General features: G+C 40.5%; 36 protein-coding genes and 1 pseudogene (2 of these 37 cut by a window edge). 26 read left to right on the top strand and 11 right to left on the bottom strand.

Translation table 11 applies throughout. The features are described 5' to 3' along the window. Nucleotides 1-1,122 carry the 3' portion of a glycosyl hydrolase family 28 protein gene (locus AB5217_RS08880; protein WP_032844782.1) on the top strand. 285 nt of this gene lie to the left of the window's left edge, so the window shows 1,122 of its 1,407 coding nt (coding positions 286-1,407); its start codon lies off the left edge, out of view; the stop codon is at nt 1,120-1,122. Between the two features lie 85 nt (nt 1,123-1,207). Here AB5217_RS08880 and AB5217_RS08875 read toward each other — a convergent pair whose 3' ends face one another. The 3 genes from AB5217_RS08875 to AB5217_RS08865 form a co-directional block, all read right to left on the bottom strand. After that, complete coding sequence (locus tag AB5217_RS08875; RefSeq protein WP_032844783.1) at nt 1,208-2,062, bottom strand: pilus assembly protein N-terminal domain-containing protein; 855 nt, start codon at nt 2,060-2,062, stop codon at nt 1,208-1,210. A gap of 77 nt (nt 2,063-2,139) precedes the next feature. After that, a complete protein-coding gene (gene uxuA, locus AB5217_RS08870) occupies nt 2,140-3,327 on the bottom strand; it encodes a mannonate dehydratase (RefSeq protein ID WP_139147448.1) in 1,188 nt (395 codons plus the stop codon). Between the two features lie 29 nt (nt 3,328-3,356). Then, entirely contained in the window at nt 3,357-4,172 is an 816-nt protein-coding gene (locus AB5217_RS08865; protein WP_008020332.1) for an SDR family oxidoreductase, read from the bottom strand. Nucleotides 4,173-4,292: 120 nt separating this feature from the next. Here AB5217_RS08865 and AB5217_RS08860 point away from each other — a divergent pair, with 120 nt between their 5' ends. Next, nucleotides 4,293-5,174: an AraC family transcriptional regulator gene (locus AB5217_RS08860; RefSeq protein WP_032844784.1), complete on the top strand. Its 882-nt coding sequence runs from the start codon at nt 4,293-4,295 to the stop codon at nt 5,172-5,174. A gap of 70 nt (nt 5,175-5,244) precedes the next feature. After that, nucleotides 5,245-7,197 (top strand): glycoside hydrolase family 97 protein, encoded by a 1,953-nt coding sequence (locus AB5217_RS08855; protein ID WP_070782482.1) that lies wholly within the window; start codon nt 5,245-5,247, stop codon nt 7,195-7,197. A gap of 344 nt (nt 7,198-7,541) precedes the next feature. On the opposite strand, the gene AB5217_RS08850 is transcribed toward AB5217_RS08855, so the two are convergent. Beyond that, nucleotides 7,542-8,384, bottom strand: a complete 843-nt coding sequence (locus AB5217_RS08850) for an aldo/keto reductase (protein ID WP_004308578.1) — start codon at nt 8,382-8,384, stop codon at nt 7,542-7,544. Nucleotides 8,385-8,620: 236 nt separating this feature from the next. Between AB5217_RS08850 and AB5217_RS08845 the strand changes: the two genes are divergently transcribed. Further along, a complete protein-coding gene (locus AB5217_RS08845; RefSeq protein ID WP_004308579.1) occupies nt 8,621-10,237 on the top strand; it encodes an alpha/beta fold hydrolase in 1,617 nt (538 codons plus the stop codon). 25 nt (nt 10,238-10,262) lie between these two features. Here the strand turns inward: AB5217_RS08845 and AB5217_RS08840 are convergent, their stop codons facing one another. Next, nucleotides 10,263-10,646 carry a DUF3037 domain-containing protein gene (locus AB5217_RS08840; RefSeq protein WP_117610819.1) on the bottom strand — a complete coding sequence of 128 codons (384 nt, stop codon included), beginning with the start codon at nt 10,644-10,646 and terminating at the stop codon, nt 10,263-10,265. Further along, nucleotides 10,624-11,406: a HipA family kinase gene (locus AB5217_RS08835; RefSeq protein WP_004308580.1), complete on the bottom strand. Its 783-nt coding sequence runs from the start codon at nt 11,404-11,406 to the stop codon at nt 10,624-10,626. Before AB5217_RS08835 ends, AB5217_RS08840 begins: the two co-directional genes overlap by 23 nt. Nucleotides 11,407-11,570: 164 nt before the next feature. Here AB5217_RS08835 and AB5217_RS08830 point away from each other — a divergent pair, with 164 nt between their 5' ends. The 19 genes and pseudogenes from AB5217_RS08830 to AB5217_RS08740 all read left to right on the top strand — a co-directional run bounded on the left by AB5217_RS08830 (nt 11,571) and on the right by AB5217_RS08740 (nt 48,494). Then, nucleotides 11,571-13,505: a glycoside hydrolase family 127 protein gene (locus AB5217_RS08830; protein ID WP_195647016.1), complete on the top strand. Its 1,935-nt coding sequence runs from the start codon at nt 11,571-11,573 to the stop codon at nt 13,503-13,505. A 15-nt stretch (nt 13,506-13,520) separates the two neighbouring features. Beyond that, entirely contained in the window at nt 13,521-15,446 is a 1,926-nt protein-coding gene (locus AB5217_RS08825; RefSeq protein WP_368112805.1) for an alpha/beta fold hydrolase, read from the top strand. 21 nt (nt 15,447-15,467) lie between these two features. Then, entirely contained in the window at nt 15,468-17,735 is a 2,268-nt protein-coding gene (locus tag AB5217_RS08820; protein WP_195647014.1) for a heparinase II/III family protein, read from the top strand. 127 nt (nt 17,736-17,862) lie between these two features. Then, nucleotides 17,863-20,640, top strand: coding sequence for a two-component regulator propeller domain-containing protein (locus AB5217_RS08815; RefSeq protein ID WP_195647013.1), 2,778 nt, complete (start codon nt 17,863-17,865; stop codon nt 20,638-20,640). A gap of 231 nt (nt 20,641-20,871) precedes the next feature. Next, nucleotides 20,872-21,390 (top strand): sigma-70 family RNA polymerase sigma factor, encoded by a 519-nt coding sequence (locus tag AB5217_RS08810; RefSeq protein ID WP_032843328.1) that lies wholly within the window; start codon nt 20,872-20,874, stop codon nt 21,388-21,390. Nucleotides 21,391-21,434: 44 nt separating this feature from the next. Further along, nucleotides 21,435-24,645, top strand: a pseudogene (locus tag AB5217_RS08805) (SusC/RagA family TonB-linked outer membrane protein). Nucleotides 24,646-24,657: 12 nt separating this feature from the next. Continuing rightward, nucleotides 24,658-26,388: a RagB/SusD family nutrient uptake outer membrane protein gene (locus AB5217_RS08800; RefSeq protein ID WP_032843330.1), complete on the top strand. Its 1,731-nt coding sequence runs from the start codon at nt 24,658-24,660 to the stop codon at nt 26,386-26,388. Nucleotides 26,389-26,417: 29 nt separating this feature from the next. Further along, nucleotides 26,418-27,833, top strand: a complete 1,416-nt coding sequence (locus AB5217_RS08795; RefSeq protein WP_032843331.1) for an Ig-like domain-containing protein — start codon at nt 26,418-26,420, stop codon at nt 27,831-27,833. Between the two features lie 14 nt (nt 27,834-27,847). Further along, nucleotides 27,848-29,104 carry an alginate lyase family protein gene (locus AB5217_RS08790; protein ID WP_032843332.1) on the top strand — a complete coding sequence of 419 codons (1,257 nt, stop codon included), beginning with the start codon at nt 27,848-27,850 and terminating at the stop codon, nt 29,102-29,104. Between the two features lie 126 nt (nt 29,105-29,230). Next, the gene (locus tag AB5217_RS08785) at nt 29,231-32,374 is read left to right on the top strand and encodes a glycoside hydrolase family 2 TIM barrel-domain containing protein (RefSeq protein ID WP_050486458.1); all 3,144 of its coding nucleotides are present in this window, start codon (nt 29,231-29,233) and stop codon (nt 32,372-32,374) included. A gap of 186 nt (nt 32,375-32,560) precedes the next feature. Further along, nucleotides 32,561-35,386, top strand: a complete 2,826-nt coding sequence (locus AB5217_RS08780) for a two-component regulator propeller domain-containing protein (protein ID WP_032843380.1) — start codon at nt 32,561-32,563, stop codon at nt 35,384-35,386. Between the two features lie 690 nt (nt 35,387-36,076). Continuing rightward, nucleotides 36,077-36,592 (top strand): RNA polymerase sigma-70 factor, encoded by a 516-nt coding sequence (locus AB5217_RS08775; protein WP_022275097.1) that lies wholly within the window; start codon nt 36,077-36,079, stop codon nt 36,590-36,592. 69 nt (nt 36,593-36,661) lie between these two features. Next, nucleotides 36,662-39,961, top strand: a complete 3,300-nt coding sequence (locus tag AB5217_RS08770; RefSeq protein WP_050486449.1) for a SusC/RagA family TonB-linked outer membrane protein — start codon at nt 36,662-36,664, stop codon at nt 39,959-39,961. A 3-nt stretch (nt 39,962-39,964) separates the two neighbouring features. Beyond that, complete coding sequence (locus tag AB5217_RS08765; RefSeq protein ID WP_080706943.1) at nt 39,965-41,698, top strand: RagB/SusD family nutrient uptake outer membrane protein; 1,734 nt, start codon at nt 39,965-39,967, stop codon at nt 41,696-41,698. A gap of 32 nt (nt 41,699-41,730) precedes the next feature. Continuing rightward, nucleotides 41,731-43,257, top strand: a complete 1,527-nt coding sequence (locus AB5217_RS08760) for an Ig-like domain-containing protein (protein WP_032843385.1) — start codon at nt 41,731-41,733, stop codon at nt 43,255-43,257. Nucleotides 43,258-43,262: 5 nt separating this feature from the next. Further along, nucleotides 43,263-44,666: an alginate lyase family protein gene (locus tag AB5217_RS08755; protein WP_032843386.1), complete on the top strand. Its 1,404-nt coding sequence runs from the start codon at nt 43,263-43,265 to the stop codon at nt 44,664-44,666. A gap of 247 nt (nt 44,667-44,913) precedes the next feature. Next, a complete protein-coding gene (locus AB5217_RS08750) occupies nt 44,914-46,563 on the top strand; it encodes a glycoside hydrolase 43 family protein (RefSeq protein ID WP_004305901.1) in 1,650 nt (549 codons plus the stop codon). A gap of 88 nt (nt 46,564-46,651) precedes the next feature. Beyond that, on the top strand, nt 46,652-47,872 hold the full coding sequence (locus AB5217_RS08745) for a glycoside hydrolase family 88 protein (RefSeq protein ID WP_032845215.1): 1,221 nt from the start codon (nt 46,652-46,654) through the stop codon (nt 47,870-47,872). 64 nt (nt 47,873-47,936) lie between these two features. Continuing rightward, nucleotides 47,937-48,494, top strand: a complete 558-nt coding sequence (locus AB5217_RS08740) for a TlpA family protein disulfide reductase (RefSeq protein ID WP_004296965.1) — start codon at nt 47,937-47,939, stop codon at nt 48,492-48,494. Between the two features lie 88 nt (nt 48,495-48,582). Here AB5217_RS08740 and AB5217_RS08735 read toward each other — a convergent pair whose 3' ends face one another. From AB5217_RS08735 to AB5217_RS08720, 4 genes are all read right to left on the bottom strand, one after another. Continuing rightward, entirely contained in the window at nt 48,583-49,059 is a 477-nt protein-coding gene (locus tag AB5217_RS08735; protein WP_004296964.1) for a copper resistance protein NlpE N-terminal domain-containing protein, read from the bottom strand. 57 nt (nt 49,060-49,116) lie between these two features. Then, entirely contained in the window at nt 49,117-50,409 is a 1,293-nt protein-coding gene (locus AB5217_RS08730) for a hemolysin family protein (protein WP_004305907.1), read from the bottom strand. 185 nt (nt 50,410-50,594) lie between these two features. Next, on the bottom strand, nt 50,595-51,377 hold the full coding sequence (locus AB5217_RS08725) for a M48 family metallopeptidase (protein ID WP_032845214.1): 783 nt from the start codon (nt 51,375-51,377) through the stop codon (nt 50,595-50,597). Nucleotides 51,378-51,410: 33 nt separating this feature from the next. Beyond that, nucleotides 51,411-53,789 (bottom strand): TonB-dependent receptor, encoded by a 2,379-nt coding sequence (locus AB5217_RS08720; protein ID WP_032845213.1) that lies wholly within the window; start codon nt 53,787-53,789, stop codon nt 51,411-51,413. Nucleotides 53,790-53,970: 181 nt separating this feature from the next. Between AB5217_RS08720 and AB5217_RS08715 the strand changes: the two genes are divergently transcribed. Both AB5217_RS08715 and AB5217_RS08710 read left to right on the top strand, forming a co-directional pair. After that, the gene (locus AB5217_RS08715) at nt 53,971-54,405 is read left to right on the top strand and encodes a DUF2007 domain-containing protein (RefSeq protein WP_004296960.1); all 435 of its coding nucleotides are present in this window, start codon (nt 53,971-53,973) and stop codon (nt 54,403-54,405) included. Nucleotides 54,406-54,430: 25 nt separating this feature from the next. Continuing rightward, nucleotides 54,431-55,249 carry an alpha/beta hydrolase gene (locus tag AB5217_RS08710; protein ID WP_004308602.1) on the top strand — a complete coding sequence of 273 codons (819 nt, stop codon included), beginning with the start codon at nt 54,431-54,433 and terminating at the stop codon, nt 55,247-55,249. A gap of 465 nt (nt 55,250-55,714) precedes the next feature. Here AB5217_RS08710 and AB5217_RS08705 read toward each other — a convergent pair whose 3' ends face one another. Continuing rightward, the gene (locus AB5217_RS08705; RefSeq protein WP_032845212.1) at nt 55,715-57,187 is read right to left on the bottom strand and encodes a S41 family peptidase; all 1,473 of its coding nucleotides are present in this window, start codon (nt 57,185-57,187) and stop codon (nt 55,715-55,717) included. Nucleotides 57,188-57,367: 180 nt separating this feature from the next. On the opposite strand from AB5217_RS08705, the gene mnmA reads away from it, so the two are divergent. Continuing rightward, nucleotides 57,368-57,671, top strand: partial view of a tRNA 2-thiouridine(34) synthase MnmA gene (gene mnmA / locus AB5217_RS08700; RefSeq protein ID WP_032845211.1) — the 5' end (the start) only. 764 nt of this gene lie beyond the right edge of the window; the window shows 304 of its 1,068 coding nt (coding positions 1-304); its start codon is at nt 57,368-57,370; its stop codon lies off the right edge, out of view.

Below are 57,671 nucleotides of genomic sequence, written 5' to 3'. Positions count from 1 at the left end.
TCGGCAGTGGTGCGTCCTTTATCTAAAGGTATCCAACCGGAGATTGATGGTAACTTTCTATTGTTTACGATAGATAAACCACAAAAGTTATCGGTTGAGTTTAATGGAGATCGCCTGAATAATTTGCATGTATTTGCCAATCCTATCATCAAAAATGTGCCGGATAAGAATGATCCGAACGTGATGTATTTTGAAGCTGGAATACATGAACCGACTGATACGGCTGGAAAATGCTTCCGTATTCCCAGTAATACGACGGTTTATTTAGAAGGAGGTGCAGTTTTGAAGGGTTGTCTCACTTGTGATAGTGTCGAAAATGTTAAAATCTTGGGACATGGTATGCTGCTCGAACCGCAACAGGGAATATCAATTGCTTATTCCCGGAATGTACTGATTGATGGAATAACGGTTGTTAATTCGCGGCATTACACTGTTTCCGGTGGACAATCTACCGGGATCACTATCAAGAATCTGAAATCATTTAGTTATCAGGGCTGGAGTGACGGATTGGATTTTATGTCTTGTTCCGATGTGTTGATTGATGATGTATTTCTCCGTAATTCAGATGATTGCATAGCACTCTATACGCATCGTTGGAATTATTATGGAGATTGCCGGAACGTTCGTGTATTTAACTCTACTCTATGGGCGGACATTGCGCATCCTATCAATATCGGTACGCATGGAAATACGGAAACAGGAGATGAAGTTTTGGAAGATATAGTATTCAAAAATATCGATATATTGGAACATGATGAGGACGACCGTGATTATCAAGGTTGCATGACTATCAACGTAGGGGATCACAACTTGGCACAAAACATTACTTTTGAGGATATTCGTGTGGAACATATTCAGGAAGGACAGTTATTTCATCTTCGGGTGATGTATAACCAAAAATACAATACAGGTCCCGGCAGAGGTGTCAAGAACATAATATTCCGTAATATTTCATGTATCGGGAAATATATCAATTCTTCTTTAATAGAAGGTTATGATAAGAATAGGAAGATTGAGAATATTTTGTTCGAAAACATTGTGTTGAACGGTAGGCGGATCACTTCTTTGGAAGAATTGAATATAGATAAAAAAGATTTTGTAGAGAAGATACGGATAAAGTAGCTAATAACTAAAAGATGATAGATGCGACAAAAAAACAGTTTTTCGTGCTTTTTGCCGCATCTATTTTATAGAAAGAGGAATAAACCTATCGTAAAGGAGTGAATGAACCTATATAAATGCGTTCTATTTTCAGGGAGATGGCATTTATTTCGAATAGGCCAGTCACATCTGATTTATAATCTTCAGTTACATCTTCCACTAACCAATAAGGAATCGGGCCAAGGTCTCGTGTGGTGATACTCTTTGAAGTATCGGGACGTTCGGGAAGTTCGGGAAGTTTAAATTTGCAGTCATACTCTTTGCCATTGATTGTAATTTGGAATGTAGTGCCTGACTCTGATGTGGAGCGGGAGAAGCTTCCTTCTATTTTCGGAGTATTATTTTTACTAGTAACAATTGTCACTTTACCACTACTTTTTTGGTCATAAGAGAAAGCTATTCCTCCTGTAGCTTGTATACCCGCTTCATCCTTTATCTTTTTTATGACCGCTTCCAGTTTTTCTTTTTGTTGTTCATCCAACAGACTTTCATCTATTCCTGTGATTCTTGCTTCCACAGAATTCACAGAAAAAGATTGTTTGCCGTTAACGACCTTTAGCCCTATTTTTATGATTCTTCCATCAGCGTCTTTTACCATCAATGACGTGCTGCCCAGTTTTATAGAGCTGATTTGAATATCATTGTTTTCATCCACATAAGCTGTAGCAATTTGCCCATCGGCTATTTCTGCAGTATAGGGAGCTACGCCACCCTTAATTCCCAACTTTGTACCTCCTGTGATTGACAAACTGGTTTCACTAATGGGAGGTTCTGGGTTGAGCATCACTTCCCAGTATTCAAACAGGTAAAAATCGTCAGCTTCATTGCTGCATGAATAAAATACGGGAAGGGAGCATAATAGAATAAATAGTAGACAGAGCTTCGTAGTTTTTGCTTTCATAATATTCTTCTTTTTTATTTCTTCACAAAAGTAAAGCTCCTTTCCTGTATTTCAAAGTATATTGATGAAACATAAGATTAGAACTCTATCTTATGTTGTTTCTCATCATCCACCACAGCCATCATTCCTTCTACCTGTGCTAAAGCCAGCATACGTCCGTGGAAAGAATAACCGGCATTGTAACCTTTATCCTCATCTCCGAGCATCATTCGTCCATGATCTACGCGCATGGGAAGTCCCGGATTCTCTTTCTCGAAAATGCGGATGAGATCAATCAGATGTCCTCTTCCTGATAGATGAGAACTTTCGATGAAGTTTCCACCCGGCATGGCCTCTGTACTGCGTAGATGAACGAAATGGGTTCTTCCTGCAAACTTTTTAGCCAATTCACGAGTATCATTATGTGCACCTGCACTAAGAGAACCAGCACAGAAAGTCAGCCCATTATGCGGATTGTCTACGGCATTCAGGAACCAGGCTATATCTTCTTCATTGGTGACAATACGGGGTAGGCCGAGAACCTGGAATGGAGGATCATCCGGGTGTACACACATGTTGATACCATATTCATCGCATACAGGCATAATTGCTGAAAGGAAGTAACACATATTCTCTCGTAAAGCATCCCGGTCTATGTCTTTATATAAACCTAACAGACGTTTGAATATAGCAACCGGGTTTTTATCTCCTTCTTTGATATTACCGTTCACAAATCCTTGTGTCTTGACGATAATAGTATCAATCAAATTGTCCTTTTCGGTCTCTGTAATCACTTTGTCCAGTTCGGCAACTTTATGCAGTTCTTCTTCTGTGTAGTCTTTTTCAGCTCCTTCACGTTCCAGTATTTTGATGTCGAAGTAAGCGAAACGAATACGGTCGTAGTAAAGCGAACTGGTACCGTCCGGCCAAGGGTACTGTAAATCCGTACGTATCCAGTCGATTACCGGCATGAAGTTGTAACAGACTGTTTTCACTCCGCATTTACCCAGGTTGGCAAGACTTACTTTATAATTTTCAATCAACTGTTCACGTTCCGTACCCGCATATTTGATTGCCTCACAAACCGGAAGGCTTTCCACGACCGACCAGCGCAACCCATACGATTCAATATACGATTTTAAATCGTTGATGGCTTCTACTGTCCAAATCTCTCCGTTCGGTACCTCGTGTAATGCAGTGACGATTCCTTCAACACCTATCTGACGGAGCATCGGCAAGGTGATTTTATCTTTCTTGCCGAACCATCTCCATGTTTTTTCCATCATAGCGTTTGAATAAATTAAAAGATTAAATATTAAACGCCGCTGAATGCACTGAAACCACCATCGATAGGCAACATTGCTCCCGTTACGAAACTAGCGGCTTCACTGCACAGGAATTGTACAGCACCGTTCAATTCTTTGATATCGCCAAAACGATTCATCGGAGTTTTGGCTAACACCTTTTTACTTCTGTCGGTCAATGAACCATCCGGGTTGATAAGTACACGACGGTTTTGGTCACCGATGAAGAATCCCGGAGCGATAGCATTTACACGGATACCATCACCGTATTTCAGTGCCATTTCGCTTGCCAGCCATTGAGTGAAGTTGGCTACTGCAGTTTTTGCAGCCGAATATCCCGGTACACGGGTGATAGCGCTATAAGCAGCCATAGAAGATACATTGATGATGCATCCTTTCTTCTGTTTTGCCATTACCTTACCGAATATCATAGACGGATAAACTGTACCGTTCATATTCAGGTTAGTCACTTTTTCCCAGCAAGAGATGTCCATATCATAGAAGTGTTGATCCGGTTCGAGAGTAGCTCCCGGCATATTGCCACCGGCAATATTCAATAGAATATCGATCTGTCCCCATTTGGCTACGACTTCTTCGGCTACTTTCTCCAGGCTGGCGATGTCAAGTACATTACCGATGATGCCGATTACATCGTTACCGTATTGCTTAAGTTCAGCCACACGGTTGTCCAGTTGCTCCTGACGAATGTCAATAGCTACAACTTTTGCTCCCTGCTGTACAAAGTGTTGGGCAATATTTCCGCCCAGTACACCACCTGCTCCGGTAATAACAGCAACTTTACCGGCAATACTAAATAATTCGTTCATGGTTTCTATCAAATGTTTTTATGAATGGATGCAAAAATAGCGGGTTTTTATACATGCTATGATGCGTATTTTTGCAAGATATTTACCTATCTTTGCAAAAGCAGTTTAGAAAGGAGATTTATGAGGAAGATAATGAATGAGAAGTTGACTATTACGACTTCTAATCCCGTCCGTGCCCGCTTTTATGAATATCCACGTTTCACGTATCCGTGGCATTTTCATAGTGAGTATGAAATTATTTATGTGGAGAAGGGAGAGGGGGATTGTCTGGTGGGTGACAGCATTATCTCCTATTCAAAAGGTGATTTGATTCTTTTCGGTTCCGAACTGCCTCATAGTATGCAAAGTCCACCGGACGGCGGGGAAGAATCTGATAACGAAGAAAAATCCGAACTGAAAGTAAGAGGAGTCAATATTCAGTTTGAAAAAGACTTCATGCATTATTCTATATCTCAATACTCCCAGTTTATTCCTATCAGGAATTTATTGGAGGATGCTTGCAGAGGAATTAAATTCACAATTACCCGTTCGGGGAAAATCATTAAGCTATTAAAACAAATACCTTCTGCCAAAGGAGTAGATCAAATTATCCTGTTGCTTTCACTCCTACAAATGATGGCTACCAGTAATCACAGGAAGTATCTGACTACTTCTCATTATACTCCGTCTCCTTCGATTATGCGTAATGAAAGAATGGAAAAAGTGATTGCCTATTTGAATAAACATTATACCGAGTCTATCGGTCTGGATGAAATTGCTTCTTATACAGCGATGAACCCTACTGCTTTCTGCCGATACTTTAAAGAAAACACAGGAAAAACATTCAAAGAGTATGTACTTGATATGCGTATCGGATATGCTTGTAAACTATTGAATAGTAGTATGATGAATATATCTCAAATCAGTGCTACTTGCGGATTTGAATCACCTGTACATTTTAACCGCATTTTTAAAAGGGTGACAGGAATGACACCTACTTTTTATAGGGAACAGATGGAATAAGCTTTTCAGGCAATAAACATTTGAGTATAATTTCTTTCTCGTTCGTATATAATAGGAAAGATGAATAAACATGAACGTAAATAGAATGAAGAAAAGAATTTTGCTTTTGTTGTTGGTGATACCGGCATTGATAAAAGCGCAAGATGTGATGACAGAAACCCGTCAGGAACTGACGTCTCCTGATGGAGCTTATCGTTTTACCTTTTATCAACGTGCGGTAGGAGAGGATAATGTACAAATGTATTATACCTTGACTTATAAAAATCGTCCGGTGATTGAAGAAAGTAAACTGGGTGTTCTGATTGAAAATCAGTTGTTTGAATCGGCGTTGGGTATACCGAATGATACTTGTCATTTTTGGTGTGAGAATCTGAAGTTGACGGGGACTGAACATCAAAAGACGGACGAGAGATGGAAGCCTGTATATGGCGAGCGTGCGGAGGTTCGTGATTGCTATAATGAGATGACCTTGAAGTTCAAGAAAGGAGAAGGAAAAGGTAATCGGGATGGTGGTTATGATAAGCGTAAAAACTACTTTATGAATATCATAGTCCGCGCCTATAATGAAGGAGTTACTTTCCGCTATCATTTTCCGGAAATGACAAACGGGCTTTTCTTGCATATCGTCGGTGAGCAGACTAGCTTCACAATGCCTGAAGGAACGATGGCGTATTATGAACGTTGGGCACAAGGGCCTTATGAACTCCGTCCGTTGGAAGGATGGGGCAAAGAGGAGAGTGAGCGTCCTTTGACATTGAAACTGCCTGATGGATTATCTGTAGCCTTGTTGGAAGCGGAAATGGTGGATTATGTTCGTGGTAAATTCCGTTTATCGGCAGAGAAACCTTCCACTTTGGAGACAAGCCTGTATAGTAGCGTCGATATTATTTCTCCTTACAGTACTCCGTGGCGTGTAATCATGGTTGGCGAACGTCCGGTCGATTTAATTAATAATAATGATCTTGTCTTGAATCTGAATCCGGCTTGCAAACTGGCTGATACTTCTTGGATCAAACCCGGGAAAGTATTCCGTTCGGGCGACTTGAAACAAGATAGAGTAAAAGCGGCCATTGATTTTGCGGCAGAACGCGGTATTCAGTATGTACACATGGATGCAGGCTGGTACGGACCGGAAATGAAAATGAGTTCGGACGCTACTACAGTTTCTTCTGATAAAGACCTTGATATACCTGCTTTGTGTAAATATGCCGAATCGAAAGGAATCGGACTTATGGTGTATGTCAATCAGCGCGCATTAGTGCAGCAGTTGGATATTCTGTTGCCTTTGTATAAAAAATGGGGATTGAAAGGTATCAAGTTCGGTTTTGTACAGATAGGTAATCAGCGTTGGAGTACCTGGTTGCATGATGCAGTTCGTAAATGTGGAGAATATAATCTGATGGTAGATATTCATGACGAATATCGTCCGACAGGTTTCAGCCGTACTTATCCTAACCTGATGACGCAGGAAGGTATTCGTGGAAATGAAGAAATGCCGGATGCCACACACAATACGACTCTTCCTTTCACCCGCTATCTGGCAGGTGCAGGAGACTATACGCTTTGCTATTTCAATAATCGGGTGAAGAATACGAAAGCACATCAGTTGGCGATGGCAGCTGTGTATTACAGTCCTTTGCAATTTATGTTTTGGTATGACAGACCGGAATTCTACCAGGGAGAAGAAGAACTGGAATTTTGGAAAGCAATTCCGAGTGTATGGGATGACAGCCGCGCGTTAGATGGAGAGATTGGTGAATATATCGTTCAGGCACGTCGTTCGGGGAATGACTGGTTTGTAGGAGCAATGACGAATACGGAAGCCCGCACAATTACATTGACTACGGATTTTCTGGAACCGGGTAAGAAGTACATGCTTCACCTGTACGAAGATGATGACAAGCTGAATACACGCACGAAAGTACGCAGTACTCATAAGAAGATAAAAGCCGGAGATAAGCTTGTTTTGAAGCTAAAAGCAAGTGGCGGAGCCGCATTGCATTTCACTCCGCTAAAGAAATGACTCAAATTATTTTGATGGTCATTGAGTATGTGAAAATGACAAGTAAATGATAATTTTGCGGAGTGCCCTGAAAGGGCTTAATTATATAGCGTAGGGCAACGCCCTACGAAAAAGACACATCGGCCACAAGCCCTGAAAGGGCGGAACCGTATACAATTATGCCCTTTCAGGGCGCAAATTCAGATTGCTGTTTTTACGTAGGGCGTTGCCCTACGCTATATAATTAAGCCCTTTCAGGGCACCCCAATAAATATATAATTGTAAGGCTTTCAGCCTAACCGATAAATTCTCATTTAACCGCTAAATTCCCATTTGTAGTCTTTATTGGGATTTACTACTTACCACTATTTACCATAATTAATCAACCACTTCACCATCTCCGGATCATAGTGGGAGAAAAAGAGTGTTTTAGCTGTATCAAGCGCAGCGATAGCCGCCATATCGTCCGGTGTTAACGAAAAATCGAAAACATTGAAATTCTCAATCATACGTTCTTTATGAGTCGATTTAGGAATCACGATGATATTGCGTTGAATCAGATAACGCAGTGCGACCTGTGCCACTGATTTGCCATATTCTTTACCGATTTCCTGGAGAGTCGGGTTGGTAAAGAAGTCGTTTCGTCCTTCAGCAAACGGTCCCCATGACATAATTTTAGTACCATATTCTTTCATTACTTCCTGCAACTTTATCTGTTGGTTGAAAACGTGTGTCTCTACCTGATTGACGGCAGGAGTAATTTCACAGAATTCTGCCAAGTCTATAAAGCGGTCAGGATAGAAGTTGCTGACACCGATTGCACGGAGTTTACCAGCCTTATATGCTTCCTCCATAGCCCGGTAAGTTCCATAATAATCACCGAATGGCTGATGAATGAGCAGTAAGTCTATATAATCACTTTTTAATTTGTGAAGTGATTCATCAATAGAAGCTTTAGCTTTTTCGTAACCGGCATTTGAAATCCATACTTTTGTAGTGATGAACAGTTCCCCACGTGGTACGCCGCATTTACTGATTGCATTTCCAACACCTTCTTCGTTATGATAGGCTTGTGCCGTATCAATAGAACGATAGCCCACACTGATTGCATCCGACACGCAACGTTCACACTCTTCAGGCGTAACCTGATAAACACCATAACCTAAAATAGGCATTTCAATGCCATTGTTCAATTTTACTTTTTCCATAATCGAGTATATTATTAAAATAAAAGCGTATTCTAATGTTTTTATTATCTTTATTTCCTCTATACAAAGTTAGTCTGTAAAAGGTAATCTGTTTTTATATAGATTACGGGTTTTGCTACCTTTTTTACGGATAACTCTATCTTTGCATTTAATATCTACTATTATATAGTCGTTTTTTGAGTATTTTGTTCTTCATATTCGTAGTATAGGAAGTTAAATCAATTAAAAGAAGCATTATGAATAAATATTTTCTTGTTGTATTGTTGTCATTATTCATGCAGGTTGCTAAGGTGGCAGCAGCCCCCTGGCAATGGTCAGTGGAAATAAAAGAGCTGATTTCAGAAGAGACAAACGCCCACCCTTCTGCCTATCTATGGATACCGGAAAACTGTAAACAAGTCCGTGCCGTCATCATCGGGCAACACAATATGACCGAAGAAACAATTTTCGAGCATCCTGAATTTCGGAAGAATATGGGCAAACTGGGAATTGCAGAGATATGGATCACTCCCGGAATAGACCAACGCTGGGACGTGACAAAAGGTACCCAACAAATCTTTGAAACAATGATGAAGAACTTGTCTGAAATAAGCGGATATACAGAACTGGAGTTTGCCCCGGTTATACCCATCGGACACTCGGCAATGGCTACTTATCCGTGGAACTTTGCCGCCTGGAATCCTGAACGTACATTGGCCGTACTCTCTATTCACGGTGATTCTCCCAGAACTCATTTGACGGGTTACGGGCGTGCGAATTTGGATTGGGGAACCCGTACGATTGAAGGTATCCCCTCATTAATGGTAATGGGAGAGGACGAATGGTGGGAAGACCGGTTGATAACCTCTTTCGATTATCGTCGTGAATATCCGAATGCTCCCCTTTCATTTCTTGCTGATGCAGGACACGGACATTTCGACATATCCGATGAATTGATTGATTATCTTTCTCTCTTTCTGAAAAAGACAGTGGAATATCGGTTGCCGGAGCATTCGTCATTGGATGCTCCGATTCAGTTAATTCCGGTAGAAGCAAAGAATGGCTGGCTGGCAGACCGTTGGCGAAAGAATGAAAAGCCTACAGCCGAAGCCGCTTCCTATGATAAGTATAAAGGAGACAAGAACCATGCGTTTTGGTATTTTGATAAGGAAATGGCAGATGCCACAGAAAAATATTACGCCAATGAGCGTGGAAAGACAGAGCAGTATATCGGCTTTGAGCAAAAAGGAAAACTGATAACTTTCAATCCGAAATCCCATGTACGTATGTCTCCTTCTTTTCAACCCGAAGCGGACGGAGTCACTTTCCACCTGAAAGCAGTGTACACAGATACGTTAAGGAACGAATATTCAAAAGAACACAGTACGCATCCCATTCGAATGTCGAGAATTTGCGGTCCGGTGGAAGTGGTGAATGATACAACTTTTACTGTTCGTTTCTATCGGATGGGATTGGATAATCCTAAACGTACAGGAGGCATCTGCCTGATGGCTTCCGTAAAACAGGATCATAAATACCGGAGTGCCGTTCAGCAGGTAGAGATTCGTATTCCTTACCGGAATAAGGAAGGGATACCCCAAAGTATAATTTTCCCGAAACTATCCGATGTAAAAGCTTCAGTGAAAGAAATAAGTTTAAATGGAACTGCTGACTCCGGCCTTCCGGTTTACTATTATGTAAAAGAAGGTCCGGCAGAGATAAAGGGAGATAAACTGGCATTGACTAAAATTCCCCCACGTGCAAAATTTCCGGTAAAGGTGACAGTGGTAGCCTGGCAATATGGGCGTAGCGGAGAACCTAAAGTGCAGACTGCTGAAGCAGTAGAACAGAGCTTTTATATTACTGCCCGTTAGTTTGACAAAGAGATTGTCCAAGGAATCAGAGTACTAATTCCTTGAACAATCTTTCCAAAGTCTTATCTAAATCAGTAGAAAATCCCGGATGTGGGCGAGATACTTGTATGCAGGAACTTCTTACTGCAGTCAGCCAACGAAATCTGTCAGGAATATCCATATTGGCTATGGCTCCTCCCTCTTTATTTCCCATGCATATCTTGTCAAAGACCTGTAACCCTTCTTTCAGGCAATTCATATCCAGTTCGGAAGAAAACAGTTTTAGTTTGTTCTCATCTATCGTATAGAGGGATTTCAGGTATTTGGCTTGTTTGGAAAACAACACAATCCCCATATTGATAAACTCCTCCCGTTCTACTTTAGGAACGAAACGGATGACTGCGTATTCATATAAGTGCCTTTCTTGCATTTTGCGCTTCATTTACAAATGTTTCGGAATGTTTCATCCTTTCTTCTAAGAATCGAATATAAATGTCTCTCAAATCCTGTGGAGTTTCTGTGCCTTCTGTCCAGTTCAACCAGTCGTCGGGAATAGCATTGACTATCTCACGGATTTTATCAGAAGTCAATATCTGTCTGAATTCGATATCTACTTCTTCCAGTCTATCGGCAAACGGTAATAATACATGATCTTTTATCTGTACAAAAGGAACCAGTGCCTGTTTTTGCCAGTTAGTCCAGGAATGGTGGAAATAAAGGGACGCCCCATGATCTATCAGCCATAGTTCTTTGTGCCATATCAACATATTGGTGTTTTTAATGGTACGGTCTACGTTAGTCAGCAAGGCATCCAGCCATACTACTTGCGAAGCCGTTTTTCCATCTACTTGATGTACTATCGGATCAAAGGTCAACGAACCGGAAAGGAAATGCAATCCCATATTCAGTCCTCGACTCCATTGAAGTAAATCCTGTATCTCTTCGTCTGCTTCCGTTCGTCCGAAGGCCTCGTCCAGATTCAGAAAAACTATTTCGGGGACTCTGAAACCCAGTGCACGGGCTATCTCCCCACCAATCAGTTCGGCAATCAGCGCTTTTGTTCCGTGTCCTGCCCCCCTGAATTTGACTACATACTTAAATTCATCGTCAGCTTCGGCTAGAGCAGGCAATGAGCCTCCCTCACGCAGAGGAAGAATATATCTTGTAACATTTGCCGTACGTAAATCCATGTAGCTCCTTTCTTTAATTTGGGGAATAAAGATAGGACGTTTTAGATGAATTTTATAAGAAAGTGGGCTTTAAATTAAAGAATTGTAGCTTAATTAAATAATTTTGTGGCTTTGAGTGTTTAAGGCACCTTGTTCGTATCTTATAGATAAAAGATAGAAATAATATGAATAAGAAAGTTTTAGTTACGGTAATCTTGTTTGGTTCATTGACAGTATCGGGTATAGTGTCAGCTCAATCTGTATATCCCGGACAACATCAGGGAAAGTTGAAAAAGGAAACAGTGGCTCCCCTTCAGGCGGAAAGTTTTGATTTGAAAGATGTTCGCCTGTTGCCAAGTCGTTTCCGTGATAATATGTTTCGGGATTCTGCCTGGATGACGTCAATAGATGTGAATCGTCTGCTACATAGCTTCCGTACCAATGCCGGTGTATTTGCCGGACGTGAGGGCGGATATATGACAGTGAAGAAACTGGGTGGTTGGGAATCCTTGGACTGTGAGCTTCGCGGACATACTACCGGACACATGCTCTCGGCACTTGGTTTGATGTACGCAGCTACCGGCAGTGAGATATTCAAACTGAAAGGAGATAGCTTGGTTAACGGATTGGAAGAAGTGCAGAATGCACTGAAAAACGGATATTTGAGTGCCTGGCCCGAGGAACTGATAAACCGGAATATTCAGGGAAAAGGTGTATGGGCTCCCTGGTATACTTTGCACAAACTTTTCTCCGGGCTGATAGATCAATATCTGTATGCGGATAATAAGAAAGCATTGACTATCGTCACCCGAATGGGTGATTGGGCATACAATAAATTGAAACCCCTTAGTGAAGAAACACGTAAACTTATGATCCGCAATGAATTTGGCGGTATCAATGAGTCATTCTATAATTTATACTCAATAACGGGAGATGAACGTTATCGTTGGCTGGCGGAATATTTCTACCACAATGACGTAATCGACCCATTGAAAGAACTTCGTGATGACTTGGGAACGAAGCATACCAATACTTTCATCCCGAAAGTGATAGCCGAAGCCCGCAACTACGAGTTAACCCGCAACGAGACAAGCAGGAAACTATCGGAATTCTTCTGGCACACCATGATTGACCATCATACTTTTGCTCCGGGATGTAGCAGTGACAAAGAACACTACTTTGATCCGAAGAAGTTATCCCAACATCTGACCGGCTATACCGGAGAAACTTGTTGTACCTATAATATGCTCAAACTTAGCCGCCATCTTTTCTGCTGGACGGGCGATTCATCTATTGCAGATTATTACGAAAGGGCATTGTATAATCACATCTTGGGACAACAAGACCCTGAAACAGGTATGGTAGCTTATTTTCTGCCTTTGCTTTCCGGGTCTCATAAACTGTATAGCACAAAAGAGAACTCTTTTTGGTGTTGTGTCGGTAGCGGATTTGAGAATCATGCAAAGTTTGGAGAAGCCATCTACTACCATAACAATCAGGGAATATATGTAAATCTATTTATCCCTTCACAGGTAACCTGGAAAGAAAAAGGACTGACAATCCGTCAGGAAACGGAATTCCCACAGGAAGAAACAACACGTTTTACTCTTCAGGCAGAAAATCCTGTCCGCACGACTATTTATCTGCGCTATCCTTCGTGGAGCAAGGATGTAAAAGTTTCGGTGAATGGTAAGAAAATATCTGTAAAACAGAAATCTGGTTCTTATATTGCCATTACCCGTGAATGGAAAGATGGCGATCAAATCTCGGCTACTTATCCGATGCAAATCAAACTGGAAACTACTCCGGATAACCCGGATAAGGCAGCCCTGTTATATGGCCCGTTGGTATTGGCGGGAGAACGGGGAACTGAAGGTATGCAAGCCCCTGCTCCTTTCTCAAATCCTGCTCTTTATAATGATTATTATACCTATAATTTTCATGTCCCAGCACATTTGCGTACCTCTTTGAAACTAGATAAGAAACACCCTGAACGTGCTTTGCAACGTGTAGGAAGTGATTTGAAGTTTACGACAGAACAAGGAGATGTGATTCGTCCGCTATACGATTTGCATCGCCAGCGCTATGTCGTATATTGGGATTTACAATCAGAAAAATAGATAGTAAACAACGAAATGAAGAATCGTTTATTAATTGCCGCTTTTGTAAGTATCTGCTTTTTGTCCGGTTCTTGCAAAATATCATCCGGTCAGGGAAGTCGGTATAACTTCTCTTCTTTGGATTCTGTTATCCAAGGATGGGTAGACAAGGGATATTACCCCGGAGCATCCATTTGTGTAGTGAAGAATGATACCGTCATTTTTCAGAAGAACTATCGGGATTATACACCCGATACAAAAGTATATGTCGCTTCTGCCGGAAAATGGGTAGCGGCTGCTGTCATAGGCGCGGTGGTAGACCGTACTGATTTGGGATGGGATGATCCGGTAGAAAAATGGTTGCTGGAATTTAAAGACGATGCTAAAGGTAAGATTCTTCTCCGGCAATTATTATCCCATACATCAGGAGTACGTCCATATCTTCCCGAGCCCCGTGTAGATAACTATAATCATTTGGATTCGGCAGTCACTGAAATTCTCCCTTTGGATACAGTCTTTACTCCCGGCACTCGTTTTGAATATGGTGGACTTGCCATGCAAATTGCCGGAAGAATGGCAGAAGTGGCGATGGGAGAGGAGTTTGAGACTCTTTTTCAGGAACTGCTGGCACAACCTTTGGAAATGAAGAACTCTCATTTTACCCCAATCAACACGGACGGCGGACATGCACCCATGTTAGGGGGCGGACTGTGTACTACAATGAATGATTATCTTCACTTCCTGTCCATGATTTATCACGATGGAATGTATAATGGCAAGCAAATTATATCAGCAGAAACTGTGAAAGAAATGCAGGCCGACCAAGTGAAAGGCGCCATAATCCCTTCGAATAACTCGGATAATTATGTAGCGAAAGGACTGGGACAATCCCACAATGGAATCTACGGATTAGGAGAATGGCGTGAATCAATAGATAAAAAGACAGGTGAAGCTTATCAGATTAGTTCACCGGGATGGGCCGGTGCTTATCCGTGGATAAATAAACACGATAAAGTTTACGGATTCTTCATTTCTCATGTAACAGGTTCTTCTGCTAAAGAAGACGGTTTCTCTTCTTTCTTTGGCAGCCCTGTCATTTCACGGACCGTTTCAGAAATACTGAAAGGTAAGCCATTGGTTGTCAAACAAGGACGTATCAATATAGGAAACGGCTCTCTATACTATGAGGAAGCCGGTCAGGGTGAACCGATCATCTTTGTACACGGTCATTCGCTTGACCATCGTATGTGGGATGAGCAATTTTCTGTGTTTGCGAAAAAGTATCATGTCATTCGCTATGATTTAAGAGGATACGGCATTTCTTCTTCCCAAACAGAAGATTATCAATTTATGCATGTTGAAGATCTGGTTACTTTGATGGACTCTTTGCACATCAAGAAAGCGCATATCGTCGGACTTTCTTTGGGTGGATTTATCACTGCTGATATGTTGGCGTATTTCCCTGACCGGATGTTATCGGCTTTTCTAGCCAGTGGAAACATCCGGAAATCGAAGGGTCCCAGTGAGCCGATGACTAAAGAAGAAGCAAAGGTGCGTGATGAAGAAATAGCTGCCCTGAAAAAGAAAGGAGTGGAGGTGATGAAGAAAGAGTGGTTTGAAGGATTAATGAAATCCGGTGGTAGCCAGCGTGAACGGATGCGTGTGCCTTTGTGGCAGATGATTGACGAATGGGATGCGTGGCAACCGCTACACAAAGAAGTACGGGTAGTAGCAGGGCTGGATGCTATTGAAGAATTGAAGAAGAGTCACCCTGCTGTACCTGCCTTAATTGTAGAAGGTCATTCTTCTGATAACAAATTTTCAAAAAATCCTCCCATATTGGAATATCTACCTAATGGAAAGCTGAAAATCATAGAGGATTGCGGGCACATGATGAATATGGAGCGACCGGAGGAATTCAATGCAGCTTTAGAAGAATTTTTAATCAATATTGAACAGTAAAATGAAAAAGCAATAAATATCATGAAACAAATAGTTCTATGCCTGATCGGAATATTATTAGCATCGTTTGTATCTGCACAAAAGATAAATCATCCTTCACTTTTGTATACCCCTCAACGCATTCAGCAGGTAAAACAACGTATGCAGAATGAACCGAAATTGCGGGAAGCCTGGGAGGATATTCAGAAAACCGCCGATGAAGCCTTACAAAAGAAAGATTTCAATCGGTTGGATTATTTGTCGTTGGCCTATCTGATGACGGATAATAAAGAGTATGCAAATATAATCAAAGAAATTCTTTTGAAAGCTGTGGAAGCCGAATCCTGGGGAGATATGGAAATGATGGCACGTATTCCAGTCTGGCGTTCGCAACTGGGCATGGCACATAAGAGCTTCCTTTCTGCCATAGGATATGATGCGGCTTATAACATAATGTCTTCTTCGGAAAGAAAAAAGATTGCCGAAGGCTTGAAACGATTGGCTGTAGAGCCTGCCTTGGGCGACTGGCTGTTGGAACCTACCCGAATCCATTCTTTGAACTCTATGGGACACAACTGGTGGACTTCCTGTGTATGCCAGGGTGGAATATTAGCATTAAGCCTACAGAATGAACTTCCCGAGGTAAAAGATTGGGTGGAGCAACTTCATGAATCACTTCCCGAATGGTTTGACTTTGCCGGCGATGCCTTGCAACAGAAAACAAAGAGTTTTGATGAGGCCGGAGGAATGTATGAAAGTTTGAATTATGCAAACTTTGGTATTCAGGAAGCCCTATTGTTTCGAATCGCTTGGATAAACACTCATCCGGGACAAAATCCCGGCAATATACCCCAATTGGCAAAACTTCCGAACTACTTTTCTCAAGTATGCTATCCTCGTACAGGTATGCTGTATAGTTTGAATTTTGGTGATAGTCATAAGAATGTATCAGCAGAATCCAGTATGATGTTATTGTATGCATTGGGACTGAAAGACCCGACTATTCTGTGGTATATAGCCCAAGTAGAGCAAGGACAGCATCGCGATGGATTTTTCCTGAATCGTCCGATGGGCTTTCTCTATACCCCTGATTTGAGTAAAGCTCCCGTAACTCCCGATTTGAAAACCTCACAGCTATTCTCGGATTTCGGTTGGGCCACCATGCGTACTTCTTGGGAGAAGGATGCTACGATGCTTGCTGTGAAAAGCGGTCATACGTGGAATCATTCCCATGCGGATGCCAACTCCTTTATTGTTTTTCATAAAGGCGTTGATATTATCAAGGATGGAGGAAACTGCTGGTATCCCAATCCTGCCTATCGCAACTATTTTTTTCAAAGCCAGGCACATAATGTAGTCCTGTTCAACGGGGAGGGACAACCTCGTGAACAACAGTATAGCGGCTCTACTTTGCGAGGAAATCTTTATCATCTCTTGGATGCGGGTAATGTGAAATATGTTTTGGCCAATGGAACAGGTCCTGTCTCTAATAATTTCAGCCGTAACTTCCGTCATTTCCTGTGGATGGATAATGTGATTTATATGATTGATGATTTGAAGACACATAAGGTAGGACAGTTCGAATGGTTATGGCATACCAATGGAACTTATAAGAAATCGGGCATTGACGTGAATGTGACAAACGGAAATTCTTCAGTAGTCATCCGTCCTTTATATCCCCGCATGCTGGCTAAGTCCGATTTTGTGCACGACTATCCCGAAGATTTATATTGGGAAGAAATAGAAGCTCCTACGGAAGATTTGAAAGGAACCGAAAAATATTATTCATTCCATTTACCAGCCGAGGTGAACCGTGTGAAAGGACTGACAGCTATTATTCTGAAAGACGCTCCCGATGAAAAAGACCTGCCTCAAATGGAAAGACGTGAAGGGCAGGACTGGATAGGGCTTCGTATCCGTCATAAAGGTAAAATTACCGATTTATATATCAACCAACTGGCGGACGGAAGATTAATGCACAGTAATTCATGGATTATGCCCGACGGCTGGATGACAGATGCTTATATGTTTGCAGTCTCTTACCCGGAAGGTACTGAAGCAAAGAACGCTAAGGACTTCTTCATTGCTTATGGAAGTGCATTGAGACGAGGTAATGAAACTTACTTTTCATCATTGGCTAAGCTGTTCGTTATTCAGAAAGCAGAAGATAAGAAACTTGATCTTTGGATAGACGGACAGCCGAAGATAAATACCACCTTTAGAAGCACAAAGAAGCCTGTGTCTGTAGAAGTGAATGATAAGAAAATCCCGGTAGTTTATCAGAAATCGCAGGTGAAGGTGAGACTATAAATAAGTATATCCGGGATAGATTCTATCTTTTTAAAGAGAGTAAGTTCCTTGTTTTTTTGTGCAAACCTATATAAAATCCGAGATATTTTATGTAGGTTTGCATTGTTTCGTTAAATATGAATCCTCTATGCATAATCTAATACGACATATGGTAAAGGCTTTAGTTACTCTTTGTCTGCTACTCATAAGCATGTCTATTTATCCGGTTTCTTACTCTTTTCGCAGCATTTCCGAAACAGACGGACTTTTCGACCTGATGGTCAGCTCTTTTTATAAAGATTCATTAGGCTATATTTGGATTGGCACGGCAAGTTCTGTTGAACGTTTTGACGGAGTCCATTTGAAACATTATCCTATATTAGGGAATAATGAAAAACAAAAATGGGTGAATGTAATAACAGAGACGGCTGGTAATAGGATATGGATAGGGAATGATATGGGATTGTGGACGATTAATAAGGAAACAGAAAAACTGGAACCCTTTAGTCCGGAGACTATTAATTGTGGTGTTCGTGCCCTTTTACCAACTCGGGATGGAGGATTGTATATAGGTAGTGAAAAAGGATTATTTATCTATCGAAATAATCAATTGGAGCGACTGGCAGTAAGTTCCGACATCTTATCGGCAGGAAATTTTATCGTTGCATTGAATTTGGATGAAAATGGAGCTTTATGGATTCTTACCAAAGGTGGATTACATTCCCTGAATATTTCAAACCGGAAAATAACCTCTTATCCATACAAACAGGGATTCTCCTATAGAAATATGACACGTATCGGCCAAAAGCTCTATTTAGGAACAATGGATCATGGGTTGCTATGTTTTGATAGCTCGACGGGTGAGTTTAAAGAAAATATAATTGACTTGGGTTGTAATGTTATCATGTCTCTCTCCAGTGATGAAAAGAATCTGTTGTATATAGGTACCGATGGAAATGGGGTACATTTTGTTTCTGCGAATAACATGAAGATTGTTCGTTCTTTTTGTTACGAACTGGGAAATAAACAGGCGATCCGTTCCAATTCTGTCTATGCATTATTGGTTGATAGGGAAGGAGTGATTTGGATTGGTTTTTATCAGTTAGGCTTGGATTATACACTATATCAGAGCGGGTTGTTTTCTACCTATGCCTATCTTCCTTATTTCGACTCCAAAGAGATGCCTGTTCGTGCAATAGCTGTTTCGAAAGACGAGAAACTGATAGGTTCGCGTAATGGACTTTTCTATATAGACGAAAAGAAACAGCGGTTTAAAAGTTTTAAGGTTCCCGAATTACGTTCCAATATGATCTTGTGTATTTATGCTTTTGAAGGAAAGTATTACATAGGTACTTATGGTGGCGGTATATATATCCTCAACCCTTCCACGTTGACTTTATCCGATTTTGAAACAGCAGACTTAAAATCAGCTCCATTCCTGAAAGGACATGTGTTTTGCATAAAATCGGATGATGAAGGAAGTTTGTGGATGGCGACGTCTATGGGACTTTACTGTTATAGAGATGGAAAGCAAATCCGGCATTATACTACCGAAAATTCGAAATTACCGGGAGAAAATGTATATGATATATGTTTTGATTCCACTCGTAAAGGATGGATTTGTACAGAAAACGGTTTATGCATTTGGGATCCGTCAACCAATAGTTTGAAGTCGGATATGTTTCCTGAAGGGTTTATTCATAAAGATAAAATCCGGACAGTATACGAAGATTCTAATCATGAGCTTTATTTCCTTCCGGATAAAGGTGCAATTTTTATATCTGATTTGTCGATGAATCATTTTCGGAGAATGCAGTCGGGCACTCCTTTGGATGGAAAGGATGCAATGTTTATTATAGAAGATCATGAAGGTTGGTTGTGGATTGGTACTAATTGGGGCTTATATCGTTATGATAAAAAAGATAATTTTATTCCCTATAATTTCGTAGATGGCTTGCCTAGTTCTATATTTATTACTTGTTTCCCTGTGATAGATGAAGAGGGTACGATGTGGTTCGGCAACTCGAAAGGTATGATTTATCTGATCTCGGAACAAAATGGCAGAAAAGCAAAATGGCATTATCCGGTTGCTTTTACCGATGTATTAGTGAATGGAAAGCAATCGGTTTATGCTAAGATGAGCAGAGAAAATAACGTGTATAAAATAAAATTGGAAGCAGATCAGCGTAATCTGACAATCCGTTTCTCTGGGTTCACCTATTCGGAGCCTGCATATATGTCTTATAAATGTAAGATGGAAGGGATAGATAGCGACTGGCAATTATTGAGTGGACAATCTGAAATAACCTATTATGATTTATCATCAGGTAATTATCAGTTTAGAATTCATCGGGTGGATGATCCGGAGTCAGAAATTTGTCTGATGGTGACTATTGCTCCTCGCTTCAATGCTGTTATGTGGAGTGTGACTGTTTTAGTGATATTGATAATAACTTTCTTATATATATATTATCGCCGGAGAATAAAACGAAACAACCTAATTCAATCGAAGGAAAAACAGCAACCGGTGATTGAAGAAAAATATAGAAAGAGCAATGTGACTGAAGAAGAATGTAGACGCTTGACTGGCGAGCTGGAATTTCTGATGCAAAGGGATCGATTATATGTTAATCCAAATCTGAAAATAGCAGATTTGGCTGCAATATTGAATGTTTCCACTTATACATTATCCTATTTATTCAATCAATATTTGGATAAAAACTATTATGACTATTTGAATGACTATCGCATAGAAGAGTTTAAGCGTTTAGTTGGTAAAGATGAATATTCTAAATATACGTTGACAGCTTTAGCCGAACTATGTGGTTTTAGTTCGCGCACCTCTTTCTTTCGCTATTTTAAAAAGGTTATTGGAATTACTCCGAATGAATATATTCGAAGTATCGGAAAGACTAATGGAGAATAGTATACCTATGTACCTTTTATTTTAAACTTTAGATTGATAAATATCTCTTTAGAGTCTCAATTTATTATTTGAGACTCTCTGAGGTTATAAGTTAACTGCTTGATAATTAGATTGTATTTAGGTTGCTTGCTCTCTGCCAATAGGACGGAATTTATCTCTTTCTTTTTGAATATCCGTTTTCATATTTACCCTCTATATTTGCCAACGTAATGATAAACAAAAATCTAAGCAATGGAAAATATAGATATGTCATCCGTACAGTTGATTACTGATTCTTATCAGAATTATCATCATTCCGTTTACTTGTATATCTTATATAAGATAGGAAAAGATGAAGACGCGAAAGATCTGGCTCAAGATGTATTTTTACGTTTGATGGATTATAAGCAAATGTTGCGACCGGAAACAGTAAAGTATTTTATCTTCTCTATTTGTCGGAATCTGGTTACTGATTATCTGCGTCGTCATTATAAAATGCAGGAAATCACATCTTATTTTTTAGATCAGATTCCTACCTCTACCAATGACGACGTAGAGAGTCAGATAATAGCCAATGATATATCTACATGTGAGCAGAACAGGATTTTTCGGCTTCCTACACAACGGAGGAAAATTTATGCGATGAGCCGTTTCGGTCATAAATCATCAGCGGATATTTCCGCTTGTCTCGGGTTATCTGTCCGTACAGTAGAAAACCATTTGTTTATCAGCCGGAAAGAAATCCGCGAATATATCCAACAGTGTATCTAATATTAGAATAAATAGTATAAATGTTAGTTTTAAATTTTATGTATATGAAAAAAAATCTCTTCAGATTTTCATCGAGAAGGATTCTATTCTCCACGGTGGTAGCCTCTGCTCTTCTAGCAGGTGGTTCGCAGACTGTCTTTGCAGATGCTGGGGAAGTACAAGCCGTATTACAGGCTGGTGCAATCAAAGGAAAAATTGTGGATTCCAATGGCGATCCTGTCATCGGTGCCAATGTTATGGTTAAAGGTACCACTAACGGGACAATAACCGATATAGATGGAAATTTTGTTTTAAATAATGTATCGGGCGGTACTTTGACTATCTCTTTTATAGGTTATAAGACATTGGAAATTCCCGTAAAAGGCACGAATTTGGCACGTATTGTCATGCACGAAGATACAGAAGTATTGGATGAAGTCGTAGTAGTCGGTTATGGTACAATGAAAAAAGAATCGTTGACCGGTTCGGTAGCCGTAGTAGACCAGAAAATATTTAAAGACAAAGGTACAGTAGCCAACCCACTCCAGGCAATGCAGGGACAAGTGCCGGGCTTGCGGATTACACGCTCTTCAGCAGCTCCTGGAGAAGAAGGCTGGGGCATTTCTATTCGTGGTGCAGTATCTAAAAACTCAACAGAACCTTTACTGATAATAGACGGTGTTCCGGCTAGCGGTGTGAGTGAAATGGCTCAACTGAATACTGCTGATATAGAATCCATCAATTTCTTAAAAGACGCATCTGCCGCCATTTACGGATCTAAAGCAGCAGGTGGAGTAATTCTCGTTACAACTAAAAAGGCGAAGGGCGGAAAACCGAGAGTTGAATATAATGGTTCATATACCCGTAAAAAAGTAGGGCTACAACCCCGGATGATGAGCTATGACGAGTGGATGGATGGCATTATCCAGGCATGTTATAATGATGGTAGGGGAGATGACTACACTTGGGTGCGTTATGCTAAACTGGCACAGAAGATGAAAGGAAAGTATATAGACCTGACCGATGGACAAAACCCTGATCCGATTCCTGGTTCATTTGCAGGAGTTGCGGACTTCGTATTTATGGATGATGTTAACTGGACTGATGTTTTGTGGGGAGGTGCCAACTCAACACAGCATGACTTGAGTATATCAGGGGGGACTGATAAAAATACTTACCGTTTATCCGCAGGATATTTGTATGACGAAGGAACTTTGCAATGGGGAAATAATTCAAATGAGCGCTTTAATGTACGTCTTTCAAACAGCTTTAAGTTGACAGAACGCTTTTCTGTTGAGTCTGTAATGTCGGCAAGTCGCCAAAATCAAGTATCTCCCACTCAAATAGGGGCTACATTAGGTGTGTCCATCCCGCAGCCGGGGTTTCCGGTTTCCACTATTGATGGTAAACCTTATGCATGGGGTGGACAATATACTCGTAACTGGCAGGCGGAATTAGGTGGTGACAATAAATTGGTTGTAACTGCAATGAATGTGAACGAACAGTTTAAATATAATCTGATGAAAGGGTTGGATGTCAATGTAACATTAGGATATAGCACGAATAGCGCAATCAGGGATGAACAATACCTTTTCCATCCAGTGGTATAGCTATAATGGAAATCCGATAAAAAGTGAAAATAGTCCGTTCCCGACTCAGGATGACAGTTCTTATACGAAAAGTTCGGCACGCACGGATAATTATACAGCAGCAGCATTTTTGAGTTATACTACCCAATTGAATGAGGTGCATGGTCTTACTGCCATGGTAGGAACTCAGTATGACCGGACAGAATATGAATACAGCAGTACAAAGGCCAAGAATGTAGATCCGACTTTAGGAGTTTTGAATGGAACAGGTATCGTATCTATTGATAAGGTGGATAAATGGAAAGAAGCTATCATGTCCTATTTTGGCCGTGTGAATTATAATTATAAAGAAAAGTATCTGATTGAGGCAAATGCCCGTTATGACGGCTCTTCAAAGTTTCAGCCGGAAAATCGTTGGAATTTCTTTTATGGCTTTTCCGGTGGATGGCGAATTACCCAGGAACCTTTTATGGAAGTGGTAAGAAATTATGTAGATGAAATTAAATTGAGGGCTTCCTATGGTGAGGTTGGTAATCAGAGTGGTATTAGTCGCTATGATGGCATTCAGTTATATGAATCGGTATCCAATGCAGGAGCATATTTGGGTGACGGATTGACTTCATATTTGAAAGCTGGCAACTTGGTTAGTACGGAGAGAACCTGGGAACGTATTCACAATTATAATTTGGGCTTGGATTTCACAGCACTAAGAGGCCGTTTATCCGGTAGTTTTGAGCTTTTTATGAAAAAGAATAATAATATGCTTGTAGGCAAACTATATCCGGGAGTATTGGGAAGCAAAGCTCCCGATATGAACAGCGGTAAATTTGAAAGTAAAGGATATGACGGGACATTGATATGGAAAGATAAAATCTCGGACTTTAGCTATCATGTAGGAGCGACTTTGACATATATGGAGAATAAGTTAATCAGCGGTGGTGAGAATGTGAAAGCCGTAGGTTACAATTCTGCATTGAACGATTATCCGTTGAATTCTGTATTTGGTTATCGTTGCGTTGGTAAAATACAGAATGAGGAACAATTGAAGAAATACAAGGAACGCTATCTTATGAATAATAGTATCGGAATGCCGGCTAATTTGAGACTTGGAGACAACATGTATGAGGATGTTAATAATGACGGTAAGTTGAGTCAGGAGGATTTGATCTATTTAGGTTCCGACGATCCCAAATTCTCATTCTCTTTTAATCTTGGATTTGCATGGAAGGGAATTGACTTCTCTGCAGTTCTTCAGGGAGTAGGAAAAAGAACTGTTTACCGTAGCATTGATGCCTGGAAAGTACCTTTTAAAGCAATTTGGCTGAATACCACCAATCAATCGGTAGGCAATGTCTGGAGTCCGGAAACGCCGGATAATTACTATCCGACTTATACAAACAACACGAATCTGAATGATTATAATTATATGTCTTCTACGTGGTCTGCTGATAATGGTGCTTATTTAAGGCTGAAAGATGTGGTGTTGGGATATACATTACCCAAATCTGTACTGAATAAAATGGGGAATTTCATGACCAACTTGAGAGTATATGTATCAGGAAGTGATTTGTGGGAGAAATCTTACATTCATGATGGATGGGATCCGGAAGCAACCCGGAAAGTAGAAAATAAACAACGCTATCCATTCAATAGAACATTTACAGTAGGAGTTAATGCAACTTTTTAAATAGAATGAATTATGAAACAGTTTAAATTATATATGGTTTTATTGTCGGCTCTTTGTTTTTCTTTCCAGTCATGTTTGGATTTGGAACCGGAAGCTCAATTGGCAGAGACGAATCTTTGGAAGAATCCCGAACAATATAAATTATTTGCCAGTCAATTTTATAGTTGGACACGTGATTTTAAAGCTTTGGATGACGGCCCTCATAGCGACGGACGTTCAGACTTAAGGACTGGTGCTACCTTGGATGTGTATAGTAACGGTACATATTCCATACCTTCTTCGGATAAGAATTATACCGATAATTATGACCGCATCCGTCAAGTAAATCTTCTTTTGCAGAATGCGGAAAATTATCCGATAAAAGAAGATATAAAGACATCAGTTGGCGAGGCACGATTTTTCCGTGCTTATTTACACTTTGATTTATTACAGGTCTATGGTGATATTATTATAGTACGGCAACCGTTGGGAATCACATCTGCGGAATTGCAGAAAGCAAGAGATTCCCGCGAAGATGTCATCGACTTTATAATCCAGGATTTGAGAGAAGCGATAGATATGCTTCCTGCTTTTAAGAATATTGCGGCATCTGATGAAGGACGTGTTTCAAGAGAGGCGGCACAAGCTTTTCTGTCAAGAGTAGCTTTATATGAAGGTACTTGGCTGAAATCCCGTAATGGAAATCAAAATACAGAGCGGTCTAAATCTTTATTGGATATAGCTGTAAATGCTGCTGACGAAGTTATCAAAAGCAATACATTCTCTCTATTCAAACCGGGCGAAGAACTGGCTACTACCGCCTATAAGTATCTTTTTATACTGGAAAATGTAAAATCCAATCCGGCAGGATTGACGAAAAAGGATAATAAGGAATATATTTTTTACCGGAGACATGATGAGGTTATTAGCGCCATTGGATTTAATATTACCCAGGGGCGTTTAGGTAATGCACTGTATATTACACGTAAAATGGCTAATATGTATCTTGATAAAAACGGGCTTCCGATTGATCCGGCTGTTTGGAATTATCAGGATATGGAATCCGAGTTTCAAGGCCGTGACAATCGCATGGTAAATACGATGATGGTCAATGGTGACTATTATTGGAGTAATGGCCCCGGACGGGTGAATTGGACAGGGGATGCCGATGATAAGAAGAATGCCACCTTTGCTCCGTTTAATCCTGCACAAAAAGGAGGCAGCGGCTATTTTACACAAAAATGGTGTACCGAACGAACGGTTGCAACAGGAAAAGAGGGATATGATTTTCCGATTATCCGCTATGCGGAAGTATTATTAAATTATGCGGAAGCAATATTCGAGCGTGATGACGAGATTTCGGATACTGATTTAAAGAAATCATTGAACCTGGTACGTAAACGTATAAATCCTGATATGAAAGACCTGACTAATCAGTTTGTAGCGGAGAATGGACTTAATATGCGTACGGAAATTCGCAGAGAACGCACAGTAGAGCTTTTTGATGAAGGATTCAGAATGGATGACTTAAAAAGATGGTATACGGCGAGAGAAGAAATGAAAATGGATTTGCTGGGAGTAAAATGGAAAGGTACCGAATTTGAGAAAGAATGGCCAAGTGTTTCCAGTCCTGTCAATGCGGATGGATGCTTAATTTTAGAATCCGGACGAATTTGGAATGACAAACATTATTTATATCCATTGCCGACAGACCAGTTATTGCTTAATCCGAATTTGAAGCAGAATCCAGGATGGGATAAATAAATACCATGTTTATAATAAAATAGAGAATTATGAAACAGATAAATTTAATCTATAAATATAGAGTCTTTTCGCTGATAGCCATGATGGCCTTATCTTTATTGGGAACATCTTGTAAAGACGAAGACAATTTTGAAGCATTGGGAAGTGAAAAAATAATCTCAGCGATAGAGCTGAAAGTTACAGAGCGGCTTCCGTTGTTGGTTAATACGGATTCATTGATTGCCTATACTGTACTTCCTGATGATGCAGGTAATAAGAATCTGCTTTGGACCTCAGCAAATAAAGAGATTGCCAGTGTAAATGCAGAAGGACGAATTACCGCCCATAAACTAGGTAAGGTGTATATCACTGCTATGCCGGAAGTAGGATTTGCGGCAACTAAAACAATAGAAGTGGAAGTGATTGATGAGATTATAAAGATTCAGGATATTCATGTAAAAGGTGAAGACCAGTTATCTGTGTATGTTACCGCTTCGCTTCAATTAGAGACGAGCTTTACACCTGAAGTTGTAACTTATACTACCTTGAATTGGATTAGTGAAACACCCGAAATCGCAACCGTTTCGGAAAGTGGATTGATAAAAGGAATTACTCCGGGGACGGCACGAATCAGAATAGAAGCGAGAGACGGTAGCCATTTTTCAAAGGTTATAACGGTGGAGGTAAAAGAAATAGTGCCATTAAGAGATATTCTTTTTGATGAATCGCAGAAAGAACTGGCGTTGAACGAAACCTCTGTGCTGAATATAACCCCTGTGCCGGCGAATGCAACGGTTTCAGCAATAGAATGGTCGAGTGAGAATGCGAATGTGGTGAGCATAAATAAAGAAAGCGGAGTATTTACGGTCAAAGCTTACGGTACAACCCGTTTGATAGCTAAGAGTGGAGATATAGAGAAGTCTCTTGAAGTAACTGTGATTAAAGGGAAAATTAATGATACCTTTTTGTATGGTGTAAGTAATTGGGAGAAATTTGGAAGTGATGCGGAATCTGCGGAAATTGTGAATGGAAAATTGTTGGTCAAGGCTTCTGCCTCCTTGAAAAAAGCATCTATACACAGAATACCGGATACTGATTTCCATGCAGGACTATATCCTATTGTCGCAATTAAGATGACAAAGATAGAAACAACTTGTCGTTTGACATTTGACTCATGGACCGGTAAGGATTTAGGGGGTGCTTATGTCGGTTGTAATGGTAGTTATGATGTTTGGAAACCTCAAACATTAATAGACTCTGCTGATGGAGTTCCTGTATTCTATGCTAATTTGGCCGAGCATAATTTGGGTAAGGCAAAATTGCCAACGAATGAAGCTAAAACATTGGATGAATATCTTTATCGTATACAGAACTTGGGAACGACAGAAAATATATCTTATGAAGTTTATTGGGTGAAATCTTTTAAATCGGTAGAAGAACTTAAGGCATATATAGGTGCTGAATAAAATAGTTGAAAGATATGAAACAGATAATTTTAAATTTAGTAATAGGCTCTTTATCCTTTATCGGGACAAGTTGCAGTGCAGAATTCGAGAATGGTGTTTCTGACATTGATTCATGGGAACCTGTAAGTTATGAATTTACAATAAAGCATCCTTGTTTGGTGCATACGCAGGCTGACTTTGATTATGTAAAATCTAAAGTCGACCAACAGGCCCAACCCTGGTTTGACGGATGGAATAAATTGCTGGAAAGCGATGGGGCAAAGCTAACCTGGACTGCCAGGCCACAAGAGGAAATTATCAGAACCTCTAGTGGAGGAAACTTTAATACTGCAGCTTTTGATGCGGCAGCAGCTTATCAACTGGCTTTAAGATGGAAAATATCCGGTGATGAGGATTATGCCAAAGCTTCCATTGATATTCTGAATAAATGGGCGAAAACCTGTAAGGGAGTGAATGTAACGACAGGGCAGACTGACGGCCATCGTTTACTGGCAGCTGGTTTTATTGGATATCAATTTGCCAATCCGGCAGAAATTATGCGTGATTATCCGGGATGGAAGAAAGAAGATTTTGAGTATTTCAAAGAATGGATAACCAGTGTTTTTTATCCTATCTGCTATCAATTCCTCGGAGACCATTTTAATTCGGCACCTGAAGATGGTTGGATGAGTTGGGATTTACCTGCAATGTTGACAATTCTTTCTATAGGTGTCTTGTGTGATGATGCAGATAAGATTAACTTGGCATTGAGATACTTCTATGAAGGTGAAGGTATGGGATGTATTGACAAATCTGTAGTGGCGATGCATGAAGATCCTGCCGGAAAAGTTATCGGTAAACATTTAGCTCAAAGCCAGGAAATGGGACGCGACCAAGGACATTCTACCTTGAATGTTCCTCTCCATGCTTATTTTTGTCAAACTGCCTATAATATAGGTATAGATTTATTTTCCTATAAAGATAATATCGTGCTTGATTTGTGTGAATATACAGCCAAATATAATGTGAATCCCGAAGAAGCTGTTGATTTACCTTATACACCTTATTATTCAGGTAAAGAAGGATGGCATAATGTCGTTGCGGCTGATGGAAGAGGGCGTGCTCGTCCGGGATGGGAACTTATCTATAACCATTATGTAAAAGTAAAGGGAATAAAAGCACCCTATTCACAAGAGTTTGCAGAGAAAATGCGTCCGGAAGGAGGTGGTCACAGAGGGACGGCTGAAGCTGATGATTTAGGATTTGGTACGCTCATGTACACTAGAGAATAAGAAGTCTATATAAAGTTTACTGAAGAGTTTTAACAGAATGATGTGCCAAAAGTTCTTTCTATGGTTAAACGAGCTTTTGGCACTCTCTCTTTTGTTGATTTAAACTTATTTGATTTATTAGAAAATATGATAAAAAGAGCATTTATTCTTTCTATTCTTTTCTTTTTGTTTGGAACAACCATCGTATATAGCCAGCAGAATGAATGGGAGAATCCTGTAAAATACGAGTGGAATAAGGAACAACCACATACTGATTTTATGATTTATGATCGTTCCGGGGATGCTATTAAAGATGAATATGAATTGTCTCCTTGGTATAAATCACTGAATGGTAAATGGAAATTCATCTATTCACCTGCTATTGATAAAAGTGAAAAACAGTTTTATCGTATGGATTTATCTAGCGATTACTGGTCTGATATTGAAGTACCTTCCAACTGGGAGCTACAAGGATTTGGAGAACCCATTATCCGCAATATACAATATGTTTTTTCACCTAATCCACCCTATGTTGATGTGGAAAATCCGGTAGGAACTTATCGAAAGACTTTCACTGTTCCGTCTAACTGGCAAAACAAAGAGGTAATGCTTCATTTCGGTTCCATAACGGGCTATGCACAAATATACGTAAATGCTCAAAAGGTCGGTATGACTAAAGCCTCCAAAACCCCGGCTGAATTTAATGTGACTAACTATCTGAAAGAAGGAGAGAATGTACTGGCAGTGCAAGTTTATCGCTGGCATGATGGTAGCTATATGGAAGATCAGGATTTTTGGCGACTGACTGGGATTGAGCGTGATGTATTCTTGCAAGCTTACCCTAAACTGACTATTTGGGATTTTTTCTTAAAATCAAGTTTGGATGGCGCATATAAAAATGGTATATTCAATGTTACCGTAGATTTGCGTGAATTTACAGGCAACCATATGAAAAAAGGAACACTCAAACTGGAATTATTGGATAAAACCGGCAAAACAGTTTTGTCACAACAAAAGAAATTTAACGTAAAAGAAGAGTTTACCCGGTTAGCTTTTTCGGGCGTCATAAAGAATGTTTCTAAATGGAATGCCGAAAAACCATCTCTTTATGATTGTGTCATCACACTTTTGGATGATAAAAACAAGCAGCTTGCAGTTACTGCCTATAAGACAGGTTTCAGAAAGATAGAAATAAAGAATGCCCAACTATTAGTGAATGGCGTTCCGACTTATATAAAGGGTGTCAACCGACATGAACATAACGATAGTTTGGGTCATACTCAAACTCGTGAAATTATGATGAATGACCTGAAGCTGATAAAGCAACTGAATATGAACGCCGTTCGTACCAGCCATTATCCCAATCATCCGTTGTTTTATAAATTATGCGACCAATATGGCATTTACATTGTAGATGAAGCTAATATTGAAACCCACGGAATGGGATCAGTGCCTTATTTCAAAGATACGGTACCGCATCTCGCCTATCGTCCCGAATGGTATGCAGCCCATGTAGACCGTATCACTCGAATGGTGGAAAGAGATAAAAACCATCCATGTATCATAGGCTGGTCATTAGGAAATGAATGTGGTAATGGAATCGTATTCCATGATGAATATAAACGACTGAAAGAATACGATCCAAGCCGTTTTGTACAGTTCGAACAAGCTTGGGAAGATTGGAATACAGATATTGTTTGTCCGATGTATCCTAATATGTGGAAAATAACGGAATATGCCAAGTCTGGTAAACAGCGTCCGTTTATCATGTGTGAGTATGCTCATGCCCAGGGGAATAGCAATGGAAATTTTAAAGACCTTTGGGATGTTATTTATGACAGTCCTAATTTGCAAGGCGGCTTTATCTGGGATTTTATGGATCAAGGATTTAAAATGAAGACAAAACCGAGAGACGGACGTACCTACTGGATGTACAATGGCAAAATGGGAAGTTATAAATGGTTGGAAGATAAGAAAGGGGAACTAAATACAGGAACCGATGGCTTAATCTCCGCTAATGGTATTCCCAAGCCGCAAGCGTATGAAGTAAAGAAAGTCTATCAGTACATTCAGTTTAATGCGAAAGATTTGAGTAAAGGAATTATTTCAATTAGGAACCGTTATGACTTTACCAATTTGAATGAATATGCTTTCACTTGGGAAGTATATAAAAACGGAGAGAAATTCTCTACAGGAAATTTCAATGTTGAATTAAAACCTCATGCGGAAAAAGAGGTACGATTGAATCTTCCAGTCATTCCAGAAGATGGAAATGAATATTTTCTCAATCTCTATGCCTATACAAAGGTTGCTACCGATTTAGTTCCTGTACATTATGAAGTAGCTAAAGAACAGATAAAATTAAATAAGAGCAGTTTCTTTACTTCTCTTCCTGTTTGTTCGGGTAAGTTGTCTTATGAAACAAAAGACAATGTTTTATCTTTTCAGTCGGGTACTGTTTCCGGTAAGATTGATTTGAAAAAAGGAGTGCTATTTAATTATTGTATAAACGGTAAACAACCTATTAGGCAATACCCGGAACCTGCTTTTTGGCGTGCTCCGGTTGACAATGATTTCGGGAATAAAATGCCCGGCTTGGCAGGTGTCTGGCGGACAGCACATATTAACCGTTATGTGAAGAGCGTGGTTATAGAGGAAAAGAACGAAAAAGGATTGTCCATAAAGGTTGATTGGATATTGAGTGATATTCAGGTTCCTTATACAATGGAATATTTGATACGCAATAATGGTTCTATTATCGTGACAGGAAGTATTGACTTGACAGGAACGAGACTTCCCGAACTTCCCCGCTTCGGTATGCGGATGGAATTGCAACAATCCTATGAGAATCTGACATATTACGGCAGAGGGCCTTTGGAAAACTACATCGACCGTTATTCAAGTTCGTTTATCGGACGATATGAGGATAAAGTCGAAAATCAGTTCTATTGGTATATACGTCCACAGGAAACCGGAAATAAAACAGATGTTCGTTGGCTGGCTTTATTGAATAGTGAAGGAGAGGGAGTGAAAATTACAGGTCTGCAACCTATCGCATTTTCCGCTCTGCATTTCTCACCGGAAGACCTTGATCCCGGTTTGACCCGTAAATTACAGCATACCATTGATATTGTTCCGCAAAAGAATATTTTCCTGCATGTTGATTTAAAGCAACGCGGATTAGGAGGCGATAATAGTTGGGGGATGTATCCGTACAATAAATATCGTTTGCTTGATAAAAAATATGTTTATAGCTATATGATTGAATTGGCTGAAAAGGGTTCAGATTAAGGCTATTGTTTGAATAGGTGGTAGATAAAATTTTCAATAGCATTGAGTAAAAAAAATCTCCCCTTCGTATTTGTTTTACATAGACAACAAATACGAAGGGGCGAATTTTTTAAGAAAAGGAATGTGCTCTTTTGGAGAATTTTATGTAAGTTTGTCACATGTTTAATATGAAAAAGCTCATTGTAGGTGAGAAACACGGTTAAATATCTGATTTTTCTAATAATATATTTGGCATGTGGGGGTAATCTGCAAGCCCAGAACTATACATTCCGTAATGTCGTCATGTCCGACGGTCTTTCCGGACTGTTAGTCAATACTATTTATAAAGATTCCGAAGGTTTTGTGTGGTTAGGGACAGATAATTGTCTCGACCGTTTTGATGGAGTGAAAGTACGCCATTTTGAATTTCGGGGTATTGAATCAGGAAGAAAGAAACGGGTAAACAGCGTTACAGAAACAGCCAGCAAACAACTGTGGGTAGGAAATGGAATCGGACTTTGGCGATTGAACCGTACAAACAGTCAATTGGAAAGAATTGTCCCCGAAAAGATTGATTTTGCTGTAAATACTTTGTTGGCTAATGAGGATGTTCTTTATATCGGCACAGAGAAAGGCTTGTTCATTCATAAAGACGGCCAATTACTACAGGTTTTGACAGACCGGAATATGCTTGCCGCCTGTAACAGAATCATGGATATTTGTCTGAATGAAGATAAAACCGTATTATGGCTGGCTACGGTGCAGGGGCTGTTCTCTTATTCGCTGAAAGATGGAAAGATTGATTCCTGGCATTTTCAGGAGAATGTGCCCGAAGCCGATTATTTCCGTTGCCTGACCCGTATTGGAGAAACGCTTTACCTAGGCACAATGAGCCAAGGTGTAGTACGTTTTGATATAAAAAAGGAAACATTCTCTCATACGGTATCTTTAGGCTGCGATGTCATTTCTGATATATCCAGCGATGGGAAAGAGACTGTTTATATAGCTACTGACGGTAATGGCGTCCACTTCCTTTCACACAAAGACCAACAAGTGACACGTCGTTTTTACCATGATGTCAATGATAAGGAAGGAATTCGTAGTAATTCTATTTATTCCTTACTTGTAGATGATAGAGGTGCCGTCTGGGTGGGCCATTTTCAGGCAGGGCTGGATTATTCACTCTATCAGAACGGCCTTTTCCGTACATATGCCTATCCACCTTTATTCAATTCGGCAAATCTTTCCATTCGTTCTTTCGTAAACAGAGGGCAAGAGAAAGTTATCGGTTCACGTGACGGTTTGTTTTATATAAACGAAGCTACCGGAGTAGTGAAAAGTTTTGTAAAGCCCGTTTTGACTTCAGATCTGATACTGACAATCAGCTTCTATCAAGGAGAATATTATATCGGTACGTATGGTGGCGGTATGATGGTACTGAATCCGGGAACATTATCTCTGAAATATTTTGCACAGGGCGATACGGAGCTTTTTCAAAAGGGACATATATTCTGTGTGAAACCGGATGCAAAAGGAAATCTTTGGATAGGGACTTCACAAGGACTCTTCTGTTATAACGGACAGACCAAACAGATCAAACACTTTACTAGTGCTAACTCCCAACTGCCGGAGGGCAATGTGTATGAAGTAAGTTTTGATTCTACAGGCAAAGGATGGATTGCTACCGAAACCGGTATGTGTATTTATGATCCGGCTTCTCAAAGTTTACGCTCTAATGTGTTTCCGGAGGGATTCGTTCATCGGGATAAAGTGCGTACTATCTACGAAGATGCTGGACACAATCTCTATTTTATCCGTGAGAAAGGGAGCTTGTTTACATCTACTTTAACGATGGACCGTTTCCAGAACCGCTCTATCTTTTCTACTCTTCCGGACAATTCGCTAATGTCTGTTGTAGAAGATAACCAAGGCTGGTTGTGGGTAGCTTGCAATGACGGGCTATTGCGTATCAAAGAAGAGGGAGAGGAATATGATGCTTTCACTTTTAATGATGGAGTGCCGGGACCTACTTTTACAAATGGAGCTGCTTATAAAGATGAAAAAGGACTATTGTGGTTTGGTAACACCAAAGGACTGATTTATGTCGATCCGAAACGTGTGGACGAAGTGCGTGGCAAGGTCCGTCCGATCGTATTTACTGACATATTAGCTAATGGTGTACCTTTTACCAGCTCCTCTTTGAAATACAATCAGAATAATTTGACTTTCTGTTTCACAGACTTTGCTTATGGTCTCCCATCTGCCTTACTATATGAATATCGACTGGAAGGAGTAGACAAGGACTGGAAATTATTGGCAGCACAGAACGAGGTTTCTTATTATGGACTTTCTTCCGGGACTTATACTTTCCGTGTACGTCTTCCGGGAAATGAGCAATCCGAAGCTAGCTGTCAAGTGACAGTATGCCCTATGATACCTTGGTGGGGATGGGGACTTTCCGTTTTATTAATCGTAGGAATTATAGCCTTTATACGGTATTATGTCTGGAAACGTATGCGTCGTTTACTAGATTCTTCTGCTTCGTCGATTTCAGCATCAGCAGGGGAGGAGATACAACAGAGAGAGCAATCTGTAGAACAGCCGGAAGTAATTTCAGAGCAACAATCTTCCACTGTTGAAGAGAAATATAAGACCAATAGACTGACCGAAGAGGAGTGTAAAGAACTTCATAAGAAACTGATGGCTTATGTAGAGAAAGAAAAGCCATATATCAATCCCGATTTAAAAATGGGGGACTTGGCTTCTGCATTGGATACTTCTTCACATTCATTATCGTATCTTTTGAACCAGTATCTTAATCAGTCTTACTATGACTTTATCAACGAATACCGCGTTACCCAATTCAAAAAGATGGTAGCGGATAGCCAATATTCCCGCTATACTTTGACTGCACTGGCAGAACTTTGTGGTTTTAGTTCACGTGCTTCTTTCTTCCGTTCATTTAAAAAGAGTACGGGAGTTACTCCGAATGAGTACATCCGTAGTATAGGCGGAACAGCCAAAGAAGAGTAACTTTTCGACTTATTATCTCGAAATCTATTTATTCCCTTCACCCTTCACTTCTCCCTGTTCATTGGGGATAGAGGGTGAACCTTGCCCTTTCACCTTGTGAATCCTTTCTTATATTCTTTTCCTTTCTTCAATCTGTTATTAGATAAGTTCTTCTTCTCCCAATCTAAAGCTCCTTTTCCTTAATTGCAAAGTTGTTTTTCATAGGAAGCAATCTTTAAATGCAAGTTTTGTTTTTATAATCAAAGCTTTCATTTCTAAAAACAAAGCTTGCAATTTTATAATCAAAGCCTGCGTTTATAGTTTATCATTAACTGAAAGCAACTTTGCAACAAGGACGAAACAAGTTTATCATTAATGAAAAGGAACTTATCTCTTAATGTCCTGCATCATCATTAGCCTGAATGTAAGATGAAGGAAAGGTCAAAATGGTGAAGAAAGGGATTGAAGAGGTGAAGGGGGAAAGCAAATGGGTATAAGGAGAGCGAAAATGCATTTTTTTTTAGTAAATAGAGTATCAAATTATAAAATGAGACTCTGTTTGTTATGAATGTAACTTGTTGATATTTAGTAATATATATGCAAATAAGTCTATCTGGATTCTTGGAGATTACTCTGTCCTGTTTTCTGGCTGTAATATCCGAGATCACCTCTATATTTGCATTGTGATCAAAAACCGAAAAAGATAGTATTATGGAGACAATAGCTAACACTTACGACGACATTATCACCCGTTCTTATGAAGAATATTATCAGGTGATTCTTACCTATATTACTTATCGTATCACTCATCGCTATGAAGCGGAGGATCTAACCCAAGATGTATTTGTACGTCTGCTGGACTACAAACAAATGCTCCGTCCAGACACTGTGAAATATTTCCTGTTCACTATTGCCCGCAATATTGTAATCGACTATATCCGTCGTTATTATAAGAAGCAGGAAATAGATAGCTACATCTATGATACTATGTCTACTTCTACCAATGAAACAGAAGAAAAAATTATCGGTGATGATTTAATGACAATGGAACGGACTCGTCTGGCTGCCATGCCCGAACAACGTCGGTTAATTTATACATTAAACCGTTTCGAAAATAAAACTTCTCCGGAAATCGCTAATGAATTGAATCTAAGTTGTAGAACGGTAGAAAACCACTTATTCCTTGGACGCCGTGAAATGCGCGAGTTTTTCCGAAATTGTATATAATCTTATTCATTAATAAATAACCCTTTGTGCTTATGGAAAAGGAGTCAGAATTTACAAAGAGGCACTTGTATGCCTTACCTTATTTTAGAGAACAAAAATTTAATACTATTTTTAAACCTCAAATTTAATTTTATGAAACGAAGAGGATTAATATTTAATTCGCGACCTAACAAGACAGCTATGTTTGCGTTAGGATTAATGTTGGGACTTTGTCCTGTTTCAAAGGCATGGGCTGATATAAACATGAACGATAGTCAAGTAGTGGCACAGGCTCAAAAGAAAGTAAAAGGTCAAGTCGTTGATGCAACAGGCGAACCATTGATTGGTGTGAATATTACTGTAATAGGCGGAACAGAAGGAACGATTACAGATATCGACGGAAATTATACAATTGGTGTATCCGCTGGAGCCAAGTTGAAATTCAGCTATATCGGTTATAAAGATCAGATCATAGATGTAGTTTCGCAAACTGTGATAAATGTAAAGTTGCAAGAAGATAGCGAAGTATTAGATGAAGTTGTAGTAGTGGGATATGGTTCACAGAAGAAGGAAACATTGACAGGTGCTGTAACGGTGGTATCTGATAAAATGTTGAAGAATAAAGGAACGATGTCAAGTCCGTTACAGGCAATGCAAGGTCAGGTTCCGGGTGTGACGATTACTCGTAATTCAGCTGCTCCGGGAGATGAAAGCTGGGGCTTGAAATTGCGTGGTTCTGTTTCTGCAAATAATGCGGAGCCGTTGATTGTTATTGACGGAGTTGCTTATGATGGCGTAAATGCATTGCGTAATATCAACCCTTCCGATATACAGTCTATCAACTTTTTGAAAGATGCATCGGCAGCTATTTATGGTTCCCGCGCCGCAGGTGGTGTGGTGTTGGTAACCACCAAACAGGCAAAGGAAGGAAAAGCGAGAATAGAGTATAGCGGTTCATACACTTATAAGATGGTGGGATTGCAGCCGGAACTGATGACGATGAACGAATGGGCGAATGCTGTGTTGCAGACTTGTCAGAATGACGGCCAGCCGGATTCTTATTCATGGGTGAAATATGCGAAAATGGCATTGGCCAGTGAAGGTAAATACATTGATTTGGATCACAGCGCAAATCCTTTTGCTCCTAGCTATTCAGATGTAATGGATTTCGTGTTTATGGATACCAACTGGCAAGATGTGTTGTTCGGCAATTCTTATTCTACGCAACATGACCTGGCTGTTTCCGGAGGTACGGAAAAGAACTTATATCGCTTGTCTGTAGGGTATATGTATGATGACAGTAATTTGAAGTGGGGAAATAATAATAATCAGCGTTTCAATCTTCGTTTGACTAATAAGCTGAAGGTTTTTGATAACTTTGCTATTGAATCAGTGATTGCCTACAACCGTCAGGATCAGATAGCTCCCTCACAACTGAATAAAACGTTGACATCCAGTTACCCGCAACCGGGACTTCCGGCTTCTACGATGGATGGAAAACCTTATTCATGGGGAACTTGGTTGTCACCGATCTGGTTTGCCGAGCTTGGTGGGGATAATCAATTGAAAGTATCTGAAATTAATATCAGTGAAAAATTTACTTACAATATCAATAAACATCTGGATGTAGTAGCAAATCTCGGTTATAACTCCGGAGTAGCTTCACGTGATATAAAGAAGATGGCCATTACCTCTTATAATTATGCAGGGACTAAGATAAACACCAAGGCCGACGGCTATAAGCAGGAAGAATCGTCATACGAGAAAACAAGTTCACGTACAGACTTTTATTCTATGGCAGGTTATGTTGATTATCACAATACATTTGCACAGCACCATAATGTAAGTGCAATGCTTGGTGCTCAATATGAATTGAAAGAATATGATTATTTTGGTGTATCGGTGAAAGATATACAGAACTCTTTGGAAACTGTAAATGGTGCAGGACTTGTGAATCTGACAGACAAACATGGTACGAAGTGGCATGAAGCTGTGATGTCCTACTATTCTCGTTTAAACTATAATTATAAGTCAAAATACTTATTGGAAGTAAATATGCGTTATGATGGTTCTTCCAAATTCAAACCGGAGAATCGTTGGGACTTCTTTTATGGAATATCCGGTGGATGGCGTATTACGGAAGAAGCATTTATGAAGAATATCAAATGGCTGAACGATTTGAAAATCCGCCTTTCTTATGGTGAAGTAGGTAACCAAAGTGGTATTGATCGTTACGATGGTACGCAGTTTTATAAATTTGAATCTCAAAGCGGAGCTTACATCGGTCCTAACAAAGGTACTATCATAGATACGAATGGTAAAATTGCTTCTCTGGGGCGTGAATGGGAGCGCATTAAAAATTATAACTTAGGATTGGATTTCTCTTTGTTTAATTCCCGTCTGACAGGTACTGCTGAAGTATACATGAAACGTAATGATAATATGTTGATTAACGTTTCTTATCCGGGAGTTCTGGGTGATAACGCAGGTATGTCTAATAATGGAAAATTCAGATCACATGGATGGGAAATTATGGTAAACTGGTCTGATAAGATTGGAAAAGACTTCACTTATCATGTAGGAGGTACTTATTCTTTCAATACCAACAAACTGACAGATATTGGTGCAGTATCAGTCCTGAAATCCGGTTTCGTTGATAAGCAGCAAGGCTATCCGTTGAATAGTATTTTTGGTCTGCGTTATGCCGGTAAAGCACAGACAGAAGAAGAACGTCAAAAATATCTATATCGTTTCCTGACAGGTAATACCATCGGACTGACAGAACAAAACTTCCGTTTGGGAGATAATATGTATGCTGATGTAAATAATGACGGTAAACTGGATCAGAATGATATTGTTTATCTGGGTACAGATGATCCGAAAATCTCCTTCTCTTTTAATTTAGGAGCAGAATGGAAGGGATTTGATTTATCATTAGTTTTCCAGGGTGCTGCTAAACGTACTATTTTCCGTACGGGAGATAATAACGGTAATGAGATTTGGCGTATACCGATGAAGGCATTATATCTGAATACCTCTAATCAATCGGTAGGTAACACGTGGAGTCCGGAAAATCGGGGTGCTTATTATCCGACATATAGTAATAAGGATGAAATCAATGACTACAACTATCAGGCTTCTTCCTGGTCAGTGGAAGATGGTTCTTACATTCGTCTGAAGAATGTGACATTAGGATACAATGTACCTGCTGCCTTTTTAGCTAAAACGAAAGCAATAAGTTCTTGTCGTGTATATGTGGCAGGTGCTGATCTTTGGGAATATTCTAAGATTAACGATGGATGGGACCCGGAGGCTAGCCGTAAGGTATCAGCGGCAGGACGTTTTCCCTTTGTCCGTACTGTGACTTTTGGATTAAATCTAACTTTTTAATGTATGAAGAATATGAAACTATATAAGAAAGCTTTTTTGATTTTATCGTTTGGCCTGACACTGAATTCGTGTTTGGATCTTGATCCGCAGGACCAACTGGCAGATGGCAACTTATGGGGGGCAGCAGATGATTTTAAGTATTTTGCAACTAATTTCTATGGTTGGACCCGTGATTTCACATCGGTAATTTCTGATGGTGCACATTCTGACTGGCGTTCGGACTTGATGACTTCCAGTTCTGTAAATATGTACAGCAATGGTAGTAATCCGATACCTACTTCAGACGGTAACTATACCAGCAATTATGCCCATATCCGCCGTTGTAATTTGTTGCTGCAAAAAGCAGCGTCTTTTTCCGGTAACGGTGACATTAGTCGCTATGTAGCAGAAGCGAAGTTTTTCCGTGCTTATTCTTATTTTGATTTGGTACAATTATTCGGAGATGTGATTATTACTAAAGAACCACTGGATATTACTTCTCCCGAATTGCGCATGAGCCGTGACGATCGTAGCGAAGTGATCGATTTCGTCATTCAAGATTTACGGGAAGCGGCTGAAGTATTGCCAGAGACAATTACAACGGATGATGAAGGACGTATTTCGAAGTGGGGGGCTTATGCATTTCTTTCGCGTGTTGCTTTATATGAGGGTACATGGCAACAAAACCGTAATAATGAAGAACGTGGCAAAGCATTGTTGAGTATTGCAGCGGATGCAGCGAAGAAGGTTATTGATAGCAAGCAGTTCGAACTATTCAAACCTGCAGCGCTGGGAGAGATGGCTTATAAATACCTGTTCATTTTGGAAAATGTACAGTCTAATCCTGCGAATCTGACTAAGAGTGCTAATAAAGAATATATATTCTATCGCCGTCATGATGAAACGATTGCTCCGATCGGGACTAATATCACTCATGGCTGTGTGGCTAACGTGCAATATATTAATCGCAAATTTGTGAATATGTACCTTTGTAGCAACGGATTGCCTATTGACCATGCCAAGAGTGCCGATGTCTTTAAAGGTTATGGAGGACTAACCACAGAATTTGAAAATCGTGATAACCGTATGAAGAACTGCCTTCTGGCTCATGGTACTAAATATTGGGATAATGACAAACCTCGTATCGATTGGAAAGGTATGGATGGAGAGGATGCCACTAATGCCATTACATGTAATGTATTCCAAGGTTCCGGTTATCAGAATAAGAAATGGGGTACGGAACGTAAAGTTGCCGATACATTTGAAGGATATGACTTCCCGATCATCCGTTATGCAGAGGTTTTATTGAATTATGCAGAGGCTATGTATGAGTTGGGAACTACTGGTAAGGCTTTGGATGATGCATTGAATATCTCGTTAAATTTGGTTCGCCTGCGTGTAAATCCGGATATGCCCAAACTGACTACTTCTTTTGTTTCGGAAAACAATTTGAATATGAGGGAAGAGATCCGTCGTGAACGTACCATCGAATTGTACAATGAAGGTTTCCGTATTGATGATTTGAAACGTTGGAATACTGCTATTGTAGAGATGCCTAAACCGATTTTAGGTGTGAAATGGACAGGAACAGATTTTGCGACTTCATGGGCTGGTGCTTCTAATATGGCAAAAGATTCGGATGGCTGTTTGATTTTGGAAAATAGTCGGCGTTGGGGTAGCAAAAATGATCTGTATCCGCTTCCGGTAGATCAGTGTCAGTTGAATCCGAACTTGGGACAGAATCCAGGATGGCAATAAACGAGTCTGAAATAACTTAAAGAATAAGAATCATGAAAAGAGATTATATAAAATATTTTGTTGGGCTGGCGGCTTGTTCGTTTTTAGGTCTGACTTCATGTGATGATGATAAGGATTTAGGAGGACAGATGGATGAGATGATTACCATATCCACCATTACTCTGAACGAAACTCAATATGATGCAGGAAATAAAGCAATTTGTTTGCTGAAGAATAAGGAACTGCAACTCTCTTGGAGTATTGCACCCGAAAGTGCAACCAATGCGAATGTGCAATGGACTTCGTCGGATGAATCTATTGTGTCTGTTACACGGGAAGGTAAGGTCGTAACTAAGGATAAAACAGGAAAGGCTGTTATTACTTTAATGCCGGAAATCGGTTTCGGACCGGAAGCTACTATCGTGACTAGAACAGTGGAGGTCATGGAAGAATATACATATATGTCATCTATTAACATTAAAAATGTTCCAGCGGAAGAAATCGCAGCAGGGGATGAATATCAGTTGGAAGTTATATCGGAACCGTCGGATGCTACATTTAAACGGTATAAGTGGATAAGTAGTAATCCGGAAGTAGCAACTGTAGATGAAAAAACGGGATTGGTGACCGGAATTAGTAAAGGTGATGCAACTATTACGGTGACTGCCGATGATTTTAGTTCGACTCCAGTGTCTGCAAGTTGCAAGATAGGAGTGAAAATAGTTACTCCAATTACCGGAATGACATTTACTGAAGATAAGGAACTCAATCAGTTAGGATACGGTCAGGAATATCAGATTAAATATACATTGGAACCTGTAGATGCTACTGCATCGTTACTGACTTGGACAAGTGACAATCCGGATATGATAAGTGTAGATAAAACAGGTAAGTTGAAAGTACATACCACGAAGACCGCTTCCGCTGTTATAACCGCTTCTTATGGCCCTGTTGTACAAAATGTAACCGTAACAGTTGCCGATGGACGTTTCTGGTATTCATTAGGTAATGGTCTGGGTAATGGGCAGGATAATAATTGGTATCTGGATGGTAACGGCGCGTCTGTAGTTTCATCTGACGGAAAGAAGACCATTGTCCAAATGGGTTCCGGATATCGTGGTGATTTATGGCTTGCAAGAAGTGGTAAAGGAAAGGTTGTAAATGTGACTCCTGCTGATTATAGATATTTCGCAATTAAAGTAGGATTCAAATCGCAGCTGGTTCCGGGAAAGAATAAACCTAATGGTTGTATTAAGTTAGAGATATTTGATGATGGCATTAAGAAGATAGGACCTGAATATTTTGGAACAGGTGGAGATGCAAATAATAGATATGAAATTCTGGGGGCAAGTGAGATTTCGACTACAGAACCGAATGTTTTGTACTACGACTTACAGTCAAAATATAAGACTGTGACACCTACAGACTGGAATCAGGTATTTGATTTAGCGCAATGTAAATTTGTTATTGCTGACTTTCCGGAAACAGCACAGACTTATGATCTTTACTGGATTCGTTCTTTCAAGTCCATAGAGGAACTTCAAGCTTTTGTAGACAGTGAAAACAATACTAACGAATAACTATCATGAATAAGATGAAATTACATACAATAATAGGAGCAGGGCTTTTCGCCCTGACTTCTACCACGCTTTTAGCATGTAGTGAGATAGAAGACGGCTCTAATGATATGAGCAGTTGGCCGGAAGTGAAAGATTATGTTACGACTTTGGAGCATCCCTGTATGCTTCATACGGAAACGGATTTTGAATTTGTAAAAGGAAAGGTACAAGCCGGCGCACAACCTTGGAGGAGTGCGTTCGATCATTTGAGCCGCGGTGGGAATAGCTTGTCTCAATCGAACTATAAGGCTTCTCCTGTGAAATTGTTAGCACGTCTCGATCAAAACAATTGGGCAGGCAAATATCCCAATGATTGGAATAACTATACGAAGTTGATGAAGGATGCCGCCGCAGCCTATCAATTAGCTCTTCGGTGGAAATTGTCGGAAACAGATGGTGCACAGTATGCGGATGCGGCTGTTGCTATTCTGAATGATTGGGCTAAAACTTGTACAGGATTTATCGTGAATGATAAAGGTGAATTTATAGATCCGAATGAGTTCTTGATTTTTATTCAGGTGCATCAATTGGCTAATGCTGCGGAAATTATGCGTTCTTATTCAGGATGGCAGGAAGCTGATTTCGTTAAGTTTAAAGCATGGATTACGGATGTCTTTTATCCTCATATCACAAAATTCCTGTCTACACACAACGGAAATGAATGTGCACTTCATTATTGGCTAAACTGGGATTTGTCCGCAATGACTGCTTTGCTTTCTATCGGTATCCTGGCGGATGATAACTTTAAAATTAATGAGGCTATTCAATATTTCAAATTCGGTATTGGTTCCGGAAATATAGGAAATGGCGTTCCTTTTATACATCTGGATCCGGATAGTAATGAAATGCTGGGACAATGTCAGGAATCAGGCCGTGACCAGGGACATGCTACCTTGTGTGTCAGTCTGCTGGGTACCTTTTGTCAGATGGCAAAGAATGTAGGTGAAGACCTTTTCATATTTGATGATGGACGTGCATTGGCTATGTGTGAATATGTAGCTAAATATAATATCGGTGGTGCCGAAACCGGTAGTTCAAGTGCCAGTTGGAAGATGACGAGTTTTAAATATACAGATAATGATCTGCCTTACACTACTTATACAAATTGTAGTGGAAGCTGGGATACCATTTCTGCACAGGAAAGAAGAGAAGGAAAAGACTCACGTGGTGAAGTGCGTCCTGCATGGGAGTTGGTGAATCGTTTGGCACAGGATTACGGTAAATCAAGCATCTATGCTAAGATGTGGGTTGATAAAATGCGTGAAAATGCATCACGCGGAAATTCCGATGGCGGAGCAGGTGATTATGGACCTAATAGCGGTGGTTATGACCAATTAGGTTTCGGAACGCTGATGTTTGCAAAAGAGTAAAGAAAACGCTGTTAGTAATATAGCATGATTGTTTTACAATAATTTTGGATAAATAGAAAAAAGTTGTAAGGGGATTAGGTATTTACCTAATCCCCTTCGTATATATAAGCAAATAGGTTAAGAAATAGATTGTTTGAAATCAGAGATTGGATTCAGTTTTTGAAGTGATTAGTTTTTGTAAAGGTAGAAAGAACCTGTTTTTAGGAATAACGAATCTTATTTTGAATGAAATTGATTATTAAGGTATATGCGTAAAAAGATTCTGTTTTTAGCAGGAATGATGGCTTGCTGTTCATTGGCAGGTGCACAAGAAATCTCTAAGACCTGGGTGGCTGATAAGGGGAATGGAACTTATCAGAACCCGGTTCTTCATGCAGACTATTCGGATCCGGATGTATGTGCAGCCGGAGATGATTTCTATATGACAGCGTCCAGTTTTAATTGTATTCCCGGAATTCCTATTCTTCATTCTAATGATTTGGTGAATTGGTCGTTAGTAAACTATGCTTTACCGATTCAGGAGCCGGAAGAATTCTTCGATAAGGCACAGCATGGTAAAGGCGTATGGGCACCGGCTATTCGTTTTCATAACGGAGAGTTCTACATTTACTGGGGTGATCCGGATTATGGAATCTATATGATTAAAGCCAAAGACCCGAAAGGAAGATGGAGCAAGCCTGTATTAGTGAAAGCCGGGAAAGGAATGATTGACCCGACACCACTTTGGGATGAAGATGGAAAAGTTTATCTTGTACATGCATATGCTGGTAGTCGTAGCGGAGTGAATAGCATCGTAGTTATTTGCGAACTGAATGCTGAGGGAACAGAAGTAATTTCCGATCCGGTGATGGTATTTGATGGAAATGATGGAAAGAACCATACGGTAGAAGGACCGAAGCTCTACAAACGCAACGGATACTACTATATTTTTGCTCCGGCAGGTGGAGTAGCAACCGGTTGGCAATTAGTACTTCGCTCGAAGAACATTTACGGCCCTTACGAATCGAAGATCGTAATGGCACAAGGAAAGACAAATATCAACGGGCCTCATCAAGGTGGCTGGGTAGATACCAACACAGGAGAATCCTGGTTCGTTCATTTTCAAGATAAAGGAGCTTACGGACGCGTGATTCATCTGAATCCGATGACTTGGGTAAATGATTGGCCTGTAATCGGAGTAGATAAGGATGAAGATGGTTGCGGTGAACCGGTAACGACCTATAAGAAACCGAATGTAGGAAAGACATATCCGATAGCCACTCCGCCGGAGAGTGATGAATTCAATACCCGTCATTTAGGGTTACAATGGCAATGGCATGCCAATAAAAAAGACACTTACGGGTTCACGACCGACTTGGGGTATATTCGTCTTTATGCAGGCAGTCTCTCAAAAGAATTTGTGAACTTCTGGGAAGTTCCTAACTTGTTGATGCAAAAGTTTCCGGCTGAAGAGTTTACGGCTACAACCAAATTGACATTTACTGCCAAGCAGGATGGGGAACAAACCGGAATCATTGTAATGGGATGGGATTATAGCTATCTCTCCATTCGTAAGGAGGGAGATCAGTTTATTCTGCAACAAGCAGTCTGCAAGGATGCGGAACAGCAAAATCCCGAACAGATAAAAGAATTGGCAAACATTCCGGTGGAACATCTGAAGATGCCGGGAGTAGCAGATAATGAGTGGCAAACAGTTTATTTGCAAGTAAAGGTTCGTAAAGGAGCCGTTTGTACATTCGCTTATAGTCTGGATGGAAAGAAATACACGACAGTGGGAGAGCCTTTCACAGCCCGACAAGGCAAATGGATTGGAGCCAAAGTTGGAGTATTTTGCGTAACTCCGAATGAGGGCAATCGTGGATGGGCAGATGTAGACTGGTTCCGGATGACTAAGTAACTGATGGAGTGACTAAGTAACTGACCGCTCAAGTAACTGACAAAGAGAAATAAAGATTAAGAATTAACGCGAATATATTTGAACTAAGATGAAAAAGATTGTAGTAGGTCTGGCTGTGATGTTAGGTTTTTGTATGTGCACTCACAAGCCTTCCGGTACATTGGATGTGAATAGGGCATTAGACTACTGTGCAGAGCAGACACAACGTACGCTTACGGAACTGAAAACAGATTCCGGCATTGACTATACGATGATGCCACGTAACATTATGGCTGACGAACACCACTGGAACTGTCGTAAGGCAACGAAAGAAGAATGGTGTGCCGGTTTCTGGCCGGGTGTGCTCTGGTATGATTACGAATATACACAGGATAAGCATATTCTGGAAGAAGCGAAGAAGTTTACGAACTCATTGGAGTTCCTTTCTCAAATACCAGCTTATGACCATGATTTGGGATTCCTCGTATTCTGCAGTTATGGAAACGGCTATCGCTTGACGAAAGATCCTGCTTATAAGAAAGTGATTCTGGATACGGCCGATTCGCTGGCTACTTTATTCAATCCGGTTGTAGGAACAATGCTTTCGTGGCCTCGTGAAGTGGAACCACGCAACTGGCCTCACAACACAATCATGGATAACATGATTAATCTCGAAATGCTTTTCTGGGCAGCAAAGAATGGTGGAAATCCTTATTTGTATGATGTTGCCGTTTCTCATGCTGATAAAACAATGAAATGTCAGTTCCGTCCCGATTATACATCCTACCATGTAGCAGTCTATGATACCATCACTGGTAATCTGATAAAAGGAGTAACCCATCAGGGCTATGCAGACAGTACCATGTGGGCGCGTGGTCAAGCATGGGCAATCTACGGATATACTGTAGTCTATCGGGAGACGAAAGATCCTAAATATCTTGATTTCGCACAGAAAGTGACAGATGTTTATCTCGAACGTCTGCCGGAAGATAAGGTTCCTTATTGGGATTTCAGTGCCCCGGGAATACCGGATGCTCCGCGTGACGCTTCGGCTGCGGCAGTAGTGGCCTCTGCTTTGCTTGAACTATCTACTTACCTCCCGAATGGAACCGGAAAACGTTATAAAGATGCAGCTATTGAAATGCTGGCAAGCCTGAACTCTGACAGTTATCAGAGTGGCAAGAGCAAACCGTCCTTTCTGCTTCATAGCGTAGGACATTGGCCGGCTCATTCAGAGATAGATGCCTCTATTATTTATGCAGATTATTACTACATTGAAGCATTGCTTCGGTTGAAACGTCTGCAAGAAGGAAAGAATGTAATTAAATAAAGAAGATTTATATCGAATAAAACACTATCTTTATCACAGTTATTTAACAATAAATCTATGTTGTATGAAACAGTGCATTAAAACAAATGGAGTTTTATTCTTTTTTTGTTTGATATCATTAATCATTACTGCACAGGAGCAATCAGTGCAGTCTAATATCAAATGCTTGAATTATCCTAGTTCGTTTGAGTTATTGCTTCGGCATTTTAAAGGAAAAATTGTATATATTGATGTAATGGCATCTTGGTGTAAACCCTGTCTGGCAGAACTCAAAGAATATGAAAAAACAGATGATTTTTTCAAAAAGAATGATATTGTAAGACTTTTTATTTCAATAGATGAACCCAAGGATTGGAATGCCTGTTTGAAAAGATTGGATGAAAGATTATTAAATGGGTATTTTGTCACCTATCATCGACCAGAGAATAGTGTTGAGAATAATAAATTTTCTGTTGAAGTGGAGAAGTTGTTTGTCACTTATGATGAGAAAGGTAATTTCGCCGGGCTTTCAGTTCCTCAGTTTATTATTGTTAATAGGGAGGGAACTATTGTAGAATATAAGGCACAAAGACCAAGCAATCCGGAGGAATTGAAGAATCAGTTGAAACAATACTTGGAATAATATGAGGAAAGACTCCCAAAAACGAAAAGCTCTGCAAGAACGAAGGTTCCGTGCAGAGCTTTTTTTACTGGTTAGGGTTAGGTTTATTTTATTGTTTTACCTTGATGATGTCATAATTCAGATCGCTGACAGCTTCTTGCAAGCTATCGTTCACCAGACGAAGAGTGGTGTCATTTACAATCACGAAATACATCGGAGCTTCACCATCCTTCGGAGTTAACTTAACAGCAGTCACAGGTTTTTTGTTCACTACCTTGTGTACAGTCTGCTGTTTTCCTTTTGAAGTGAAAGTCTTGTTTTGTCCTTGACCTTCAGCATCGAGGTAAGTCATATCCAGTGTATACGCAGTATCTACACCGTCAGTTGCAGCGTTCAAGGTTAGTACATAGTCAATACCCGGACCGTCGGCAGCAGGAAGAGTACCTTCATAAACTTCAGTTAGTTCGGTAATCGGAGTCATAGCAAGAGCTAGACTGTCTGCTTGAGCCTCTGCGGCTTTGTTTGCTTTTGATTGGCATGATGCCAAAGCAGCTACGACTGCTGCTAACATAATTACTTTTTTCATCGTTAAGTGCTTTAAGTTAATATAAATATAGTGAGCTATTGCTCGTTTTTTGCTATCCTATTCCTGCTCTTCGTCCCGTTTGATGACAAGCAGTTTGTCTACTCGTCCGCGGTCCATGTCCACCACTTCGAATTGCAGATTCTTGTAGGTGAAGATGTCTCCCGCTTTCGGGATACGGCCAATCAGGAACATGGCTAATCCCCCCAGAGTGGTGAAGTCTTCCGATTCCAGATCTTCATAGGATAAAATACCCATTTCCTCCATGAAGTCGTCGATGTTCATTGAAGCTTCCACCAGCATCGAACCATCCTGCCTTGTGACGATTTCTTCTTCTTCCGTTTCATCCTCTTCAAGGATGTCTCCGAAGATACTTTCGGTCAGGTCGTGCAGTGTGATAATGCCTTCTGTGCTGCCATACTCGTTAACAACAACTCCGAACTTGTTTTTGTTCTTCTTAAATAGCTCTAAAACTTTATTTGCATATAAACTTTCCGGAATAAAGAGGGGAGGGCGGGCTATTTCGCGTAAGTTAAACAGCTTTTTACTGCCTATCATCAGGATAATATCCTTTACGGAAACCACACCGATAATCTCATCTTTCCGTTCGTCCACCAACAGATATTTGCTATAATGTTCTTCTTCGATTGTCTTCATCACCTTTTCCTGCGTATCATCAGGGTGAAGGATAATGAGATCTCTGCGATGCGTCATCAGTTCGTTAGCCCGTTTGTCGGAGAAGCGGAACACATCACGTATCATTTCCGTTTCCTCTTTGTCAATCACACCCTGTTCCGAACTTTGATGGAGAATCATTTTGATTTCCTCCTGCGTCATGGGGCGTTCTTCGCTTTTCAAACCGATGAGTTTATTCAGTAGCCGGGTAGAGACACTCAGCAACCATACAAAAGGATAAGAAACCTTTGTCAGCAGAATCATGACCGGGCTGAACAAAGTGGCGTATCGCTCCGGATTACTAAGAGCGATAGATTTGGGTACTAGCTCTCCGATAATCAGAGAAAGATAGGTAATGATTGCTACGGTAGTAATCATTGCCAGGTTGCGTGCATAAGCTTCTGCGCCCGGAATGAGGGAAAAGAAAGGAACGAGATCGTCGGCAATAGCCACACCACCATACGCACCGGATACGATACCGATCAGCGTAATACCGATCTGAATGGTAGATAAGAACTTTTCCGGTTCTTCCAATTGTTTTAAAACTCCACGGGCTGATTTGTTACCTTTTGCGACAAGTGTTTCAAGACGTGCTTTGCTGGATGATACCAGCGCAATTTCATACATGGCAAAAATGCCATTCAGTACAAGTAAGAGAAGTATGATAAGAAATTCCATAAATGGATTAAAATGGTTATAGGGTCGAAATTACAAGAAATCAGGACACTATGCAAATCTATGTTATAGATTAATGATTTTTTAATAATAGTGTGTCCTTTTTTATCAAAAACAGAGGAGGAGATACTGCGGTTGACAAACCAATGTATCTCCTCCTTTATTTGATTTAGGAACGATGTCCGTTATTATTTAGCGTAAGTTGCTGCTTTTGCTTTCGCACGTTCGATACGTTTCATGGTATCCGGGTGTGACGAGAACATCTTTTGCAGGTAAGAAGCTTGTGGAGCATCTTTCGACAGTTCGGACAGCTTAGTCAGTGAGTTAGCCATTGCATACGGATCGATACCGTTCTTTACACAGAACTCTACTCCGTAATCATCCGCTTCACTTTCCTGCTTCTGTGAATATTGTGCGCCTGCCAGGGCTTCAGCCATAGCTCCCAGCTCGGAGTCGGTCAGTTTGGCTACTTTATCGCTGCTGGCACCTGCTGCATTCTTCACGGCTGAACGGAGATAAGCATTCTTCATGGCATCTTTAGAGTCTGTGTGAACTACGTGACCAATCTCATGTCCTACCACTGCCATCACTTCTTCATCCGTCATCACATCCATCAGACCGGCGCAAATACGTACACTACCGTCGCCACAAGCGAAAGCATTTACGTCTACCACTTCATATACGCCAAAGTTAAGTTTCAGTCCATCCACTTCTTTGATATGTCCCGTCAACTTCTCCAGACGTTTGCCATATTCAGTATCAGGTTTGGTCAATGGATTATGAGCATCCATCCATACCATATACTCCTTGCTCATGTTGGCGATGTCCGCATCAGATAAAGTAACGGCTGATACTACGTCTTTACCAGCTTGTAATGCTTTCCCTAAATTAACCTTCTTGCCAAATTGTGCGGAAGCTGTCATACCCATGCCTAACAATATGAAGGCAATCATAGCAATTTCTCTTTTCATACTCTTTTTCTAGTTTAATGTTTTATGTATAAATTAATACTCAAATGTTATTCCTAATGTGGGGAGCAATGTCCCGCTCGATTGTTTGAGGCGTTTCATTTTATAGTGTTGACTGTCGGCAGGAGCTTCCGGATTTTCAATGATACCGGTGCTCATCAATACATCCTGCTGTTTCAGTTTGCTTACCGTGATATTTTGCAAATCAAGATAGAATCCCAGCATACAATGTTTCAGATAAAATGTCTTGTCGATACGGAGGTCTACCTGTGCAAAGGCCGGAAGACGTTCTTTATTATATTTAGAATAGTCGTAATATGCTTTACCTTGTGCATCCCAGGCAGATACCAGAGATGATTTTTCTTCGTCATAAGGTGTATAAGGAGCACCGCCGATGCAACTGACTTTCATCCCGACACTCCATTGGCGCGGTAGATTGTAGGTTCCCCGTAAGTTGAAAATATACCGGTTGTCCCATGCGGATGCAATGTATTCACTCTCTTTGTCGTTGCGGTATTCACTTTTAAAGATGGTAAAGGAAGAAGCCAGATTCAGTTTCTTGGCGATCAGCCACTTTACTAGAATTTCCGCACCATACGAACGTCCTTGAGCAGTAGAAGTCAGCAATTCATTGCCAATCACTCCATAGTCATTTCCTTTGCAGGTAAGAGGAATCCCGTCTACAACGGAGAGCGGAATTTTATCATAGTCTTTATAGAATCCTTCGACAGAGACTTCGAAAGTATCTCCTTTGCGCCAACTGATACCCAGACTTTCCTGGCTGACTTTCATATAGCGGAGATTGTATTTGTTGACATACGTTCCGTTATTATCCTTAAAACCGAGAGCCGTGTAAGGAGGCAACTGGTAATAAAGTCCTGCATTTCCGCTTACGAACCAGTGTTTGGCAAGTTGATAGGAAAGCGATATGCGCGGTGAAAGCTGGTCGGAGAGTGATTTCATCGCTGATGAATAATTGTTGGCATCCGCTCTCAATCCTAGAGAAGCTGTGAAGCGTTCGTCCATCGAAGAGTAGCTGATAGTGCCGAAAAGTCCCCAACGCATCATCCCCAAATAGGTATGGTAATCAAACGTTTGTGCCTGATTGGTATACGCCTTTTGAAAGGTGGTATTGGTATATTGACTATAATCAAGGTTCACTCCGAGATTGATTTTCCAGTTGCGGAAAGAAGAATTGTTTTCGAAACGGAACTTTGTCTCTTGTTCGGTAGAACGGAGGCGGAGCATCAGATTCTCCGGAATGCTTTCATCATTCTGCCGGTATTTGGTATTGCGGTTGTTCAGATAACTGTGGCTGACTACCACCGATTGCACATGCGGACCTGCATAATGACGATATACAGCACCTAGGGTAAACGTTTCCTGCTTGATTTTCGGCAGGTAACTAAGGATATATTCATTGTCCTCGCTATCCGCTTTCGTATTCAGTCGCATATTATCGATCCCTCCAAGTCCCAATACCGTCAGCTCGTTTTGTTCGTTAAACCGGGTTTTCAACTTGAATTGTGCATCGGTGAAGGTTGGAAGGAAAGGGAGGTCGAGCATATCAAACAGAAATTGCAGATAAGATTGACGCACGGATACCAGATAAGAGGTCTTTTTCCCGATATGCCCGTTGGAGGCGAGCGACACTTCGGATGCTCCGAGGGTAGCCTTTACAGAGTTATGCTCCATATCTCCGTCGCGCAACTTGAAATCAAGAACGGAACTAAGTGCGTTTCCTCTATCAGTGGGGAAAGCACCAGTGTAGAAATTGACTTCACGTATCAGGTCGGCATTAAGGATTCCCACCGGACCGCCGGATGCTCCTTGCGTACTGAAGTGATTGATATTGGGTATTTCCACTCCGTCCAGATAAAAACGGTTTTCAGAAGGAGAACCACCGCGCACAATCAAGTCGTTGCGGTAGCCGATAGGCGAGAAGGCAACTCCCGGATAAGACTGAACAATACGTGAAATGTCCCGATTAGCTCCCGGACTTTTTTCTATTTCCTGCAATCCGATGATGCGCAGGCTGACCGGACTTTCCAGATCGCGCCGGAAAGGAGAAGCGGTGACGGTTACTCCTGCGAGTTCGGTCAGGTTCTCTTCCATCTCTATCGAGATGTTCAGATCTTTGGTAGATACAATATATTCGGGAGTAGTGACACTCTTGTAGCCGATGGCTGTCGCTTGCAGGCGGTAGATGCCGGGAGGCACTTGTTCGATGGTGAAATGGCCTTCCGCATTGGTGACGCCACCTTCGTTCAGCCCGAGAACCATTACGTTAATGAATTCTAATGGCTGACGGCTGTTTTTCTCAATAACCGTTCCCCTGATTTGATGTACAGGTTGTGCCTGTAGCAGGGAAAGCAGAAGGTTTGAAAATAGTAGCAGTGTCAACAGTCTTTTCATGTGATTGCGAATTATTGCTGCGAAAGTACGAAAAAAGTATTAAAGAATGATACCTTCCGTAAATAAAAACAGAATCACTTCCTGTTTGGTTCGTTTTACCTACTGATAAAGTTAGCCGGATTTTGTTTCACATTTCATTTTTATATCTTATTTTTGTGGGACATATTAAAACAGATTCCTTATGAAGACTGTAAAATTGATAACTTGTAATGATGCGATGAAGGCACACATCCTTCAGGGAGCGTTGGAGAATGAAGGCATTGAGTCTATTCTGCACAATGAGAATTTCTCTACTTTGTATAAGAGTTGTGTGAGCAATATAGCAGGAGTGGATATATTGGTGGCGGATGAGGACTATGAAAATGCTGTCCAAGTGTTGAGGGATAACGATAGTTGGCCGGAAGAGTTGACGCTTTGTCCGTATTGCGGTTCATCGGACATTCAGTTGGTTCTAAGAAAAGGAAAGCGGTGGCGCGCTTTGGGTGCCGCTATCATTTCTGCATTGATGGTCACTCCTCCGGGAGATAACCACTGGAACTATACCTGTAAACAGTGTCATAAAACCTTTGAAATGCCGGTTTCTAAATTTAATCCTTCTGCAGAGACAGAGGAATAATTATATCTAACTATTATAACACACAATGAAAAAGAAAAAACTCTTATTAATTGCTCTTCTTTTAGTATGGGTGGCTCCGTCTTTTGCTGCCAAAGTAGATACCTTATTAATTAAAAGTCCTTCCATGAATAAGGATGTGCAAGTGGTGGTGGTAACGCCGGATGCTGCGTTGGGAAAGAAAGCTGTTGCTTGTCCCACCATTTATTTATTGCACGGTTACGGTGGAAATGCTAAAACATGGATTGACATAAAACCGAATCTTCCTCAAATTGCAGACGAGAAAGGAATCATATTCGTTTGTCCGGACGGAAAGAATAGTTGGTATTGGGATAGCCCAATCAATCCGTCTTTCCGCTATGAGACCTTTATTTCATCGGAATTGGTGAAATATATCGACGAACATTACAAGACGATTGCCGACCGCAAGGGACGTGCCATCACCGGATTGAGTATGGGTGGACACGGAGCAATGTGGAATGCGATCCGTCATAAAGATACGTTTGGTGCCGGTGGAAGTACGAGTGGAGGAATGGATATTCGCCCGTTCCCGAAGAACTGGGATATGTCCAAGCAGTTGGGAGAATATGAATCAAATAAAGAGGTATGGGATAATCACACCGTTATCAATCAGATTGATAAGATAGAGAATGGTGATTTGGCTATCATTGTCGATTGTGGAGAAGGAGATTTCTTCCTGAATGTGAACAAGGATTTGCATAACCGTCTACTGGAAAGAAAGATCGATCATGATTTTATTACTCGTCCGGGAGCACATAATGGACAGTATTGGAATAACTCCATTGATTATCAGATTCTGTTCTTTGATAAGTTTTTCAAGAAATAAATCCGGAAATACTTGACTTTGGCTTTTCAATGTCGTATCTTTGGATACAGAATCATAAAATAGATTGAGGTTAAACTGCGATAGAAGGAGGAGGCGAAAGCTTTCTCCTTTTTTGTTATATGCTGCGGTGACGGAGAATCTCACCCCGGCTTGTAGCGGTTGTAAGCCCGGGTGTAAAGACACTTTAGCTGCCGGGGGATGGGAAATCAGGTGTTTTATCTGAGTAAATCATACGCTTGGTTAAGTGTAAACCGATGCTTTGTTAGATGTAAACCAACGCTTTGTTTAGTAGAATCAGACGGTCTGTTTTGAAAAGGTGGAATAATGGGATTCTTTTGTTAATGATGCGTAAATCTGCTATTGACAAGAAGTGTGGTGAAAAACGAAAAGAAGTGCTCCCCAAAAGTTATATAAGAAACTTTTGGGGAGCACTTCTTTTCATTCTATTTGGTTCTTGCTTTGTTTCTATTTAATCTTTAGACCGCCACCACCGACAAACCGCCTACTTGCGGGACTAATAACACTTTTCTCAATCTTGAATTGTGCTTTTGTAGTTGTATCTTCTTCTTTTTCCGGGGGATAAGTGCCTTCTATAACACCGATGGCTACTTTTAATAATCTTTCATTTGGGTCACCGAATGGCAGAAACTCACTGTAATTAGTAACTCCATCAATGGTCGTTTCACTGATTTTAAGATCTGTTGCAGGTGAGATAGCTCCTCCGGCATCGTGATTGGAATCATAAACAGTACATACTACCGGGTTGACTGACCACAGAAATTCTTCATTAATGAATTGTTCTGTTGCTACGTTTTGTCCTTTTGTGACACCACCGATGGTTACGACAGGATAGTTGTCTTTCAGGAAGAGACTTCTGATTAACATTTCCGGTGCTCCAGCTGTTGTACTGCTTGTGATAGCAAACAGACCGGGCAGGTCTAAATTAACACCGCTCTTTAATATTTCACTATCAAAGTTGATGGTGGCATCCTTGTCCCTGTTTTTATTATTATACTCCAGATAGGCCATCGGCTTATTTAATCGTACTTCTGAAGTCAAAATTGTACCTAATAGCTGAACGCAATCCAATGAACCACCGGCGTTATAACGTAAGTCAAGTATAACATATTTTACGCCTGCTGTCTTGAATTCTTGTGAAATTTGTCGCAGTTCGTTATTGTACTTGTCCGGATCACTGTTGGTGCCGGCTGTGAAACTACTGTACATGAGATACCCTACTTTGATTTTTTGGCCATTCTCTTCTGCTGGCAGTACTGTATACTTATGTACCGGATTATCTTCAACGGATCGTGCCGCAGGTAGTTTTAGGGTTTTGCCGTTAGGTACTACTTTGTACACATATTCTGTTTCTCCTTCTCCTCCTTCTTCCGTATCAACGTTTGTTTGATCTTCCTCTTCTGTCACAGGAACTTTTTTCCATTCACCCATCACCAAATCCCGGGCTTTGGTTCCCTGTAGCAATTGAGTCTCGTATTTCTTGCTGATGTAAGAAGTATCGACTTTCATAATCCAGTTTCCACGTTCCAATCCGGCCGCTTCTGCCGGTGAACCGGGAATGACGTAAGTAATTAACGCATTATAAGCTGTATCAATATCCGCACTTCGAACTAGTGAATAATCAAATCCATAGGTAGGTAGGGGAGTTTCCATCACAGAATCCACAAACGAATAACTGTCGTTTTTTGATTTCACTTTAGATAAGAACGAGGCAGGTTCCAAAAACAGATTCACATCATCGTAGGAAGGTAGATCTTGATACCACAGATAGTTCTGTTGCATGATGTCGTACATCCATGTATCCAGTGCAGTTTGATGGGCATACTCCGGCCAGCGGTCGACGCCACAGGAGAAGAAACCACTGATAGATACGAGGATCAGGGCAGGTATGAGGATTATCTTTCTTAATTTCGTCATCATAAAAAGCTTTTTACTGTGCAAATGTAGGAAATACTTTGCTTATCTACCACATTTATGGTATAAAAATGCCTTCAATATGTGATTGGCTGTTAGAGATTCTTGCCTTATCTTTGTAGCATAGAAATTTTTAATAGGTATTAGCTTACATATAGAACGTTATTAATAGACAAATCATTATTCATGGATATAGCTGCATTATTATCGGGAGGTGTCGACAGTTCGGTTGTTGTACATCTCCTTTGTGAGCAAGGATATAAGCCCACTCTTTTTTATATTAAAATAGGCATGGACGGAGCGGAATATATGGACTGTTCGGCAGAGGAAGATATTGAATTATCTACTGCTACGGCACGTAAGTACGGTCTGTCTTTGGAGGTGGTGGATTTGCATCAGGAGTATTGGGAGAATGTGGCAGCCTATGCCATTGATAAAATCCGGCAGGGACTGACGCCTAATCCGGATGTGATGTGTAATAAGCTTATCA

This window comes from Bacteroides sp. MSSM.1001136sp1_RTP21357st2_D2_RTP21359_211015, from assembly GCF_040913205.1.
Classification (GTDB): domain Bacteria; phylum Bacteroidota; class Bacteroidia; order Bacteroidales; family Bacteroidaceae; genus Bacteroides; species Bacteroides ovatus.
This window is presented reverse-complemented; position numbering and strand designations above follow the sequence as displayed.

Excerpts from the sequence above, each read along its gene's own strand:
- AB5217_RS08845 (WP_004308579.1), top strand. The coding sequence starts at position 8,621 with ATGAATAAATATTTTCTTGTTGTATTGTTGTCATTATTCATGCAGGTT.
- AB5217_RS08850 (WP_004308578.1), bottom strand. The coding sequence starts at position 8,384 with ATGGAAAAAGTAAAATTGAACAATGGCATTGAAATGCCTATTTTAGGT.
- AB5217_RS08810 (WP_032843328.1), top strand. The coding sequence starts at position 20,872 with ATGGAAAATATAGATATGTCATCCGTACAGTTGATTACTGATTCTTAT.
- AB5217_RS08735 (WP_004296964.1), bottom strand. The coding sequence starts at position 49,059 with ATGAAAAAAGTAATTATGTTAGCAGCAGTCGTAGCTGCTTTGGCATCA.
- AB5217_RS08715 (WP_004296960.1), top strand. The coding sequence starts at position 53,971 with ATGAAGACTGTAAAATTGATAACTTGTAATGATGCGATGAAGGCACAC.
- AB5217_RS08725 (WP_032845214.1), bottom strand. The coding sequence starts at position 51,377 with ATGAAAAGAGAAATTGCTATGATTGCCTTCATATTGTTAGGCATGGGT.
- AB5217_RS08730 (WP_004305907.1), bottom strand. The coding sequence starts at position 50,409 with ATGGAATTTCTTATCATACTTCTCTTACTTGTACTGAATGGCATTTTT.
- AB5217_RS08855 (WP_070782482.1), top strand. The coding sequence starts at position 5,245 with ATGAACGTAAATAGAATGAAGAAAAGAATTTTGCTTTTGTTGTTGGTG.
- AB5217_RS08795 (WP_032843331.1), top strand. The coding sequence starts at position 26,418 with ATGAAACAGATAAATTTAATCTATAAATATAGAGTCTTTTCGCTGATA.
- AB5217_RS08775 (WP_022275097.1), top strand. The coding sequence starts at position 36,077 with ATGGAGACAATAGCTAACACTTACGACGACATTATCACCCGTTCTTAT.
- AB5217_RS08815 (WP_195647013.1), top strand. The coding sequence starts at position 17,863 with ATGCATAATCTAATACGACATATGGTAAAGGCTTTAGTTACTCTTTGT.
- AB5217_RS08840 (WP_117610819.1), bottom strand. The coding sequence starts at position 10,646 with ATGCAAGAAAGGCACTTATATGAATACGCAGTCATCCGTTTCGTTCCT.
- uxuA (WP_139147448.1), bottom strand. The coding sequence starts at position 3,327 with ATGATGGAAAAAACATGGAGATGGTTCGGCAAGAAAGATAAAATCACC.
- AB5217_RS08705 (WP_032845212.1), bottom strand. The coding sequence starts at position 57,187 with ATGATGACGAAATTAAGAAAGATAATCCTCATACCTGCCCTGATCCTC.
- AB5217_RS08830 (WP_195647016.1), top strand. The coding sequence starts at position 11,571 with ATGAATAAGAAAGTTTTAGTTACGGTAATCTTGTTTGGTTCATTGACA.
- AB5217_RS08710 (WP_004308602.1), top strand. The coding sequence starts at position 54,431 with ATGAAAAAGAAAAAACTCTTATTAATTGCTCTTCTTTTAGTATGGGTG.
- AB5217_RS08770 (WP_050486449.1), top strand. The coding sequence starts at position 36,662 with ATGCCTTACCTTATTTTAGAGAACAAAAATTTAATACTATTTTTAAAC.
- AB5217_RS08835 (WP_004308580.1), bottom strand. The coding sequence starts at position 11,406 with ATGGATTTACGTACGGCAAATGTTACAAGATATATTCTTCCTCTGCGT.
- AB5217_RS08720 (WP_032845213.1), bottom strand. The coding sequence starts at position 53,789 with ATGAAAAGACTGTTGACACTGCTACTATTTTCAAACCTTCTGCTTTCC.
- AB5217_RS08865 (WP_008020332.1), bottom strand. The coding sequence starts at position 4,172 with ATGAACGAATTATTTAGTATTGCCGGTAAAGTTGCTGTTATTACCGGA.
- AB5217_RS08755 (WP_032843386.1), top strand. The coding sequence starts at position 43,263 with ATGAATAAGATGAAATTACATACAATAATAGGAGCAGGGCTTTTCGCC.
- AB5217_RS08825 (WP_368112805.1), top strand. The coding sequence starts at position 13,521 with ATGAAGAATCGTTTATTAATTGCCGCTTTTGTAAGTATCTGCTTTTTG.
- AB5217_RS08745 (WP_032845215.1), top strand. The coding sequence starts at position 46,652 with ATGAAAAAGATTGTAGTAGGTCTGGCTGTGATGTTAGGTTTTTGTATG.
- AB5217_RS08790 (WP_032843332.1), top strand. The coding sequence starts at position 27,848 with ATGAAACAGATAATTTTAAATTTAGTAATAGGCTCTTTATCCTTTATC.
- AB5217_RS08860 (WP_032844784.1), top strand. The coding sequence starts at position 4,293 with ATGAGGAAGATAATGAATGAGAAGTTGACTATTACGACTTCTAATCCC.
- AB5217_RS08800 (WP_032843330.1), top strand. The coding sequence starts at position 24,658 with ATGAAACAGTTTAAATTATATATGGTTTTATTGTCGGCTCTTTGTTTT.
- AB5217_RS08820 (WP_195647014.1), top strand. The coding sequence starts at position 15,468 with ATGAAACAAATAGTTCTATGCCTGATCGGAATATTATTAGCATCGTTT.
- AB5217_RS08875 (WP_032844783.1), bottom strand. The coding sequence starts at position 2,062 with ATGAAAGCAAAAACTACGAAGCTCTGTCTACTATTTATTCTATTATGC.
- AB5217_RS08750 (WP_004305901.1), top strand. The coding sequence starts at position 44,914 with ATGCGTAAAAAGATTCTGTTTTTAGCAGGAATGATGGCTTGCTGTTCA.
- AB5217_RS08760 (WP_032843385.1), top strand. The coding sequence starts at position 41,731 with ATGAAAAGAGATTATATAAAATATTTTGTTGGGCTGGCGGCTTGTTCG.
- AB5217_RS08740 (WP_004296965.1), top strand. The coding sequence starts at position 47,937 with ATGAAACAGTGCATTAAAACAAATGGAGTTTTATTCTTTTTTTGTTTG.
- AB5217_RS08765 (WP_080706943.1), top strand. The coding sequence starts at position 39,965 with ATGAAGAATATGAAACTATATAAGAAAGCTTTTTTGATTTTATCGTTT.
- AB5217_RS08785 (WP_050486458.1), top strand. The coding sequence starts at position 29,231 with ATGATAAAAAGAGCATTTATTCTTTCTATTCTTTTCTTTTTGTTTGGA.